This is a genomic window from Pseudoroseicyclus aestuarii, from assembly GCF_003217255.1.
In the GTDB taxonomy this organism is placed as follows: Bacteria; Pseudomonadota; Alphaproteobacteria; order Rhodobacterales; family Rhodobacteraceae; genus Pseudoroseicyclus; species Pseudoroseicyclus aestuarii.
In genome coordinates this window covers 1-52,892 of sequence record NZ_QJTE01000007.1, presented here as the reverse complement: position 1 = coordinate 52,892, position 52,892 = coordinate 1, and the positions used below count along the sequence as shown (strand labels likewise).

The 52,892-nt window shown below is 69.3% G+C and carries 58 protein-coding genes, 1 other RNA gene and 1 riboswitch (1 of these 60 running past the window's edge); of the genes, 33 read left to right on the top strand and 26 right to left on the bottom strand.

The window, feature by feature from the left end; all coding sequences use genetic code 11:
- The 6 genes from DFP88_RS14880 to DFP88_RS14855 all read left to right on the top strand — a co-directional run.
- Nucleotides 1-981 carry the 3' portion of a toxic anion resistance protein gene (locus tag DFP88_RS14880; protein ID WP_110815493.1) on the top strand. 222 nt of this gene lie to the left of the window's left edge, so 981 of the gene's 1,203 nt are visible here — the last part of the coding sequence; its start codon lies off the left edge, out of view; it ends in the stop codon at nucleotides 979-981.
- A complete protein-coding gene (locus DFP88_RS14875; RefSeq protein ID WP_245904836.1) occupies nucleotides 978-1,970 on the top strand; it encodes a DUF2927 domain-containing protein in 993 nt (330 codons plus the stop codon). Before DFP88_RS14880 ends, DFP88_RS14875 begins: the two co-directional genes overlap by 4 nt.
- 95 nt (nucleotides 1,971-2,065) lie before the next feature.
- Entirely contained in the window at nucleotides 2,066-3,193 is a 1,128-nt protein-coding gene (locus tag DFP88_RS14870) for an SPFH domain-containing protein (RefSeq protein ID WP_110815492.1), read from the top strand.
- A gap of 123 nt (nucleotides 3,194-3,316) precedes the next feature.
- Nucleotides 3,317-4,351, top strand: coding sequence for a TFIIB-type zinc ribbon-containing protein (locus DFP88_RS14865; RefSeq protein ID WP_245904841.1), 1,035 nt, complete (start codon nucleotides 3,317-3,319; stop codon nucleotides 4,349-4,351).
- 10 nt (nucleotides 4,352-4,361) lie between these two features.
- On the top strand, nucleotides 4,362-4,823 hold the full coding sequence (locus DFP88_RS14860; RefSeq protein ID WP_110815491.1) for a cupin domain-containing protein: 462 nt from the start codon (nucleotides 4,362-4,364) through the stop codon (nucleotides 4,821-4,823).
- Nucleotides 4,824-4,896: 73 nt separating this feature from the next.
- Nucleotides 4,897-5,820 (top strand): carbohydrate kinase family protein, encoded by a 924-nt coding sequence (locus DFP88_RS14855; protein WP_110815490.1) that lies wholly within the window; start codon nucleotides 4,897-4,899, stop codon nucleotides 5,818-5,820.
- A 16-nt stretch (nucleotides 5,821-5,836) separates the two neighbouring features.
- Here the strand turns inward: DFP88_RS14855 and DFP88_RS14850 are convergent, their stop codons facing one another.
- Both DFP88_RS14850 and DFP88_RS14845 read right to left on the bottom strand, forming a co-directional pair.
- Nucleotides 5,837-6,346 carry a MarR family winged helix-turn-helix transcriptional regulator gene (locus DFP88_RS14850; protein ID WP_110815489.1) on the bottom strand — a complete coding sequence of 170 codons (510 nt, stop codon included), beginning with the start codon at nucleotides 6,344-6,346 and terminating at the stop codon, nucleotides 5,837-5,839.
- 19 nt (nucleotides 6,347-6,365) lie between these two features.
- Complete coding sequence (locus DFP88_RS14845; protein ID WP_110815488.1) at nucleotides 6,366-6,791, bottom strand: organic hydroperoxide resistance protein; 426 nt, start codon at nucleotides 6,789-6,791, stop codon at nucleotides 6,366-6,368.
- A 111-nt stretch (nucleotides 6,792-6,902) separates the two neighbouring features.
- On the opposite strand from DFP88_RS14845, the gene dtd reads away from it, so the two are divergent.
- Nucleotides 6,903-7,346 (top strand): D-aminoacyl-tRNA deacylase, encoded by a 444-nt coding sequence (gene dtd, locus DFP88_RS14840; protein WP_110815487.1) that lies wholly within the window; start codon nucleotides 6,903-6,905, stop codon nucleotides 7,344-7,346.
- Between the two features lie 6 nt (nucleotides 7,347-7,352).
- Here dtd and DFP88_RS14835 read toward each other — a convergent pair whose 3' ends face one another.
- The 3 genes from DFP88_RS14835 to DFP88_RS14825 form a co-directional block, all read right to left on the bottom strand.
- Nucleotides 7,353-7,859, bottom strand: coding sequence for a CAP domain-containing protein (locus tag DFP88_RS14835; RefSeq protein WP_110815486.1), 507 nt, complete (start codon nucleotides 7,857-7,859; stop codon nucleotides 7,353-7,355).
- A gap of 265 nt (nucleotides 7,860-8,124) precedes the next feature.
- Nucleotides 8,125-8,829 (bottom strand): HAD family hydrolase, encoded by a 705-nt coding sequence (locus DFP88_RS14830; RefSeq protein ID WP_110815485.1) that lies wholly within the window; start codon nucleotides 8,827-8,829, stop codon nucleotides 8,125-8,127.
- Nucleotides 8,826-9,116 carry a DUF3572 domain-containing protein gene (locus tag DFP88_RS14825; RefSeq protein ID WP_110815484.1) on the bottom strand — a complete coding sequence of 97 codons (291 nt, stop codon included), beginning with the start codon at nucleotides 9,114-9,116 and terminating at the stop codon, nucleotides 8,826-8,828. The genes DFP88_RS14830 and DFP88_RS14825 overlap by 4 nt, the downstream gene beginning before the upstream one ends.
- Nucleotides 9,117-9,212: 96 nt before the next feature.
- Here DFP88_RS14825 and DFP88_RS14820 point away from each other — a divergent pair, with 96 nt between their 5' ends.
- Nucleotides 9,213-10,775, top strand: coding sequence for a diguanylate cyclase domain-containing protein (locus DFP88_RS14820; protein WP_110815483.1), 1,563 nt, complete (start codon nucleotides 9,213-9,215; stop codon nucleotides 10,773-10,775).
- Here DFP88_RS14820 and DFP88_RS14815 read toward each other — a convergent pair.
- The 6 genes from DFP88_RS14815 to DFP88_RS14790 form a co-directional block, all read right to left on the bottom strand.
- A complete protein-coding gene (locus tag DFP88_RS14815) occupies nucleotides 10,762-11,529 on the bottom strand; it encodes an enoyl-CoA hydratase-related protein (RefSeq protein WP_110815482.1) in 768 nt (255 codons plus the stop codon). The two genes, DFP88_RS14820 and DFP88_RS14815, sit on opposite strands and share 14 nt — an antisense overlap.
- 29 nt (nucleotides 11,530-11,558) lie before the next feature.
- The gene (locus DFP88_RS14810; RefSeq protein WP_110815481.1) at nucleotides 11,559-12,023 is read right to left on the bottom strand and encodes a cytochrome c-type biogenesis protein; all 465 of its coding nucleotides are present in this window, start codon (nucleotides 12,021-12,023) and stop codon (nucleotides 11,559-11,561) included.
- The gene (locus DFP88_RS14805; RefSeq protein ID WP_110815480.1) at nucleotides 12,020-13,987 is read right to left on the bottom strand and encodes a heme lyase CcmF/NrfE family subunit; all 1,968 of its coding nucleotides are present in this window, start codon (nucleotides 13,985-13,987) and stop codon (nucleotides 12,020-12,022) included. The genes DFP88_RS14810 and DFP88_RS14805 overlap by 4 nt, the downstream gene beginning before the upstream one ends.
- A gap of 60 nt (nucleotides 13,988-14,047) precedes the next feature.
- On the bottom strand, nucleotides 14,048-14,506 hold the full coding sequence (gene ccmE / locus DFP88_RS14800) for a cytochrome c maturation protein CcmE (RefSeq protein WP_110815546.1): 459 nt from the start codon (nucleotides 14,504-14,506) through the stop codon (nucleotides 14,048-14,050).
- A gap of 14 nt (nucleotides 14,507-14,520) precedes the next feature.
- Nucleotides 14,521-15,549 (bottom strand): N-acetyl-gamma-glutamyl-phosphate reductase, encoded by a 1,029-nt coding sequence (argC, locus tag DFP88_RS14795; protein WP_110815479.1) that lies wholly within the window; start codon nucleotides 15,547-15,549, stop codon nucleotides 14,521-14,523.
- A gap of 64 nt (nucleotides 15,550-15,613) precedes the next feature.
- On the bottom strand, nucleotides 15,614-16,426 hold the full coding sequence (locus tag DFP88_RS14790; RefSeq protein WP_110815478.1) for a glutamate racemase: 813 nt from the start codon (nucleotides 16,424-16,426) through the stop codon (nucleotides 15,614-15,616).
- 398 nt (nucleotides 16,427-16,824) lie between these two features.
- Between DFP88_RS14790 and DFP88_RS14785 the strand changes: the two genes are divergently transcribed.
- The 6 genes from DFP88_RS14785 to grxD all read left to right on the top strand — a co-directional run bounded on the left by DFP88_RS14785 (nucleotide 16,825) and on the right by grxD (nucleotide 21,825).
- Nucleotides 16,825-17,730 (top strand): LysR family transcriptional regulator, encoded by a 906-nt coding sequence (locus DFP88_RS14785; RefSeq protein WP_110815545.1) that lies wholly within the window; start codon nucleotides 16,825-16,827, stop codon nucleotides 17,728-17,730.
- Nucleotides 17,731-17,946: 216 nt separating this feature from the next.
- Nucleotides 17,947-18,486 (top strand): P-loop NTPase family protein, encoded by a 540-nt coding sequence (locus DFP88_RS14780; RefSeq protein ID WP_245904835.1) that lies wholly within the window; start codon nucleotides 17,947-17,949, stop codon nucleotides 18,484-18,486.
- A gap of 33 nt (nucleotides 18,487-18,519) precedes the next feature.
- Nucleotides 18,520-20,679, top strand: coding sequence for a phosphoribosylformylglycinamidine synthase subunit PurL (gene purL / locus DFP88_RS14775; RefSeq protein ID WP_110815477.1), 2,160 nt, complete (start codon nucleotides 18,520-18,522; stop codon nucleotides 20,677-20,679).
- Between the two features lie 151 nt (nucleotides 20,680-20,830).
- Complete coding sequence (locus DFP88_RS14770; protein ID WP_110815476.1) at nucleotides 20,831-21,073, top strand: BolA/IbaG family iron-sulfur metabolism protein; 243 nt, start codon at nucleotides 20,831-20,833, stop codon at nucleotides 21,071-21,073.
- The gene (locus tag DFP88_RS14765; RefSeq protein ID WP_110815475.1) at nucleotides 21,073-21,366 is read left to right on the top strand and encodes a hypothetical protein; all 294 of its coding nucleotides are present in this window, start codon (nucleotides 21,073-21,075) and stop codon (nucleotides 21,364-21,366) included. The genes DFP88_RS14770 and DFP88_RS14765 overlap by 1 nt, the downstream gene beginning before the upstream one ends.
- A 72-nt stretch (nucleotides 21,367-21,438) precedes the next feature.
- Nucleotides 21,439-21,825 carry a Grx4 family monothiol glutaredoxin gene (gene grxD, locus DFP88_RS14760; RefSeq protein WP_110815474.1) on the top strand — a complete coding sequence of 129 codons (387 nt, stop codon included), beginning with the start codon at nucleotides 21,439-21,441 and terminating at the stop codon, nucleotides 21,823-21,825.
- A 36-nt stretch (nucleotides 21,826-21,861) separates the two neighbouring features.
- Here grxD and DFP88_RS14755 read toward each other — a convergent pair whose 3' ends face one another.
- Genes DFP88_RS14755 through DFP88_RS14745 form a run of 3 tightly spaced genes read right to left on the bottom strand, consistent with a single transcriptional unit; the run spans nucleotide 21,862 to nucleotide 23,320 of the window.
- Nucleotides 21,862-22,203, bottom strand: coding sequence for an MliC family protein (locus DFP88_RS14755; protein WP_110815473.1), 342 nt, complete (start codon nucleotides 22,201-22,203; stop codon nucleotides 21,862-21,864).
- Complete coding sequence (locus DFP88_RS17505) at nucleotides 22,200-22,808, bottom strand: cell division protein ZapA (RefSeq protein ID WP_110815472.1); 609 nt, start codon at nucleotides 22,806-22,808, stop codon at nucleotides 22,200-22,202. The genes DFP88_RS14755 and DFP88_RS17505 overlap by 4 nt, the downstream gene beginning before the upstream one ends.
- Nucleotides 22,808-23,320, bottom strand: a complete 513-nt coding sequence (locus DFP88_RS14745) for a hypothetical protein (protein ID WP_146227521.1) — start codon at nucleotides 23,318-23,320, stop codon at nucleotides 22,808-22,810. Before DFP88_RS14745 ends, DFP88_RS17505 begins: the two co-directional genes overlap by 1 nt.
- A 333-nt stretch (nucleotides 23,321-23,653) precedes the next feature.
- Here DFP88_RS14745 and tkt point away from each other — a divergent pair, with 333 nt between their 5' ends.
- Nucleotides 23,654-25,669, top strand: a complete 2,016-nt coding sequence (tkt, locus tag DFP88_RS14740; protein WP_110815470.1) for a transketolase — start codon at nucleotides 23,654-23,656, stop codon at nucleotides 25,667-25,669.
- A gap of 69 nt (nucleotides 25,670-25,738) precedes the next feature.
- On the opposite strand, the gene DFP88_RS14735 is transcribed toward tkt, so the two are convergent.
- Nucleotides 25,739-26,128, bottom strand: a complete 390-nt coding sequence (locus tag DFP88_RS14735) for a DoxX family protein (RefSeq protein ID WP_110815469.1) — start codon at nucleotides 26,126-26,128, stop codon at nucleotides 25,739-25,741.
- Nucleotides 26,129-26,245: 117 nt separating this feature from the next.
- Here DFP88_RS14735 and DFP88_RS14730 point away from each other — a divergent pair, with 117 nt between their 5' ends.
- From DFP88_RS14730 to folD, 4 genes are all read left to right on the top strand, one after another.
- The gene (locus DFP88_RS14730) at nucleotides 26,246-26,515 is read left to right on the top strand and encodes a DksA/TraR family C4-type zinc finger protein (protein ID WP_110815468.1); all 270 of its coding nucleotides are present in this window, start codon (nucleotides 26,246-26,248) and stop codon (nucleotides 26,513-26,515) included.
- Nucleotides 26,516-26,616: 101 nt separating this feature from the next.
- Nucleotides 26,617-27,627: a type I glyceraldehyde-3-phosphate dehydrogenase gene (gene gap / locus DFP88_RS14725; RefSeq protein ID WP_110815467.1), complete on the top strand. Its 1,011-nt coding sequence runs from the start codon at nucleotides 26,617-26,619 to the stop codon at nucleotides 27,625-27,627.
- 205 nt (nucleotides 27,628-27,832) lie between these two features.
- A complete protein-coding gene (locus DFP88_RS17110) occupies nucleotides 27,833-27,991 on the top strand; it encodes a hypothetical protein (RefSeq protein WP_181418671.1) in 159 nt (52 codons plus the stop codon).
- 104 nt (nucleotides 27,992-28,095) lie between these two features.
- Nucleotides 28,096-28,178, top strand: a riboswitch (ZMP/ZTP riboswitch).
- Nucleotides 28,179-28,217: 39 nt separating this feature from the next.
- Nucleotides 28,218-29,135 (top strand): bifunctional methylenetetrahydrofolate dehydrogenase/methenyltetrahydrofolate cyclohydrolase FolD, encoded by a 918-nt coding sequence (gene folD, locus DFP88_RS14720; RefSeq protein WP_245904834.1) that lies wholly within the window; start codon nucleotides 28,218-28,220, stop codon nucleotides 29,133-29,135.
- Nucleotides 29,136-29,147: 12 nt separating this feature from the next.
- Here the strand turns inward: folD and coaD are convergent, their stop codons facing one another.
- The 3 genes from coaD to DFP88_RS14705 form a co-directional block, all read right to left on the bottom strand.
- On the bottom strand, nucleotides 29,148-29,642 hold the full coding sequence (gene coaD / locus DFP88_RS14715) for a pantetheine-phosphate adenylyltransferase (protein WP_110815466.1): 495 nt from the start codon (nucleotides 29,640-29,642) through the stop codon (nucleotides 29,148-29,150).
- Nucleotides 29,643-29,793: 151 nt separating this feature from the next.
- Nucleotides 29,794-30,363 carry a hypothetical protein gene (locus DFP88_RS14710; protein ID WP_110815465.1) on the bottom strand — a complete coding sequence of 190 codons (570 nt, stop codon included), beginning with the start codon at nucleotides 30,361-30,363 and terminating at the stop codon, nucleotides 29,794-29,796.
- A 305-nt stretch (nucleotides 30,364-30,668) separates the two neighbouring features.
- The gene (locus DFP88_RS14705) at nucleotides 30,669-31,163 is read right to left on the bottom strand and encodes an MmcB family DNA repair protein (RefSeq protein ID WP_110815464.1); all 495 of its coding nucleotides are present in this window, start codon (nucleotides 31,161-31,163) and stop codon (nucleotides 30,669-30,671) included.
- Between the two features lie 119 nt (nucleotides 31,164-31,282).
- Between DFP88_RS14705 and ssrS the strand changes: the two genes are divergently transcribed.
- A non-coding RNA gene (ssrS, locus tag DFP88_RS17560) (6S RNA) lies at nucleotides 31,283-31,436 on the top strand.
- Between the two features lie 16 nt (nucleotides 31,437-31,452).
- Here the strand turns inward: ssrS and DFP88_RS14700 are convergent.
- The 4 genes from DFP88_RS14700 to ribB all read right to left on the bottom strand — a co-directional run bounded on the left by DFP88_RS14700 (nucleotide 31,453) and on the right by ribB (nucleotide 34,199).
- Entirely contained in the window at nucleotides 31,453-32,019 is a 567-nt protein-coding gene (locus DFP88_RS14700; protein WP_245904833.1) for an HdeD family acid-resistance protein, read from the bottom strand.
- Between the two features lie 67 nt (nucleotides 32,020-32,086).
- A complete protein-coding gene (gene nusB / locus DFP88_RS14695; protein WP_110815463.1) occupies nucleotides 32,087-32,557 on the bottom strand; it encodes a transcription antitermination factor NusB in 471 nt (156 codons plus the stop codon).
- Nucleotides 32,554-33,069, bottom strand: coding sequence for a 6,7-dimethyl-8-ribityllumazine synthase (locus DFP88_RS14690; RefSeq protein ID WP_110815462.1), 516 nt, complete (start codon nucleotides 33,067-33,069; stop codon nucleotides 32,554-32,556). The genes nusB and DFP88_RS14690 overlap by 4 nt, the downstream gene beginning before the upstream one ends.
- Nucleotides 33,069-34,199, bottom strand: coding sequence for a 3,4-dihydroxy-2-butanone-4-phosphate synthase (ribB, locus tag DFP88_RS14685; RefSeq protein WP_110815461.1), 1,131 nt, complete (start codon nucleotides 34,197-34,199; stop codon nucleotides 33,069-33,071). Before ribB ends, DFP88_RS14690 begins: the two co-directional genes overlap by 1 nt.
- Nucleotides 34,200-34,375: 176 nt before the next feature.
- Between ribB and DFP88_RS14680 the strand changes: the two genes are divergently transcribed.
- Nucleotides 34,376-35,317: a DMT family transporter gene (locus tag DFP88_RS14680; RefSeq protein ID WP_110815460.1), complete on the top strand. Its 942-nt coding sequence runs from the start codon at nucleotides 34,376-34,378 to the stop codon at nucleotides 35,315-35,317.
- Here the strand turns inward: DFP88_RS14680 and DFP88_RS14675 are convergent.
- The gene (locus DFP88_RS14675) at nucleotides 35,238-35,915 is read right to left on the bottom strand and encodes a thiamine diphosphokinase (RefSeq protein ID WP_110815459.1); all 678 of its coding nucleotides are present in this window, start codon (nucleotides 35,913-35,915) and stop codon (nucleotides 35,238-35,240) included. The genes DFP88_RS14680 and DFP88_RS14675 overlap by 80 nt on opposite strands.
- 170 nt (nucleotides 35,916-36,085) lie before the next feature.
- Between DFP88_RS14675 and DFP88_RS14670 the strand changes: the two genes are divergently transcribed.
- The 3 genes from DFP88_RS14670 (at nucleotide 36,086) to DFP88_RS14660 (ending at nucleotide 40,776) form a co-directional block, all read left to right on the top strand.
- Nucleotides 36,086-38,104 carry a hypothetical protein gene (locus tag DFP88_RS14670; RefSeq protein WP_110815458.1) on the top strand — a complete coding sequence of 673 codons (2,019 nt, stop codon included), beginning with the start codon at nucleotides 36,086-36,088 and terminating at the stop codon, nucleotides 38,102-38,104.
- 66 nt (nucleotides 38,105-38,170) lie between these two features.
- Nucleotides 38,171-39,580 (top strand): protein adenylyltransferase SelO, encoded by a 1,410-nt coding sequence (locus tag DFP88_RS14665; RefSeq protein WP_110815457.1) that lies wholly within the window; start codon nucleotides 38,171-38,173, stop codon nucleotides 39,578-39,580.
- Nucleotides 39,581-39,678: 98 nt separating this feature from the next.
- A complete protein-coding gene (locus tag DFP88_RS14660; RefSeq protein WP_110815456.1) occupies nucleotides 39,679-40,776 on the top strand; it encodes a sensor histidine kinase in 1,098 nt (365 codons plus the stop codon).
- A 36-nt stretch (nucleotides 40,777-40,812) separates the two neighbouring features.
- Here DFP88_RS14660 and DFP88_RS14655 read toward each other — a convergent pair whose 3' ends face one another.
- A complete protein-coding gene (locus DFP88_RS14655; RefSeq protein WP_110815455.1) occupies nucleotides 40,813-41,364 on the bottom strand; it encodes a peptidylprolyl isomerase in 552 nt (183 codons plus the stop codon).
- On the bottom strand, nucleotides 41,357-41,863 hold the full coding sequence (locus DFP88_RS14650) for a peptidylprolyl isomerase (RefSeq protein WP_110815454.1): 507 nt from the start codon (nucleotides 41,861-41,863) through the stop codon (nucleotides 41,357-41,359). The genes DFP88_RS14655 and DFP88_RS14650 overlap by 8 nt, the downstream gene beginning before the upstream one ends.
- Before the next feature lie 169 nt (nucleotides 41,864-42,032).
- Here DFP88_RS14650 and DFP88_RS14645 point away from each other — a divergent pair, with 169 nt between their 5' ends.
- The 5 genes from DFP88_RS14645 to DFP88_RS14625 all read left to right on the top strand — a co-directional run bounded on the left by DFP88_RS14645 (nucleotide 42,033) and on the right by DFP88_RS14625 (nucleotide 46,229).
- A complete protein-coding gene (locus DFP88_RS14645) occupies nucleotides 42,033-43,229 on the top strand; it encodes a phosphoglycerate kinase (protein ID WP_110815453.1) in 1,197 nt (398 codons plus the stop codon).
- Entirely contained in the window at nucleotides 43,226-44,023 is a 798-nt protein-coding gene (locus DFP88_RS14640; protein ID WP_220032347.1) for an SDR family NAD(P)-dependent oxidoreductase, read from the top strand. Before DFP88_RS14645 ends, DFP88_RS14640 begins: the two co-directional genes overlap by 4 nt.
- Before the next feature lie 82 nt (nucleotides 44,024-44,105).
- Nucleotides 44,106-45,035: a class I fructose-bisphosphate aldolase gene (locus DFP88_RS14635; RefSeq protein ID WP_110815452.1), complete on the top strand. Its 930-nt coding sequence runs from the start codon at nucleotides 44,106-44,108 to the stop codon at nucleotides 45,033-45,035.
- Between the two features lie 73 nt (nucleotides 45,036-45,108).
- Nucleotides 45,109-45,816 (top strand): tellurite resistance TerB family protein, encoded by a 708-nt coding sequence (locus DFP88_RS14630; protein ID WP_110815451.1) that lies wholly within the window; start codon nucleotides 45,109-45,111, stop codon nucleotides 45,814-45,816.
- 113 nt (nucleotides 45,817-45,929) lie between these two features.
- Nucleotides 45,930-46,229: an FtsB family cell division protein gene (locus tag DFP88_RS14625; protein ID WP_110815450.1), complete on the top strand. Its 300-nt coding sequence runs from the start codon at nucleotides 45,930-45,932 to the stop codon at nucleotides 46,227-46,229.
- Nucleotides 46,230-46,291: 62 nt separating this feature from the next.
- Here the strand turns inward: DFP88_RS14625 and DFP88_RS14620 are convergent, their stop codons facing one another.
- A complete protein-coding gene (locus DFP88_RS14620; protein ID WP_110815449.1) occupies nucleotides 46,292-47,044 on the bottom strand; it encodes a hypothetical protein in 753 nt (250 codons plus the stop codon).
- Nucleotides 47,045-47,226: 182 nt separating this feature from the next.
- Here DFP88_RS14620 and pdhA point away from each other — a divergent pair, with 182 nt between their 5' ends.
- The 4 genes from pdhA to DFP88_RS14600 are packed head-to-tail and all read left to right on the top strand — an operon-like array spanning nucleotide 47,227 to nucleotide 51,338.
- Nucleotides 47,227-48,285 carry a pyruvate dehydrogenase (acetyl-transferring) E1 component subunit alpha gene (pdhA, locus tag DFP88_RS14615; protein ID WP_110815448.1) on the top strand — a complete coding sequence of 353 codons (1,059 nt, stop codon included), beginning with the start codon at nucleotides 47,227-47,229 and terminating at the stop codon, nucleotides 48,283-48,285.
- On the top strand, nucleotides 48,286-49,695 hold the full coding sequence (locus tag DFP88_RS14610) for a pyruvate dehydrogenase complex E1 component subunit beta (RefSeq protein WP_110815447.1): 1,410 nt from the start codon (nucleotides 48,286-48,288) through the stop codon (nucleotides 49,693-49,695).
- A gap of 9 nt (nucleotides 49,696-49,704) precedes the next feature.
- Nucleotides 49,705-49,956: a hypothetical protein gene (locus tag DFP88_RS14605; RefSeq protein WP_110815446.1), complete on the top strand. Its 252-nt coding sequence runs from the start codon at nucleotides 49,705-49,707 to the stop codon at nucleotides 49,954-49,956.
- Nucleotides 49,956-51,338: a pyruvate dehydrogenase complex dihydrolipoamide acetyltransferase gene (locus DFP88_RS14600; protein WP_110815445.1), complete on the top strand. Its 1,383-nt coding sequence runs from the start codon at nucleotides 49,956-49,958 to the stop codon at nucleotides 51,336-51,338. The genes DFP88_RS14605 and DFP88_RS14600 overlap by 1 nt, the downstream gene beginning before the upstream one ends.
- Nucleotides 51,339-52,892: the final 1,554 nt, after the last annotated feature.

Sequence of the window (52,892 nt, the reverse complement as noted above, 5' to 3'; positions counted from 1 at the left end):
GAGCTTCAGACGATCAGCCAAGCCATGCTCTCGGGTGTGCAGAACAAGGATGTCGGACCGGCGGGCAACTCGCTGCGCGACATCGTCGCCACGATCCGCGGCTTCGACGTCGGAGAGCTGGACCCGAACCGCAAGCGCAGCCTCTGGGACCGCCTCATGGGCCGGGCCAAGCCGCTGGCCAAGTTCCAGGAGAAATACCGCGGCGTGCAGCAGCAGATCGACCGGATCACCGACGACCTGCTGCGCCACGAGCATGCGCTGATGAAGGACATCGAAAGCCTCGATGTCCTCTATGACAAGACGCTCGCCTTCTACGACGAACTCGCGCTCTACATCGCCGCGGGCGAGGCCAAGCTGGCCGAGCTGGACGGGACCGTGATCCCCGCCAAGGCGGCGCAGGTCGAGGCCACGGCCGAAGAGGCCAAGGTCATGGCGGCGCAGGAGCTGCGCGACCTGCGCGCGGGCCGCGACGACCTTGAGCGGCGGGTGCACGACCTGAAGCTGACGCGGCAGGTGACGATGCAGTCCTTGCCCTCGATCCGGCTGGTGCAGGAGAACGACAAGAGCCTCGTGACCAAGATCAACTCCACCCTCGTGAACACCGTGCCGCTGTGGGAGACGCAGCTTGCGCAGGCGGTCACGATCCAGCGCAGCGCCGAGGCGGCGGGCGCCGTCAAGGACGCCGCCGATCTGACAAACGAGCTGCTGACCGCCAATGCCGAGAACCTGCGTCAGGCCAACCGCGAGGTGCGCACGCAGATGGAGCGCGGCGTCTTCGACATCGAGGCGGTGAAGGCGGCCAATGCCAACCTGATCGCCAGCATCGACGAAAGCCTCGCCATCGCGGACGAGGGCAAGAAGAAGCGCGCCGAGGCCGAGGCCGAACTGGCGCGCATGGAAGGCGACCTGCGCGGCGCCCTCGCCTCTGCCAGCGCGCGGGACGGAGCGGGCGGCGCCGCCTCGGCGTCCTCCCGGCGGTGAGGCACGCGCGGCGCCAGCGCGGCCCGCGCTTCGGCGCCGCGGCCCCCGCGCTGGGGCTGCTGGCGCTGCTTGCCGCCTGCCAGGAGGTGCCGCCCCCCGAGGCGCCGGTGCCCGAGCCGCGCACGTCGATGCAGCCCGTCGCGCGCCCCGACCGGCCCGCGCCGCCAGAGGTCCCGCCGCGCTCGGACCTCAGCCTCGCGCTGTCGGAGCGTTACGCCCGGATGCAAAGCCAGATGCTGGCCCGCGGCCAGCTGCGCGGCGACCGCGATCCCGCCGACGTACCCTTCACCGACCAGATGCTGGCGCGCGATTTCATCCGCATCGCGCTTTACGATGAATACACCGAAGCGGACGGCCGGCTAGAGCAGCGCTCGCAACTCAGCCGGCTGCGCCGGTGGGAGCAGCCGATCCGCATGGACGTCGTCTTCGGCGATACCGTGCCGCAGCGCCAGCGCGACCGCGACCAGAGCGCGATCACCACCTATGCCAGCCGCCTTGCCCGGCTGACCGGCCATCCCATCGCGCAGGTCCCCTCGGGCGGCAATTTCACCGTCATGGTGCTGAACGAGGACGATCGCGGTCCCGCCGCCGCGAAGCTGCGCGCGCTGGTGCCCGGCATCTCCGACAGTTCGGTCCGCGCCTTCCTGCAGCCGCCGCCCGATACGCTGTGCATGGTGATCGCCCTCGATCAGGGGGGCGGGCAGACCTACAGCCATGCCATCGCGCTGATCCGGGGCGAGCATCCCGACCTGCTGCGCCTTGCCTGCATCCATGAGGAGCTGGCGCAGGGCATGGGCCTCGTGAACGACAGCCCCCTCGCCCGCCCCTCGATTTTCAACGACAACGAGGAGTTCGGCCTGCTGACCCGGCACGACGAGCTTCTGCTGCAGATGCTCTACGACGACCGGCTGGCGCCCGGCATGTCGGCCGCCGAGGCCGCGCCCATCGCCCGCGAGATCGCGCGCGAGCTGATGGAGACCCCGGTCTAGGTGCCCGGCCCGGCGGGCGATTTCCCGCCGCGCCCTCTTGCCGCCGCCCGGCCCGCGTCCCTAGTTAGGAACAAGCGGCGCAAGGAGACCTCTGCATGGCCCTCTTCGATTTCCTCTCCGGGCAGTTCATCGACGTCATCGCCTGGACCGACGACAGTCGCGACACCATGGTCTGGCGGTTCGAGCGCTACGGACACGAGATCAAGTACGGCGCCAAGCTGACGGTGCGCGAGGGGCAGGCCGCCGTCTTCGTGCACGAGGGGCAGCTGGCCGATACCTTTCGCCCCGGTCTCTACGAGCTTGAGACCAACAACATGCCGGTGATGACCTCGCTGCAGCATTGGGACCACGGCTTCCGCTCGCCCTTCAAGTCCGAGATCTACTTCGTCAACACGACCCGCTTCACCGACCTCAAGTGGGGCACGAAGAACCCGATCATGTGCCGCGATCCGGAGTTCGGGCCCGTGCGCCTGCGCGCCTTCGGCAGCTACACCATGCGCATCGCCGATCCGGCGAAGTTCCTGCAGGAGATCACCGGCACCGACGGCGATTTTTCCACGCAGGAGATCTCGGTCCAGATCCGCAACGTCGTCGTGCAGGAGGTCAGCCGGGTGCTCGCCGCGAGCGGCATCCCGGTCCTCGACATGGCCGCCAATACCCGCGACCTAGGCAAGCTGGTAACCGAGGCGATCCGGCCTGTCATCGCGGACTACGGCCTCGAGATCCCGGAGTTCTACGTCGAGAACATCTCGCTCCCCGAGGCGGTGGAGAAGGCGCTCGACAAGCGGACCTCGATGGGGATCGTCGGCGATCTCAACAGCTTTTCGCAATACGCCGCCGCCGAGGCGATGGGCGAGGCGGCGCGCAATCCGAACGGCGGCATGGGCGCCGGGATCGGCATGGGCATGGGCTTCGGCATGGCCGGCGCCGCTGCGGGCCCCTGGGGCCCGCGCCCCGCGCAGGAGGCCCAGGCACCGCAGGCCGCCCCGCCGCCGCCTCCGCCGCCCGAGCATGTCTGGCACATCGCGGAGAACGGGCAGACGCGCGGCCCCTATTCCCGTGCCTCTCTGGGCCGGCAGGCCGCCGAGGGCAGCCTGACCCGCAGCACCCTTGTCTGGACCGCCGGGCAGGACGGCTGGATGCGCGCGGAAGAGGTGGCCGAGCTGGCGCAGCTTTTTACCGTGATGCCGCCGCCCCCGCCGCCGCCCGCCCCGGGCGCCTGATCCGGACGGCCCCGCGTGAGTGACATCCCGGATGTGCCGCGCCCCGACAGGGCGCGGCCAGAGACGCCCTCTGCCACCCCGGTCGAGGAACATCGCTTCCCCTGCCCGACCTGCGGCAGCGACATGCGCTATGCCCCCGGCACCGCCACGCTGCACTGCCCGCAATGCGGCCATGACGCGCCCATCGTCCCGGCGCCGCGCAGCGCGGCGACCGAGGAGCTGGACTTCGACAGCGCCCGGCGCGGGACGGTGCCCGAGGCCCATGCCGAGGTGACGCGCGTCACCCCCTGCCCCAGCTGCGGCGCACAGGTGGACTTTCCAGCGGGGGAACATGCCGCCCGCTGCCCCTATTGCGACACCGCCGTCGTCGCCGACACGGGGCTGTCGCGGCACATCAAGCCGCGCGGTGTGCTGCCCTTCGCCATCGACGAGGGCGCGGCCCGGCAGGCGATGCGCGACTGGCTGGGCAGCCTCTGGTTTGCGCCCAACGGGCTGCGCGACTATGCCCGCAAGGGGCGGCAGCTGAACGGGCTTTACGTGCCCTTCTGGACCTTCGATGCACAGACCCGCAGCGCCTATACCGGCGAGCGCGGCGACGATTACTACGTGACCCGCACGATCACCCGCGACGGCAAGCGGCAGACCGTGCAGGAACGCCGGACCCGCTGGCGCAACGTGCGCGGGCGGGTGCAGCGCTTCTTCGACGACGTGCTGATCCTCGCGACGCCATCGCTGCCGAAGGCGCATACCGACGCCCTCGCCCCCTGGGACCTGTCGGAGCTGGCCGCCTACCGCCCCGAATACCTTGCCGGTTTCATGGCCGAATCCTACCGGATCGAGCTGGAAGAGGGCTTTGCCGAGGCGCGCGCCGTGATGGACCGCACCATCGCCCAGGACGTGCGCCGTGACATCGGCGGCGATCACCAGCGCATCGCTTCGGTTCAGACGCAGGTCAGCGACGTGACCTTCAAGCACGTGCTGCTGCCGGTCTGGACCGCCGCCTACCGCTACAAGGGGCGCAGCTTCCAGTTCGTGGTCAATGCCCGCACCGGCAAGGTGCAGGGCGAACGGCCCTATTCGAAGTGGAAGATCGCCCTCGCCGTCATCGCCGCGCTGATCGTCGCAGGCATCGCGGCCCTCGTCTACGGCCAGACCTGAGGGGGCCCGCATGACCATCATCCGCAAGACCGAGGTGCCCGAGACCGAGGGCATCTCCGCCTACCCCGGCCCCTACACCCTTGGCCGCGGCAGGCAGTTCTACCGCGAGGTATCGGATGCCGGAGGCCTGACGCAGTTCGGCGCCATGGTCGAGCGGCTCGTCCCCGGTGGCCGCTCCTCCCAGACGCATTGGGAAAGCCACGAGGACGAGTTCCTCTACATGATCGAGGGCAGCCTGACGGTGATCGAGGGCGAGGAGGAAAGCCTCATCGGCCCGGGCGACTGCTGCGTGTGGAAAGCCGGGACACCTGTCGGACACGCGCTGCGCAACGACTCGGAGGCCGATTGCCTCTACCTGGTCGTCGGCAGCAGGAACCCTGAAAACACCACCACCTATCCCGGCATCGACCTCCTGCACCCGCCGCAGGGCTATACCCATGCCGACGGGACGCCCTGGACCCAAACGGACTGATCCGCCCGCCCTTGCGCTACGAGGCTGGCTGCGGGCATGACGGGATCACCACGAATCCGGGGAAGGAAACGCCATGATCCTGTGCTGCGGCGAGGCGCTGATCGACATGCTCCCGCGCGAGACCGCGGCGGGCGAGACGGCCTTCGCGCCCTATGCCGGCGGCGCGGTCTTCAACACCGCCATCGCGCTGGGGCGGCTGGGATCGCGGACGGGCTTCTTCTCGGGCCTCTCCTCTGACCTCTTCGGGGACATCCTGCGCGAGGCCCTGACGGCCAGCCAAGTCGATGCCGGCCCGGCCCATGTCTCTGACCGGCCGACCACGCTCGCCTTCGTCAAGCTGACCGACGGGCAGGCGCAGTACAGCTTCTACGACGAAAATACCGCCGGTCGCATGCTGACCGCCGCCGACCTGCCGCAGGACATGGCGGGCGTCGATGCGCTGTTCTTCGGCGGCATCAGCCTGATGGTGGAGCCCTGCGCCGCCGCCTACGAGGCGCTTGCCGCGCGCGAGGCGGCGCAGCGGGTTATCATGCTCGATCCCAACATCCGCCCCAGCTTCATCGCCGACCGCGCCGCCTATGGCGAGCGGCTGGACCGGATGATCGCCCGCGCCGATATCGTGAAGCTGTCGGACGAGGATCTGCACTGGATCCACGGGCCCGGCGATACCGACGCGCTGGCCGAGGCGCTGCTGACGCGCGGGCCTTCGGTGGTGCTGATCACCCGCGGCGGCGAGGGCGCGACGGGCTATACCGCCCGCGGCCGCGTCTCGGTCGCCTCGCACAGGGTCGAGGTCGCCGATACCGTCGGCGCCGGCGATACCTTCAACGCCGGTGTGCTGCACAGCCTGCAGGCGGAGGGTCTGCTGACCAAGGACGCGCTGGCGGGGCTGGATCCCGAGGCCCTGCGACCCGCGCTCGAGATGGGCAGCGCAGCGGCGGCGATCACCGTCTCGCGCGCGGGGGCGAACCCGCCCTGGGCCAGCGAACTGGCCTGAGGGCCGCCCTGCCGCTCTAGTCCGGGACCGCGGCCTGCGGCTTGCGGCGGGTCACGGCCTCTGGCTTGGCCGCCTCGTCGCGACGGTTGAGGGCGTCGATCAGCTCGTTCACGGCATGGCGCAGGTCGTGCAGCTGGTCTTCCTGCCAGTTGGTGCAGGCGCCGAACATGGTGGCCGGCACGGACTGGGCCCGCTCGCGAAGGGCGGCGCCCTCGTCGGTCAGCGAGACGTTGACCCGCCGCTCGTCGGCGTTGTCGCGTACCCGCCGGACAAGCCCCTGCGCCTCGAGCCGCTTGAGCATCGGGGTCAGGGTGCCGCTGTCGAGGTATAGCCGCTCCCCCAGCGCGCCGACCGAGCGGCAGCCGTCCTGCCAGAGGACAAGCATCACGAGGTACTGCGGATAGGTCAGGCCGAGGGGCGAGAGGATCGGACGATAGGCCCGGTTCACCAGGTTGGAGGCCGCATAGAGGGGGAAGCAGACCTGCCGCTCGAGATCCAGCGCATCCGTCCGCTCAGTACCCGTCATCTGCGACCTCCGAAAAAACTTACCTAGACGTCACTTTTAGTGAGACGTCAATATTACCACGCGTCGCGTTTGAATAGGGGCAGACCTCGTGCGCCTGCAAGACGATCCGTTCCGCGGTCTCCTGATCGACGCCCGCGATCTCGACCTCGAGCACGACGGACAGCTGGAATCCCCCGGAGTCGTTGGGTTTCATGCCCACTTCGGCCGTTACCACGATGTCGCGATCACCGACCTTGTCGTCGGTGTTGCGGGTGACGTGGATCACCGCGTTCTCGAAGCAGGCGGCATAGCCCGCGGCGAAAAGCTGCTCGGGGTTGGTCGCCCCACCCGCACCGCCCAGCGCCTTCGGCAGGGCAAGGTCGAGCTCGAGCAGGCCGTCGTCGGATTTGACGGAACCGGCGCGACCGCCGACCGCGGTGACGCGTGTGGAGTAAAGGTGGCTCATGGAGGTCTCTCCTGGGATATGATGTATGAAAATATATTGCGCGCAATATAAATCAACCGTGCAGGGCCGCCGCATCTGCCCTAGGCTGGCGAAAAGACAGGGAGGGGCGTCATGCGAGCCGTCATTCAGCGCGTCAGCGAGGCCAGCGTCAGCATACAGGGCGACTGCGTCGGCAGGATCGGGCCTGGGCTTCTGGTCCTGCTCTGCGCCATGCGCGGCGATACGGACGGCCTGCCGGCGCGCATGGCCGCCAAGATCGCGCGGATGCGCATCTTTCGCGACGAGGCGGGGCGGATGAACCGCTCGGTCCTCGACAGCGGCGGCGCGGTGCTGCTGGTCAGCCAGTTCACGCTGGCCGCCGATACGCGCACCGGCAACCGGCCCGGCTTTTCCGCCGCCGCCCCGCCCGAGGAGGGCGAGCGGCTTTACCGCGCGACCGCCGAGGCGCTCGAGGCGCAGGGCCTGACGGTCGCCACCGGCCGCTTCGGCGCCGACATGCAGGTCGCCTTGGTCAACGACGGGCCTGTGACGATCCCGCTGGACCTGTCGGAGTGATCACCCTCAGCAGCTTTGCGCCATCTCCAGCACCCAGAAGGGCCCCTGCGCGCCCTGCGCGATGCCGATGCCGAACTCGTCCGCGCGCTGCAGCCGCATGACCTGCCGGTGGCCGGGTGATCCGTCCCAGCCGGCGATGACCACCGAGGAATCGCGGTAGCCCCAGGCCAGGTTCTCGGCGCTGACACCGGCACAGTATCCCGCCCGCTCGATCCGCGCGCGGTGGTTGCCGCCGTCGCTGCCGCGATGCGCGAAGCTGCCGCTTTGCTGCATGTCGCAGGCATGGGCCTGCGCGGCGCGCGACAGGGTCTGGCTGTAGCGCACCGGCGGCAGCCCCTGCCCGGCGCGGTAGCGGTTGAGCTGCTCTGCCATGGCGTTGACCATCGTGCTGGCATCTTGCGGCAGGGCGCATTGCTGCGCCTGCGCCGCGCCCGGCGCGAAGCCGCCGCCGGTGGACAGCGTTGCCGCCAGTACGGCGGCACAGATCCGGGATGTGGTTCCGCGTCTCGACATGGGCTCGATCCTCGCTCCTGGCCACAGGCGCGTGCCCCGATGGGGGCGGCGCCGGATCAGGAGGGGATAGCCGGTGTTTCGGGACGACACCGGGCCGGCTTTGTGGCGCCAAGGCGACATTGGCGCCGCGCCGCGCACGAAATCGTGTACGCGGGCAAAGCGGCGCTCATGCCCCTGCGCAGGGGTCCGGACCTTGCAGATCTCGCTTGTGCCGCGGCGGCGGATCCCGTTGAAGGCGGGATCCACCGATCACGGTCGCGTCATGTCAGCTGAAGGGCGCGCCGTCCGAGAGCCAGTCCGGCAGCGCGGCGATATCGGGCAGGACGACATCCGCCGCGGGGGCCAGAACCGGGTGCCCGGCCGGCCCGCTCAGGACCGCGACGGCGCGCATGCCGCAGGCCCGCGCCGCCGCCATGTCGTGCAGCGAATCCCCGATCATCGCGCAGTCCTGCGGGCGCATGCCCACGGCCTCTGCAAAGGCCAGAAGCTGGCCAGCCGCGGGCTTGGCGCCATGGCCGCTGTCGGCCCCGGCGATGAAATCGAACAGATCGACCACGCCCGCCGCCCTCAGGTGCGCCCGCGCCGGCGCCTCGGCGTCGTTGGTGGCGACGCCCAGCGCGAGGCCACGCGCCCGCAGCGCCCCCAGCAGGGTGCGCAGCGGCGCCGCCTCGACCTGCGGCGCCTGGGCGGCGCGGTCGTTCATCCGCTGCACCAGCGCCTCCTGCCGCTCGCCCGGCAGCAAGGGCAGCATCCGCGCGGCCGCCTCCTCGGTGGTGCCGGCGACGACGATGCTGTCCTCGGCGAAATCCCCAGTCTCGAGGTCGTAGCCCAGCGCGCCCGCCAGCCCTTGCGCAAGGTCCGGATCGCCCCCGGCCTCGGCCTCGATCATGCGGCGGGTGAAGCCGCTCCAGGTGGCATGGAAATCGAAGAGCGTGCCGTCCTTGTCGAAGAGCAGGGCCCGGACCGTCATGTCCAATGCACCTGCTCGGCCCCCGGCAGGGCCGCGCGAGCCCGCATCGGCGCCTCGTAGGGAAGCGCCTCTGCGTCGCAGAAGGCGATGACCGAGGCATCGTCGAGCGTGATGAAATCGAGAACCGAGGCAAGGAAGGCCGGGTCCTGCGCCGCAGCACCCAGACCCGTCGCCATATCCTCGGCGCTGGCGCCGGTGGCGCCAAGGAAAACGGGCCAGAGATCCTCGTTGCCGGCAAGCCAGGCCAGGGCCCGGATCGCGGTGGTTTCGGCGGCCTCGGGCGACATCTCTTTCACCGCAGACTCCCTAAAGTTTTGTTAACCTCTTCGCCCCAGACTGCAGGTGGCGGCGGGCATGGGGTGCGCCGCTGCCAAGGGGGCATCATGTCCGGCCGCATCCTGATCGTCGACAGCAGCAGCGCCAGCCGGATCCTGTGCCGCACGGCCCTGCACGATGCAAGCTACGACTGTCACGGCTGCCACAGCCTCGGGGATGCCGAGGCCGCTGTCGAACGGTCCAGCTTCGACGTCCTGATCATGGAGATTCCCGTCGGCGATGCGCCGCTGCGCCAGGCGGTCGCCTTCTGCCGGCGCATCGCAGCGCGGCAGCAGACGCGCGATCTGCCGGTGCTGGTGATCGGCGGCGCCGAAAATCTCGCCCCCGGCGGACCGACCCGCGCCGCCCTGCTCGAGGCGGGCGCGGCAGAATTGATGACACGGCCTGTCGATCCGGCGCTGCTGCAGGCGCGGATCCGCGGGTTGATGCGGGCCCGCACCGTCTCGTCAGAGATGCGGATGGCCGAGGAGACGCGGGTCTCTCTCGGCTTTGCCGAAGGAGCCGCCGACCTCTCGGGGCCGGCGCGTACGATCCTTCTCAGCCGCGCGGCCGAGGGGGACCGGCGCGCGCTGGCCGCGACGCTGCCCGGCCGGGTGGAGTGTCACCCGCCCTTCGCCGATCTCGGCGCGGCGGGCGAGGTCGATCTCGTGGTCCTCGATGGCCGGCCCGAATCCGCCCATCCGGTCGAAGAGCTGTTCCGCGTCACCGTCGATCTGCGCAGCCGCCTCGAGACGCGCCATGCCCAGCAACTCGTCGTGGTGCCGCGGCGCGAGAGCTGGGCGGCGGCGATGCTGCTGGACCTGGGCGCCGACGATCACATCGACGAGGCCGCCGCCGGCCCCGAGATCGCCCTGCGCGCCCGCCGCCTGCTGACGCGGAAGGCCCGCGCCGACAGGCTGCGGCGGGGCATGATGGAGGGGCTGCAGGCCGCCGCGACCGATCCGCTGACGGGGCTGCACAACCGGCGCTACGCGCTGCCGCATCTCGACCGGCTGGCCCGTCACGCCCATGACGCCCGTCAGGAGCTTGCCGTGCTCGTGCTCGACATCGACCACTTCAAGCGGATCAACGACGCACGCGGCCATGCCGCCGGCGATGCCGTACTGGCCGGCCTGTCGCGCCGGCTGCGCGACGCCCTTCGGCCAGCGGATCTTCTGGCGCGCCTCGGCGGGGAGGAGTTCCTGATCGCCCTGCCCGCCACCGGCGAGGTCGCCGCAATGGAGATCGCCGAGAGGCTGCGCAGCCTGGTCGAGCAGGACCCCTTCCCGGTCGCGGGCGAGGATCACCACGACCCGGGCACAGCGGGCCCGGGGGACGCCGGCCAACCCGCCGCCGTCACCCTTTCGATCGGGGTCGCGCTGCAGCGCCCGACCTCTCCGGCGGCGACGGCCGATCGGCTGGTCGAGCGTGCGGATGCCGCGCTCTACGAGGCCAAGCGCCGGGGCCGCAATACCTGGTGCCTGTGGAAGGAAGCGGCGGCAGAAACCCCGGCGCCCGCCCCCACAGAATGCGACGGGCCCTCCCCGCCAGGCGCCCACCTACCCGACCGGAATGGCCCGCCCGCCCCAGAGGAGGCGCCCCTGTCCCCGCCGCCCGCTAGCGCCCGGTAAAGCGCGGCGCCCGCTTCTGCGCGAAGGCGGCGACCCCTTCCGCGAAATCGCTGGTGCGCCCGCAGGCGCCCTGAAGCCGCCCTTCTAGCGCGAGCTGGGCGGCGAAGTCGCCCTGCGCCCCGCTGCGCATCGCCTCACGGGTCGCGCGGTAGGCCTGGCTCGGCCCCTGCGCCAGATGCGCGGCCCGGCTGCGCCAGCGGTCCTCGAAGCCCTCCTCAGGCACAGCCTCGTAGATCATGCCCCAGCCCGCGGCCTGCGCCGCCGGGATCGGATCGGCAAAGAGCGCGGCGCCTATGGCTCGCGCCAGCCCGACCTGCCGCGGCAGCAGCCATGTGGCGCCCGCGTCGGGGATCAGGCCGATCCGGGTGAAGGCAAAGGTGAAAACGGCAGCCTCTGCGGCGATCACCACATCGGCGGCCAGCGCCAGGCTCGCCCCCGCCCCGGCAGCATGGCCGTTGACGGCGGCGATCACCGGGACGGGGCAGTCCTGCAGGGCCTGCAGCATCGGCAGGTATTCTTCCTGCAGCACCCGCTCCAGATCGCCGCCCTCCGGCGCCTCGGTCAGGTCCTGCCCGGAGCAGAAGGCCCGCCCCTCGCCCGTCAGCACGAGGACGCGCGCGTCCTGTAGCGCACCGGCGGCATGGGCGATCTCGGCGCGCATGCGACGGTTCATCGCGTTCATCACCTCGGGCCGCGCCAGCGTCAGCACGGCGAGGCCCTCCTGCTGCTGCAGCCTGATCGTGTGATAGTCCATGCCTGTCCCTCCGCCCTCGCGCGGAAAGACTAGTCCGGGGCGCGATCCTCGCCCAGCAGCTTTTCCAGCTGCGCCCGCTCCTCGGGGGTCAGCCCCGCGGGCGCCGGGGCAGCGGAGCGGCGGCGCACGACGACCACAGCCAGCCCCGCCCCCGCGATGAAAAGCGCCAGCGGCGCCAGCCACAGCACGAGGTTCGCGCCAGAGGCCGCGGGCCGCAGCAGCACGTATTCGCCGTAGCGCGCGACGAGGGCATCGACGACCTGCGCGTCGCTGTCGCCCGCCACCAGCCGCTCGCGCACCATCAGGCGCAGGTCGCGGGCCAGCGCAGCATTGCTGTCGTCGATGTTCTCGTTGCGGCAGACCGGGCAGCGCAGCTGCGTGCTGATCGCGCGGGCCCGCGCCTCGAGCGCCGGATCCTCCAGCACTTCGCCCGGTTGCACGGCCCAGGCCGGCAGCGCCAGCACCAGCCAGAGCAGCAGGGCGAGGCGCCTCATTCCGCGGCCACGGGGCTGGGCTGCCGCGGCGCCTTCTTCGCCGCCGCACCCACGCGCATCCGCCGGTCGCCGAGCGAGAGCAGACCGCCCAGCGCCATCAGGATCGCGCCGCCCCAGATCCAGAAGGCCAGCGGCTTGATATGGCTGCGCACGGCCCAGCCGCCGCCGTCCTGCGCGTCGCCCACCACGAGGTAGAGGTCGCGGAACAATCCGCTCTGGATGCCGGCCTCGGTCGTGGGCATCCCGGCGACGGGATAGACGCGCTTCTCGGGGTGCAGCACCGCGACCTCGCGCCCCTCGCGGGTGACGCGCATGGTGGCCATGGTGGTCACGTAGTTCGCGCCCCGCCCCTCGCGCACCTCATCGAGTGTGACGGTATAGCCGCCGATGGGCCAGCTCTCGCCGATGCGGGCGACGCGGATATCCTCCTCCTGCCAGGCCAGCAGCCCGGCGATGCCGATGATCGTGACGCCGAGGCCGGCATGGCCCACGGCCTTCCCCCAGTCGGCGCCGGGCAGGCGGAACAGGCGCCGCCAGCCGCCCGCCCCCGTCCGCGCCCAGAGATCGAGCGCCGCGCCAGCGATCAGCCAACTGCCGAGGGCGAGGCCCAGCGGCCCCAGTGCGCTGCGCCCGGTCTGCAGCGCGAAGGCCAGCAGCATCACCGCCACGGCAAGGATCAGCCCGGGGGCGCAGGCGCGCAGGGCGCGGCCCATGCGCCCCCGCTTCCAGGCCAGCATCCCGCAGGGCGGCAGGATCAGCGCCAGCGCCACGAAGAAGGGCGTGAAGGCGGCATTGAAGAAGGGCGCCCCGACCGAGAGCACGCGGTCCAGCGCGATATCGGCAAAGAGCGGCCAGAGCGTGCCGATGAAGACCACCAGCGCGGCGGTCACCAGCAGCACGTTGTTCGCCACCAGCCCCGATTCCCGGCTGACGAGGGAGAAGACGCCCTTCGCCTCCATCCGCCCCGCCCGCGCGGCATAGAGCCACAGCGCCCCGCCGATGAAGATGGCGAGGATCGCGAGGATGAAGACACCCCGCGCCGGGTCGGTGGCGAAGGCATGGACCGATGTGATGACGCCCGAGCGGACGAGGAAGGTGCCCAGAAGCGAGAAGCCGAAGCCGAGGATCGCCAGAAGGACGGTCCAGCTTTTCAGCGCCTCGCGCTTTTCGGTGACGATGGCGGAATGCAGCAGCGCCGTGGCGATCAGCCATGGCATGAAGCTGGCGTTCTCGACCGGGTCCCAGAACCAGAAGCCGCCCCAGCCCAGCTCGTAATAGGCCCACCAGCTGCCCAGCGCGATGCCGACGGTCAGAAAGACCCAGGCCGCCAGAGTCCAGGGCCGCACCCAGCGCGCCCAGGCGGCATCCACCCGCCCCTCGATCAGTGCCGCGACCGCGAAGGAGAAGCTGGTCGAGAGGCCGACATAGCCGAGGTAGAGGAAGGGCGGATGAAAGGCGAGGCCGGGGTCCTGCAGCAGCGGGTTCAGATCCTGCCCGTCGAAGGGCGCGACGAGCATCCGCGTGAAGGGGTTCGAGGTCAGCAGGATGAAGGCGAAGAAGGCGACGCCGATCAGCCCCTGCACCGCCAGCACCCGCGCCCTGAGCGCGGCGGGCAGCGCCGTGCCGAACCAGGCCACGCAGGCGCCGAAGAGCGCGAGGATCAGCAGCCAGAGTAGCATGGAGCCTTCGTGGTTCCCCCAGACGCCGCTGATCTTGTAAAGCAGCGGCTTGGCGGAGTGGGAGTTCTCGACCACCAGCCGGACCGAGAAGTCCGAGGTGACGAAGGCCCAGGTCAGCGCCACGAAGGAGAAGCCGACCAGCAGGAACTGCGTCGAGGCGGCGGGTTCGGCCAGCGCCATCCAGCCGCGCCAGCCCTTATGCGCCCCGACAAGGGGGACGAGGCTTTGCACCACCGCCACGGCGAAGCCCAGGATCAGCGCGAAATGGCCCAGTTCGATCAGCATGGATCCCGCTTACCCCATCGGTTTGTCCGGGCCAATGCGGCGGCGTTGCACGGACGCGTGTCACTCCTTCGCAGCGCCGCCGTCGCGGGCCGGATCGTAGCCCTGCGCCTTGAGGCTCTCGGTGACCTCCTTGGGCATGTAGCTTTCGTCGTGCTTGGCGAGGATCTGCTGCGCCTCGAAGTGGCCGTCCTGCCAGCGGCCCAGCCCGACCATGCCCTGCCCCTCGGCGAAGAGGTCGGGCAGGATGCCGGTATAGCTGACCTCGACGCTGGCGCCGTAATCGGTGACGGAGAAGGTCACCGTCTCGCCGGCGCCGCGGATCAGGCTGCCGTCCTCGACCATGCCGCCGATGCGGAACAACTCCGTCGGGGCGGGCGGATCGGCGACGACCTCGCTCGGGGCGCGGTAGTAGTTGATGCCGTCGCGCATCGCATAGCCGATCATCCCCGTCGCCAGCACGAGCGCCGCCGCAGCCAGCGCAATCACCTGGATCCGCCGCTGCTTCTTCAGCCCGCGCATGCCGGCGCGGGCCGTCACGGGAACACCGGCGCCAGCATGAGCCCCTCGGTCTCGGGCAGGCCGAGCATGAGGTTCGCGTTCTGCACCGCCTGCCCCGAGCTGCCCTTGCACAGGTTGTCGAGGGTCGAGACGACCATCGCCCGGCCGGGGATGCGGTCGCCCGCGACGCCGATGTGGCAGAAGTTGCTGCTCTGCACATGCGCCGTCGAGGGCACGGTGCCGAAGGGCAGAACGATCACGAAGGGCTCGTCCGCATAACGCGATTCCAGAGCGGCATGAATGGCTTGCGCCTCGCCCTTCACGTAACAGGAGGCGAGGATGCCGCGGTTGATCGGCACCAGATGCGGGGTAAAGCTGATGCGCACCTCGCGGCCCGCGATCTCGCTGAACTCCTGGTCGAACTCGCCCAGGTGGCGGTGCGTGCCGCCAAGGCCGTAGGCCGCGACATCCTCGCTCCGCTCGCCGAAGAGCATGTTTTCCTTCAGCGACCGGCCCGCGCCGGAAACGCCGCACTTGAGATCGACGATGATGTCGTCGAGGTCGATCAGCGCGGCTTCGATCAGCGGGCGCAGCGCGAATTGCACCGTGGCGGCATTGCAGCCCGTCCCGGCGACAAGGCGCGCGCCGGCGATGGCCTCGCGGTAGAACTCGGTCAGGCCGTAGACGGCGGTGCCCTGCAGGTCGGTCGCGCCATGCGGCTTGCCGTACCACTTTTCGTAGGCCGCCGGATCGCGCAGCCGGAAATCGGCGGAAAGGTCGACGACCTTCAGCCCATCGGGCAGCGTCTTGATGACGGCCTGGCTGGTGGCATGGGGCAGCGCGCAGAACACCAGGTCGATGCCTGCGAAATCGACCTCATCGATGGTGCAGAGCTTTGGCAGGTCGAGGTGGCGCAGATGGGGATAGACCTCGGCCATGGCCATGCCGGCCTTGCGTTCGCCCGTCAGGGCGGCGACGCGCAGCGAGGGATGGGTGGCGATCAGCCGGACGAGTTCGGCCCCGGTATAGCCCGAGGCGCCGAGGATGGCGACGGAATGGGTCATGGCATCTCCTGCCGCGAAGGATAGGGGGATGGCGCGCGCGGCGCCAGTGCGGGACGGCCGCCGATCAAGCGGCGGTGAAGTCGATCCGTCGTCGCAAGAAGCGCGTCGCGTGATCCGAGACCGCGCGCGGATTGCCGGTGGTCAGGAACAGGTTTTCCGTCCCCGTCCCCACCATGTCCGGGTGCCGGTCAAGGTAGAAGGCAAGGCTCTCGGCCACGAGGTTCGGCTGGCTGAAGACGGTGACGTCAGGCCCCAGCGCATCGGCGAAGACCTCTTCCATCAGCGGGTAATGGGTGCAGCCCAGCACCGCGGCATCGGGGCGCGGCATCTTGCGCTTCAAGGCCTCGACGTGGGACCGGACCAGTGCCTCGGCGAGGATCATGTCGCCTTCCTCGATGGCATCGACGACACCGCCGCAGGCCTGCGCCTCGACATCGACGCCGACGGCGCGGAAGGCCAGCTCGCGCTGGAAGGCGCGGGAGGACACGGTGGCGGGCGTGGCGAATAGCGCGACATGCTTCACCGCGACCTCGCGCGGCGGGGAATTGTCGCCCCACTGCCGCTCGGTCAGCGCCTCGATCAGCGGCACGAAAACGCCGAGCACGCGCTTGCCGGGCGGGATCCATCCCTCCTGCATCCGGCGCAGCGCGGCGGCGCTGGCGGTATTGCAGGCGAGGATCACCAGATCGCAGCCCGCATCGAAAAGGCGCTGCACGCCGCTCGTCGTCAGATCGTAGATATCCTGCGGGTCGCGCACACCGTAGGGCGCATTGGCGCTGTCGCCGAGGTAGACCAAGGGCAGCTCGGGCAACCGCCGCGAGACCGCGCCCAGAACGGTCAGCCCGCCGAGTCCGCTATCGAAAATTCCGACCGCCATCTGCCGCCCCTGCCCTTGCCTGCGTCCCTGTAGCGTGCCTTGACCTCGAAGCCGAGCTGGCTTCAGGGCACCGGGTTCGGCGACAACTCATAGGTCGCTTTGCGCAGGAGGTCCATGAGAGGCTTCGCACCGCGGCGAGGCTGGCGCGGTGATGCAGGCTTGCGACAATTCCGCGCTGCCGGCGCGCTTGGTGACCGCCGGTTACGCAAAATTGACGCATTCGCCGCCAAGACTGGTGCAGGATCGCCGCACCGGCCACCGCGCGGGATGCCGCCGCCCGCCGGCGGCGCACCGCGCCGTTGTCTTCGCGGGGGAAGATGCCATTTGCCTATGGCGGGACGGTCCGATACCGCCCCGGCCACATTGCCCGCCGCCCGGAAGAGGGAACGCCGACCATGATGGACTGGGACAAGCTGCGCATCTTTCACGCCGTTGCCGATGCCGGCAGCCTGACCCATGCCGGCGACGTCCTGCACCTGTCGCAATCGGCGGTCAGCCGGCAGATCCGCGCGCTCGAAGAGCAGCTGAACACCACGCTGTTCCACCGTCATGCCCGCGGGCTGATCCTGACCGAGCAGGGCGAGCTGCTGTTCGACGCCACCCGGTCGATGAACAAGCGGCTGGAGGCCGCCGCCGCCCGCATCCGCGATACCGAGGAAGAGGTCTTCGGAGAGCTGAAGATCACCACGCCGATCGGCTTCGGCACGCTCTGGCTGGCCCCGCGGCTGCCCAAGCTCTACGAGAAGTACCCCGACCTGAAGATCGACCTGATCCTCGAGGAAAAGGTGCTGGACCTGCCGATGCGCGAGGCCGATGTCGCGATCCGCATGAAGGAGCCGAGCCAGGCCGACCTCGTGCGCAAGCGGCTGATGAACGTGCGGATGCGCCTTTACGCGACGGCCGATTACCTGAAACAGGCCGGCCCGCTCGACCGGGTCGAGGATTTCGCCACGCATCGCCTGATCTGCCAGAGCCCGTCCTCCGCGCAGGTCACCGCCGGCGCGATGATGGTGCAGCAGCTGATGTCGCACGACATTCCGTCGATGCTGACGGTGAACAACTACTTCGGAGTGCTGCAGGCGGTGCTCAACAACCTCGGCGTCGGGGTGCTGCCGCATTACCTGACCGAGCATTTCCCCGACCTCGTGCGCGTGCTGCCCGAGACGGAATCGAACGAGGTTCCGGTCTTCCTCGCCTATCCCGAGGAGTTGCGGCAGTCGAAGCGCGTCGCCGCCTTCCGCGATTTCGTGCAGGAAGAGGTCTCGGAGCACCGCCGCCGCATCCGCGAATCCGCCCCGGCCTGAGGCGATCCGGCCACAGCCGGAAACTCATGCAGGCACTGCATGGCAGACATGCGCCGACCGGGGCGATCGCCGCTTGATCGTCCTCAATGTGCCTACTACTTCAACAGCATGCAGCGATGAATGCCTCAGGGCGCATCACTTCATACCTCCCTGTTGGACTTGCCGGGCTTTCGGGCCCGGCTTTTTTTTTGCCTGCTGTGCAAAACTGGGGGGACCATGACCATCCAGCGCATCATGATCGTCGGCCAGCCCGGCGCCGGAAAATCCACCCTCGCCCGCGCCCTCGGGGCGCGCACGGGCCTGCCGGTGATCCATATCGACAAGATCCATTACCGCCCCGGCTGGATCGAGAGGCCGCGCCCGGAAAAGACCCTGCTCTGCCAGGAGGTCGAGGCGCAGGAGCGCTGGATCTTCGAAGGCGGACACAGCGCGACATGGCCCAACCGCCTTTCGCGGGCGCAGATGCTGATCTGGGTCGACCTGCCCGTCGGCCTGCGCCTTTGGCGGGTTCTCAAACGGCGCGCCGAATATGCGCGCTCCACCCGCCCGGACCTGCCGGAGAACTGCCCCGAGCGGCTGGACCCGGCCTTCCTGCGCTGGATCTGGGACACCCGCGCCACGCACCGGGCCAAGATGCAGGCACTCTTTGACGAGGCCGAGGGCAAGCCGCGCCACCGCCTGCGCAGCCAGGCGCAGATCGACGCCTTCCTCGCGCAACCGCCCGAGGCGCTTCCCCTCGGGGCGCGCTTGTCCTAACAGGGCGCAACTTCGCAGCCAGGGGGTCTGGGCATGAACGAGCCGGCCATTACCGAGGATCTCATCGCCGCGCACGGGATGAAACCGGACGAATACCAGCGCCTGCTGGAGGTGATCGGCCGCGAGCCCACATTCACCGAGCTTGGCATCTTCTCGGCCATGTGGAACGAGCACTGCTCCTACAAGTCCTCGAAGAAGTGGCTGCGCACCCTGCCCACCAAGGGCCCGCAGGTGATCTGCGGCCCCGGAGAGAACGCGGGCGTCGTCGATATCGGCGAGGGGCTGGCCGTGGTCTTCAAGATGGAGAGCCACAACCACCCCTCCTACATCGAGCCCTATCAGGGCGCTGGCACCGGCATGGGCGGCATCCTGCGCGATGTCTTCACCATGGGGGCGCGGCCCGTCGCGGCGATGAACGCGCTCTCATTCGGGCGGCCCGAACATCCGCGTACCCGCAGCCTCGTGCATGGCGTGGTCGCCGGGATCGGCGGCTACGGCAATGCCTTCGGCGTGCCGACCGTGGGCGGAGAGGTCCGCTTCGACGCGGCCTATGACGGCAACTGCCTGGTCAACGCCTTTGCCGCCGGGATCGCGCGGGCCGATGCCATCTTCTACTCCGCCGCGAGCGGAGTCGGCATGCCGGTGGTCTACCTCGGCGCCAAGACCGGGCGCGACGGCGTCGGCGGCGCCACCATGGCCAGCGCCGAATTCGACGACAGCATCGAGGACAAGCGCCCGACCGTGCAGGTCGGCGATCCCTTCACCGAGAAATGCCTGATGGAGGCCTGCCTCGAGCTGATGGCCTCGGGCGCCGTGATCTCGATCCAGGACATGGGCGCCGCGGGCCTCACCTGCTCGGCCGTCGAGATGGGCGACAAGGGCGATCTCGGCATCAAGCTGGAGCTCGACCGCGTGCCGGTGCGCGAAGAGAACATGACCGCCTACGAGATGATGCTCTCCGAAAGCCAGGAGCGCATGCTCATGGTGCTGCGCCCCGAGAAGGAGACCGAGGCCCGCGCGATCTTCCACAAGTGGGACCTCGACTTCGCCATCGTCGGCGAGACCATCCCCGAGGACCGCTTTCTCGTCACGCTGAACGGCGAGGTGAAGGCCGATCTGCCGCTCAAGGCGCTCTCCGGCACCGCGCCGGAATACGACCGCCCCTGGGTCCCGACGCCGCCGCCCGCGCCGCTGGGCGACCTGCCCGAGATCGACCCGATGGACGGGCTGCGCGCCCTCCTTTCCAGCCCGAACCACGCCCAGAAGTCCTGGGTCTGGGAGCAATACGATCACATGGTCATGGGCGATACCGCCCGCGTCCCCGGCCGCGGTGCAGGCGTGATCCGCGTGCATGACACGACCCGCGGCCTTGCCTTCACCTCGGACGTCACGCCGCGCTACGTCGTGGCCGATCCCGTGCAGGGCGGCCGCCAGGCCGTGGCAGAGGCCTATCGCAACCTCGTCGCCACCGGCGCGCGCCCGCTCGCGACCACCGACAACATGAACTTCGGCAACCCCGAAAAGCCCGAGATCATGGGCCAGTTCGTCGGCGCGATACAGGGCATCGGCGAGGCCTGCATCGCCCTCGACATGCCGATCGTCTCGGGCAACGTCAGCCTCTACAACGAAACCGACGGTCGCGGCATCCTGCCGACCCCCACCATCGGCGCCGTCGGGCTGATCGCGGATCTGGACGACATGATCGCCGGCCCCGCCAGTGACGGCGACCTGCTGCTGCTGCTGGGCGGCACCGGCACGCATCTCGGCCGCTCGGCCCTGCTGGCCGAGGCCCTTGGCCGGGCAGAGGGCGCGCCGCCCCCCGTCGATCTGGCGGCGGAGCGGGCGCATGGCGATTTCGTCCTCGCGCAGAAGGGCCATATCCGCGCCTGCACCGATATCTCGGACGGCGGCCTCGCCCTCGCCGCCTTCGAGCTGGCCGAGGCCGCGGGCTTCGGGGCCACCCTCGCGCCCGAAGGCATCGCCGCCCTCTTCGGCGAGGATCAGGCCCGCTACCTGATCGCCGCGGCCCCCGAGGCCGCCCGCGCCCTCCTGCGCGCCGCCGAGGCCGAGGGGCTGGAGATGGACGAGGTCGGAAGCATCGGCGGCAAGAGTTTCTCCATGGGCGCAGCCAGCGCGCCGATGGAGGATCTCACCACCCTCTGGCGCGGCACCTTCCCCGCCCTCTTCGACTGACTCCCTCTTCTCTTTGCAAATATCCTGGGGGGTGAGGCCCGCCAGGGCCGAGGGGGGGGGCAGCGCCCCCCTCCCTCCGCGCGAGGCCGGCGCGCCCTTGCGGCGCCCCATGCCGGCGCCTACATTCTCCCCTCAAGGAGAAGGGGCCACCATGCCGATGACCGCGCGCGAGATCGAGGATCTCATCAAGGACAGCTTCCCGGAAGCGAAGGTCACCATCACCGACCTCGCCGGCGACGGCAATCACTGGTCGGCCGAGGTGATCGACGAGAGCTTCCGCGGCCAGAACCGCGTGCAGCAGCAGCGCGCCGTCTATGCCGCCCTCAAGGGCAAGATGGACGGCCCCTCCGGCGATCTGCACGCGCTGGCGCTAACCACCAAGGCGCCGGACTGATGGGCCTGCGGACCATCGCGATCCTCGGCGCCGCCTTCGGTTTCGGGGCCGCGCTGGTCGCAAGGACCCAGCCCCGGCGGCACCGCCCGCTCAGCCAGTACCAGCCGGAGGGGCACCGCGACGACTTCGACGCCGACATGCGGCTGGACCGGGGCGACAGCGCCGGAGCGCGGCGCGAAGTGCGCTGGAGCACGATCAAGCCCGGCCTCGGCACCGAGGCTCTGGACCTCGAGGCGATGGCGCGCGTGAACCGCCGCAATGCCCGGCTGCACCAGCTTAACGAGCGCTGGTAGACCAGCCGCCCCCACATGACCCGCCGCCATGGCGCCCCGCAGCGGCGCCCGCGACACCGCAAGGAGAACCACATGACCGAGACCGCTACCCCCGGCACCGATGCGCAACAGACCATCGCCGATCTAGTCGCCGGCAACGACGTCGTCCTCTTCATGAAGGGCACCGGCACGATGCCGCAATGCGGCTTTTCCAGCCGCGTCGCCGGCGTGCTGAACTTCATGGAAGTGACCTTCAAGGACGTGAACGTCCTCGCCGACGAGGGCATCCGCCAGGGCATCAAGGATTATTCCGACTGGCCGACGATCCCGCAGCTTTACGTGAAGGGAGAGTTTGTGGGCGGCTGCGACATCGTCACCGAGATGACCCTCTCGGGCGAGCTCGACCAGCTCTTCGATGCCAAGGGCATCGGCTACGACAAGGAGGCCGCGGGCAAGATCCGCGAGGCCAACCAGCAGTAAGGCCTCTGGCGCGGCGGCCTTAGTCGCCGCGCCGCCTCACTCTTCGATGCAGGTCTCGTAGACCGGGCGCGGCCCGCCCTCGCCCAGCCATGACAGGCTGGCCTCGTCGCCCTTCGTCCACCACTGGTAGGCCGGGCCGCCAGATCCCGCCTCGTACCTGACGCCGGAGGCCGCCCGCCCCTGCTCCAGCAGGACAAGTTTCCCCTCGACCAGCAGCGCGACTCTCTGCGGGTCGCTGTCGTTGATGTAGATAGCCTCCACCTCGGCGCGGCCGTCGCAGAGGTAGCGGGTGCGCAGGACGCTTTCCTGCGCCTGAACCGGCAGACCAATCAGGCACGCCGCGAGGCAGGCGCCGAGGCGCCCTGCCGGTCGCCTCACTCCGCGCCCTGCGCGCGCTCGGCCAGCGCCTCGGCTTCCAGCACCAGCGCCTGCAGATGCTCCAGCGCGGCCTCGGGGATCGCCACCGCATCGTCGGGCAGCCCGATCTCGTTCGCCCGGCTCTCCAACTCGGCGCGGGCGCGGCGGGCCTCGCCCTCGGCTGCCTCGAGCCGGGCGGCGCTATCGGCGAGGGCCGCCTCCACCTGCGTCGCGGCCTCGGCCTGCGCGGCCTCGATCCGGGCCTCGGCCTCCTGCCGCGCCTGCTCGACCGCGTCGTAGGCGGCGCGCTCGGCCTGCTGCACGGCCTGCTGGGCCGCGGCCTCTGCCGCGTCGATCTGCGCCTGCGCCTGGCCCAGCCCGGCCTCGGCGGCCTGCGCCCGCTGCTCGGCCTCCTTTAGGCGGTCATCCGTGCCGGCCATGCGATCGGCCAGCATCAGCCCGGTCATCAGCAGCATCTTGCTTTCGGGCATCCGGCCGACATGCGCGCTCAGCGCGCTCGCTTCCTGATCCAGAACCTGGGCCGCGGCCTGCAGGAAAGGCTCCTCGCCCTCCTGGCAGGCGACCTCGAAGCTGCGCCCACCGATGGTGATCTCGACCTGCGGCATCACTGGCCCTCCTGTTGGTCCGCGCCCGCGATCAGCGGCTCGAGCTGCGCGAGAACGGCGTCGAGTTCGACCTGCGTCGCGGCAGCGCTGCTGCGCAGCCCGTCGAGTTCGGCCTGAAGGGCGCGGTTGATCAGCTCTGGGTCCGAAACCTCGTCCGCCAGCGCAAGGCGCATCCGCTCCGCCAGCTCGCGCAGCTCGGCGTTGGAGCGGCGCAGCCCCTGCAGCTGCGCGTCGAGATCGGCGATCCGCTCCTGCTGCGCCGCATGCCGGGCCTCGGCTTCGGCCACGCGGCCCTCCTGTCCTTCCGACAGCGCCCGCAGCTCCTCGCCCAGCCGCTGGCTGACCTGACGCTCCTGCTCGAGCTCCAGGCGCAGGTTCGCGGCCTCGGCCTCGGCGGCCTCGCGGGCGGCGCTGGAGGCGCCATCCTGCTGCGCGCCCCGCGTCTCCAGCGCGGCGCCGATCCGCCCCAGGGCGGCCGCCATCCGGTCCTGAACTTCCTTGATATCGCTCATTCGTATCCGATCGCCCGGCCCTGCGGCGCCGCTCGGGCGCTGTCGGGTCCTGTTGCCTCTCCCGATTGCACGCGCCCTGCCGGCGCGTCCGAATCGTGCTTTTTCATGGCCAGACTATGCCGCGCGGGCGAAGGGGGCAAACCGCCAGCCGCCTGCCGGATCAAGCGGGTGCGCCGCACTCTTCACCCCCTGCTCGAAGCCCCGAAAGCCGCCGCGAGGGGCGGCAAACAGCCGCCAAAGCCCCTCTTTCGCGGCGATGGCGCGCTTGATCTCGGCCCCGTGCCTGCTAAGACCCGGCACCAAGCCCTTATCACTCAACAAGGACCGCCTCCCGTGAACATCGAAGATCTGCGCAAGGCGCACCCCGAGCACTGGATGAAGGCGGCGGCTCTCCGGTCCCTCGCCCTCGACGCCGTGGCCGCCGCGAAATCCGGGCACACCGGCATGCCGCTCGGCATGGCCGATGTCGCGACCGTTCTGTACGACAAGCACATGCGGTTCGACCCCGCGAACCCCGAGTGGCCCGACCGCGACCGCTTCATCCTCTCGACCGGCCATGGCTCCATGCTGCTCTACGGCCTGCTGTACCTGACCGGGTACAAGGAGATGACGCTCGAGGAGATCAAGAACTTCCGCCAGTGGGACAGCCGCACCGCCGGCCACCCCGAGACCGGCCATACCGAGGCGGTCGAGACGACGACCGGCCCGCTGGGCCAGGGTCTCGCGAACTCGGTCGGCTTCGCCATCGCCGAAGAGATGCTGCGCGCCCGCTTCGGCAGCAAGGTCGTGAACCACCACACCTACGTCATCGCCGGTGACGGCTGCCTGATGGAGGGCATCAGCCACGAGGCGATCGCCCTCGCCGGCAAGCAGAAGCTGGGCCACCTTGTCGTCTTCTTCGACAACAACGGCATTACCATCGACGGCAAGGTCTCGCTTTCGGACATCACCTACCAGACCGCCCGCTTCGAGGCCTCCGGCTGGCACGTGCAGGAAATCGACGGCCACGACCCCGAGGCCATCGACGCCGCGATCACCGCCGCCAAGGCCGATCCGCGCCCCTCGATGATCAACACGCGCACCCACATCGCGCTCGGCACCGCCGTGCAGGATACCGCCAAGGGTCACGGTGTCGTCAGCGACCCCGAGGTCATCGCCGCGACCAAGAAGGCCTACGGCTGGACCGCCCCCGCCTTCGAGATCCCCAAGGACATCAAGGCGCAGTGGGAAGCCATGGGCAGCCGCGGCGCCCAGCAGCGTGCCGAGTGGCAAGACCAGCTCGACGCCCTGTCGGACCGCAAGAAGGCCGAGTTCGAGCGCGTGATGAAGGGCGAGGCGCCCAAGCAGCTTGCCTCCAAGCTCCGTGCCTTCAAGAAGCAGGCCGCCGAAGAGGGCAAGAGCGTCGCGACGCGCAAATCCTCGGAGATGGTGCTCGACGTCATCAACCGCGTGATGCCCGAAACCGCGGGCGGCAGCGCCGACCTGACCGGCTCGAACAACACCAAGGCCGGTGACATCGAGGTTTTCGACCCCGAGAACCGCAAGGGCCGCTACATCTACTACGGCATCCGCGAGCATGGCATGGCCGCGGCGATGAACGGCATGGAGCTGCATGGCGGCGTGCGCCCCTACGGCGGCACCTTCATGTGCTTCACCGATTACGCCCGTCCGGCGATGCGTCTGTCGGCGCTGATGAACGCTCCGGTCGTCTACGTGATGACCCACGACTCCATCGGTCTGGGCGAAGACGGCCCGACCCACCAGCCGGTGGAGCATCTGGCCATGCTGCGCGCGACGCCGAACACCGCGGTGTTCCGCCCCGCCGACACGGTCGAGACCGCCGAGGCCTGGGAACTGGCGCTGACGCACGAGAGCCGGCCCTCGGTCCTCGCGCTGAGCCGGCAGAACCTTGCCCCCGTGCGCACCGAGCACAAGAGCAAGAACCTGACCGCCCAGGGCGCCTATGTCCTGCGCGAGGCCAAGGAAAAGCGGCGCGCGATCCTCATGGCCTCCGGCTCCGAGGTCGAGATCGCGGTGAAGGCCGCCGAGATGCTCGAGGCCGAGGGCATCGGCACCCGCGTCGTCTCCGTCCCCTGCATGGAGCTCTTCTACGAGCAGGACGAGAGCTACCGCCGCCGGGTCCTGCCCGCCGGGCCGGTCCGCGTCGCGATCGAGGCCGGCGTGCGCCAGCCTTGGGATCGCCTGCTTCTGGGCGAGCGCGGCCGCGAGGCGAAATCCGCCTTCGTCGGCATGGACGGCTTCGGCGCCTCCGCGCCCGCCGAGGTGCTTTACGAGAAGTTCGGCATCACCGCCGAGGCGACCGTCGAGAAGGTCAAGGCGATGCTCTGAGGCCCGCCTCATACCGCCGAGACAGGAAGGGGGACGCGCCAGCCGCGTCCCCCTTTTTCGTGTGCGCCCTCAGCCCCGCCGGCCCAGTCGCCATGGCCCCGCCCCGGCCACGGCGAGCGCGCAGCAGCCGCCCGCGATGGCCCAGTTCTTGACGAAGATCGTCATCTGCCAGGGATCCTCGGGTTTGAAGTGGAACCAGCTGGTGAAAGCGCAGTAGACCGCGAGGCTCAGCGCCAGCGGGCGCATCCGCCAGCCCAGCACCAGCGCCACGCCCGCCGCCGCGTCATAGGCCAGCGCCGGCCAGACCAGCGCCTGCGGCAAGCCGCGCTCGGCCAGCAGCGCCATGGCATCGCCCGGCGAGAGCGCCTTTTGCGCCGCCCCGCCCAGCATCAGCGCCGCCAGCGCCAGTCGTGCCAGAAGCAGCAACGCCGCATCTCCGCGCCCGCCGATATCCTGCATCCTTGCCCCCCCTTGGTTCTGACGCCAAGAAGCCTGCCTGCGCCCGCTGCCCCCCGCAAGCGTTGCACAAACCGCAGGACGACATAGATGAACGGGTCCAGTGCAGGAGGATCCAGCATGGCCGGTGGATGGTCGCGCGATGGCGCGGTAGGCGAACAGATCGAAGCCTCGATCAGCGACGAGCTTAAGCGGATGCAGGCGCGCCGCGCCCCCGTGGGCGAAAGCGCGACGCATTGCGCCGAATGCGACGAGCCGATCCCCGAGCGGCGGCGGCAGGCGATCCCGGGCGTGAAGCTGTGCGTCGAGTGTCAGTCCGGGCGCGACAGCCGGCCGCAGGACCGGGGCGGCTTCAACCGCCGCGGCTCGAAAGACAGCCAGCTCAAGTGATGCCGCGCGCGCCGCGGAGCCACGGCGGCGGCGGTTGACCTTTGCCCGGAAATCCGCCTTCTGTGCGCCAAACCCAAGCCTCAATCCCGGAGGGAACGATCATGGCAGTCAAGGTTGCAATCAATGGCTTCGGCCGTATCGGTCGGAACGTGCTGCGCAGCATCATCGAATCCGGCCGCACCGATATCGAGGTCGTCGCGATCAACGACCTCGGCCCGGTCGAGACCAACGCCCACCTCATCCGCTTCGACAGCGTGCACGGCCGCTTCCCCGGCGAGGTGACGACGACCGAGGACACCATCGACGTCGGCCGCGGCCCGATGCGCGTCTCCGCCATGCGCGATCCCGCCGAGCTGCCCTGGTCGGACGTCGATATCGTGATGGAATGCACCGGCATCTTCACCACGCCCGAGAAGGCCGGCCTGCACCTGAAGAACGGCGCCAAGCGTGTGCTGGTCTCGGCCCCGCTCAAGAACCCGACGCAGGGCGAGAAGACCATCGTCTTTGGCGTGAACGAGGATACGCTGACCGCCGCCGACCTGATCGTCTCGAACGCGTCCTGCACCACCAACTGCCTCGCGCCCGTCGCGAAGGTGCTGCACGACGCCGTCGGCATCACCAAGGGCTTCATGACCACGGTGCACAGCTACACCGGCGACCAGCCGACGCTGGACACCCTGCATTCGGACCTCTACCGCGCCCGCGCCGCGGCGCTGTCGATGATCCCGACCTCCACCGGCGCCGCCAAGGCCGTCGGCCTCGTGCTGCCTGAACTGAACGGCAAGCTCGACGGTGTGTCGATCCGCGTGCCCACGCCGAACGTCTCGGTCATCGACCTGACCTTCGAAGCCTCGCGCGACACCACGGTCGAAGAGATCAACAACGCCATTAAGGCCGCCGCCGAGGGCCCGATGAAGGGCGTTCTGGCCTTTACCGAGCAGCCGCTGGTCAGCAGCGACTTCAACCACGATCCCCACAGCTCGACCTTCGCGCTGGACGGCACCAAGGTGCTCGAGGGGAACATGGTCCGCGTGATGTCCTGGTACGACAACGAGTGGGGCTTCTCGAACCGGATGGTCGATACCGCCGTCGCCATGGGCAAGCTGATCTGATCCGCCGCGCCCCGCGCGGGGCGCGATCGTGATCTGCCTTACCAAGGGGCACGCCGCATCGCGGCGTGCCCCTTTTCCTTGCTGAACCTGCTCGTTCGCATTGCGCGCAGGACATGGCGGACCCGCGAAACGGGAAATTGTGCTGCGGCGCAGCATGGCCATATTGGAAGGCGTGGAGGCACGAACCAAGGCCAAGGAGATCAAGATGACCTACCTGACGACCATCCGCGCCGCCGTTTCCCGCCGCGCCGCGTATAACCGCACCCGCCGCGAGCTGCGCGCCATGCCGCGCCAGACCGCTTGGGACCTGGGGCTGATGCCCGAGGATGCCAACCGCATCGCCCGCAGCGCCGTCTACGGCTGACGCGGGCCCCCAACAGGTGCCGTAACGATTGCAGGCCGCCCCGCGGGGCGGCTTTTGCCTGTCCTCCCGGCACAGTTGACGCAGGCCGTCCCAGACCGTAATCGCTGCCCATGCGCGACTGGCGATCACAAGGTGGGCCACCACCGGGAAGCGCATGCGAAACGAGCCGCGCGCCTGGGCCCCCGGGAAAGACCCCGGGATCATCCACGATGACCGAGGCCCCGCCATGTCCATGACCCAAGCTACTCCCGCCACCGGCACCCTGGCCCGCCCGATCGACGGCCGCGCCCGGTCCGAGGCCTGGTCACAGCGCATCATGGAGGCCCTCCCCGCCTTCGAGGCGCAGAGTGGGCGTTGCCCCGGCCTTGCCGCCGTGCTGGTCGGCGACGATCCGGCGAGCGAGGTCTACGTCGGCGCCAAGCTGCGGATGACCGAGAAGATGGGCCTGCACAGCCTGCGCCACGTCCTGCCGCAGGACGCCACGCAGGAGGGGCTTATGGCGCTGATCGCGGATCTGAACGCCGATCCCACGATCGACGGCATCCTGCTGCAACTGCCGCTGCCGGCGCATCTGGATGCCGGGCCGGTGCTGCGGGCCATCGATCCGGCCAAGGACGTCGACGGTCTGCACCCGCTGAACGCCGGCCTTCTGGCCGCCGGAGAGCCGGCGCTGATCTCCTGCACGCCGCTCGGCTGCCTGATGCTGCTCAAGGACACTCTGGGCGATCTTTCCGGGCGCGATGCGATCATGATCGGCACCTCGGTCATGGTGGGCAAGCCGATGGTCCAGCTTCTGCTGGCCGAAGGCGCGACCGTCACCGCCGCGCACAAGTTCACTCGGGATCTGCCGGAAAAGGTCCGCGCCGCCGAGATCGTGATCGTCGCCACCGGGCGCGCCGGCCTCGTGCGCGGGGACTGGCTGCGCCCCGGTGCCACGGTGATCGACATCGGCATGACCCGCACGCAGGTGGAGGGCAAGACGCGCCTTCTGGGCGATGTCGCCTACGACGAGGCGGTGGAGGTCGCGGGCGCGATCACCCCCGTCCCCGGCGGCGTCGGGCCGATGACGATCATGGCGCTGATGCACAACACCGTGCTGGCCGCCTACCGGCGCGAGGGGATGACTCCGCCCGCGATGGGCTGACCCCCGCGCCGCCTAGCCGTCGCAGCGCGCGCGCAGCGCGGTGTTGACGGCCGGGGGCACGAACTTGGTCACATCGCCGCCCAGCCGCGCGATCTCCTTGACCAGCCGCGAGGCGATGGCCTGATGCCGCGCCTCGGCCATCAGGAAGACCGTCTCGATGCTGGAATCGAGCGCACGGTTCATGCCGACCATCTGGAATTCGTATTCGAAGTCGGCGACCGCGCGCAGGCCGCGGATGATGATCTGCGCACCCACGTCGCGGGCGCAGTCGATCAGCAGGTTCTCGAAGGGGTGGACGACGATCTCGCAGCCCTTCGCGGCGCCGATAGGGCCGGCCTCGGCCTGCACCATGGCGACCCGCTCGGCCAGCGTGAACATCGGGCCCTTGCCCTCGTTGATCGCCACACCGATCACCAGCCGGTCGACCATGGTGCAGGCGCGGGCGATGATGTCGGTATGCCCCAGCGTGACGGGGTCGAATGTGCCGGGGTACAGGCCGGTGCGCATGGGACGCCTCGTTCACGGTTTCGCGCGCAGGCAACCCCAAGCGGCGCCGGGATGCAAGGCGTAAGCCCCGCGGAACGGCAAGCGGGCGGCCCCTGAAGAAGGCCGCCCGGCGCTGGTGCGCCTGCCGCCGCGCAGGGCGGCGGGGCTGGCGTCAGGCCGCGCGCTTGCGCCGGCGCAGGCCCGCGACGCCCAGACCGCCGAGCGCGGCGGCCAGAAGGCCGATGCCCGCCGGCAGCGGCACCGGCGCAGGCGTGCCGCCACCGTAGAGCGTGATATGGCTGATGCCCGTGGCATTGCCGCTGTTGCTGTTGCTGAAGGGGCTGGAATAGGTCCCCGAGAGGGTGCCATCGGCCAGCTCGTAGGCGACGAAGTCGTTCGGCGAGATCGGCTTGCCGTTGCCGCCCTTCAGCACCAGCACGAGGGTCTCGTAGGTGTCGTAGAGCGACGACATGATCGAGAAGCTGCCGCTCGTGACGGAGCCCGAGACGCTCAGGCCCGAGCCCTCGTCCATGCCGCCGAATTCGGCCTTGGCAATCTGGCTGTAGCTGTCGACGCCGAAGAAGCCGTCCAGCAGGTCGGCCTTGTCGTTGTTCTCGGAGCCCACCATGCACCCCTCGTTCGGGGAGACGGCGCCGCTATAGGCGCAGGTGGCGGCGCTGGCGGTGCTGGCGAAGGCCCCGATGGTCAGGGCGGCGGCCAGGAAAACGGCTGGCTTGGTCATATGATACTCTCCCATTCTGCCGCGAGACGCGGCAGGACAAACTCGTTACGCCGCCTGTCGCGGCCCTGTCGTGGACCGCGGGACCCATGGGTTCCGTCACCCGGCGCGTCTTGTTGGTGATGAGGATTTGTTAGACAGCGCGTGCCCTAGCGGCAAGCAACGCCTTCATTTCGCCTCAATTTTGCTACCCTACGGAAAGTCGTATTTTCAATCCGACAATCCTGACGGGAAACGGCGACCGATCCTGTCCGTGAAGGGGCCAACGGCCGGCCCGAGGGACTGCCTCTGATTCGCCGCGCGCCGCCTCAGCGCAGTGCCAGGCCCGGATCCCGGGCGGCCTGCTGGCGCTGCGCGGCATGGCGGGCGAAGCGCAGGGTCATCGCCTTGCGCCGTGCCGCGGCCAGCTTCGTCTCGGGGCCGAGCGCCACGATCTCGGCGTCGAAGTCATCGGCCAGGATCAGCCCCGTCCCCTCGGGCAGGAGATCGGTCGGGAAATCGGCGTCCACAGCCCAGAAGAACCTGTCGCACCACTCAAGGTAGCCCTGCCACTTGCGGTCCGAGGTGAAGTCGGCGCGGCTCGACTTGCATTCGATCACCCAGATCTCGCCCTTCGGCCCCAGCGCCATGACGTCGACGCGCAGCCCCGGCGCGGGCACCAACTCCTCGACCGTCACGAAGTCGAGCGAGAGGAGGTGCCGGCAGACCCCGCGGGCAAGGCGCTGGCCGGGACGCGGCAGGGCGCTCTGCGCCTCCAGGCGGGGCGGCGCCGCTTCGTCCCAATCCGCTGCATCTCCGGTCATGGCCGAAAGATGAACATTAGGGGAACAGGCGTCAAGCCCGCCTCACGTGGCGTCGCCGCCCTGCCCCGGTGCCGCGAACCCTTGCGCAGAGGGCCGCCGCACCCTACCTCGGTCGGTGGCGGGTTCTGCGCTTCGCGTGTCACGGGTCAATTCCAGTGGCCTTAAGCAACTCCGAGGGAGCTGGCTCTGTCCGGGCCCTGGTCCGGTTATCTGGCGCCCACCTGTATATACAGGTCCTCGGGAATGGTACCCTACGGTCGCCGTGGTTCCCGCCACATGGCTCTTGCGGTCAGGTCTTCGCCACGGCGATGAAGGCCGCGCCGCTGGAGATCAGGTTGATCCCGAAGAGCAGCCCCAGCGTGTAGAGCGCGCTGTCCGGCAGCCCCAGCAGCACCATGGCGCCGATTACCAGCGCGCAGAGGCCCGAGAAGATCAGCCAGGGCCAGGAGCGCCCCGGCCGGTGGCGCAGGCCCATCACGAGCTCAAGCGCCCCCTGCAGCAGGATCAGCGCGCCCATCAGCAGGGTCAGCGCCAGAAGCCCGGCCAGCGGGAAGAAGGCGAGGTAGACGCCCGCGACGACCTGCAGGATCGCCGAGACGCCCGCCCAGAGCGCCGAGGACCAGTCCCGCGCCTGGAAGGCGGTCCAGAGCGTCATCGCCCCGGCCACCAGCAGGAACCAGCCAATCATCGCCTTGATCGCGATGGTCGCGACGAGCGGGAAGAGAATCGCGAGGAACCCGAGCGAGAGGAGGACGACCCCCAGAAGCGTCAGACGCCCCTCGCGGTCGCGCATCCGCTCGAGGACCGCGTCCTCGTCGCCCTGCTCTGCGCCGTCTTCGGACCAGCGGTCCCGCATCTCTCGTCTCCGTCCTGTTCTCGGGCGAACCTAGCCACAGCCACCTCGCGGCGCCAAGGGGGCACCCTCAGAAGGCTTCGGGCCGTGCCTCGCGCGCCATGTGGTCGAGAACCGCGTTCACGAAGCGCGGCTCCTTTCCGTCAGGGAAGAAGGCCTTGGCCACATCGACGAACTCCGTGATCACCACCCGCGGCGGCGTCTCCCCGGTGACGAACTCGGCCCCGGCGGCGCGGAACAGCGCGCGCAGGGTCGGGTCGATCCGGGCGATCGGCCATTTCGCCACCAGCGCGCGGTGGGTCATCTGGTCGATCCGGGCCTGGTTGTTCAGCGCCTCGCGCGTCAGGGCGCGGAAGGTGTCGACGTCGCCCTCTTCCCATTCGAAGCCCTCGTCGTCGGTCGCGCCGAAGCGATGCGTCTCGAACTCGAGGATGACGGCATCGACGCTTTGCGAGGCAGCTTCCATCTGGAACAGGGCCTGCACGGCATAGAGCCGCGCGGCCGAACGCATCCGGCGTTTCTGGTTGCCCGACGGGGTCATGCGCCGTCTCCGCCAAGGCGGCCTGCGGTGAAGCCGAGGCCCTTCTCAGTCTTGCCCCAACGGCGCGCCGTGGCGATCAGGTGCAGGGCCGCTGCGGCAGCGCCGGCGCCCTTGTCCTGATCCTTGGCCCGCACCTCGGCCTGCTCGTAGGTATCGACGGTCAGAATGCCGTTGCCGATCGCCAGCCCCTGCAGCGTCAGCACCGAGAGCGCGCGGGCGCTTTCGCCGGCGACGATCTCGAAGTGGTAGGTCTCGCCCCGGATCACGCAGCCCAGCGCGACGTATCCGTCGAATTCGCCCAGGCGCGCGGCCGTGGCGATGGCGCCCGGCAGCTCCAGCGCGCCGGGCAACTCCGCGGTCTCGTGGGTGCCGCCCGCGGCCTCGATCTCGGCGCGGGCGCCGGCCAGCAGCGCCTCCGCGATGTCCTTGTAATAGGGCGAGACGGCGATCAGCAGGTGCGGCGGCTTGTCGAAGCTGGGGCGCTCGAGCGCGTGAAGGGTCTGTCCGGCCATCAGGCCTCCGTGTCGATGCGGCGGGTGCCGGTGATCTCGAGGCCATAGGCCTCGAGCCCGACGACGCGCGGTTGCGGCGAATTGGTCAGAAGCTCGATCCGGGTCAGACCGAGCGAGGAGAGGATCTGCGCGCCAAGGCCGTAGTGCCGCAGCGTCTGCGGCGAGGCCTCTTCGCCCAGGTCGAGGCGCATGTGCAGGTCGCGCAGCAGCACGACGACGCCGCGCCCCTCTTCGGCGATCCGCTCCATCGCGGCGCCGAACTCGCCCGCGCGGTCCGCGCCGCAGACGCCCGCGACATCGCGCAGCGGATCGAGCGCATGCATCCGCACCAGCACCGGCGCCTCGCCGCCCAGATCGCCCTTGGACATGACGATATGCTCGGCGCCCTGCGTCTCGTCGGCATAGACGCGCAGCGTCCAGGCGCCGCCATGCACGCTCTGCACCTCGCGCGTTTCGCGTTCGCGCACGAGGTTGTCGTGGCGGCGGCGGTAGGCGATCAGGTCGCTGATCGTGCCGACCTTCAGCCCGTGATGCTGCGCCATGGCGATGAGCTCGGGCATCCGCGCCATCGAGCCGTCCTCGTTCATGATCTCGCAGATCACGCCCGAGGGGTTGAGACCGGCGAGACGCGAGATGTCGGTCGCCGCCTCGGTATGGCCGGCGCGGACCAGCACGCCGCCCTCGCGCGCGCGCAGCGGGAAGACATGGCCGGGCGTCGCGATATCGGCAGAGGTCGCGGCCCCGTCGATCGCCACGGCGACGGTGCGGGCGCGGTCATGCGCCGAGATGCCGGTCGAGACGCCCTCGCGCGCCTCGATCGAGATGGTGAAGTTCGTCTCGTGCCGGCTGGAGTTATGCGAGGCCATGAGCGGCAGGCCCAGCTTGTCGACCCGGTCGGCAGTCAGCGTCAGGCAGATCAGCCCGCGCCCGTGGCGCGCCATGAAGTTGATCGCCTCGGGCGTGGCCATCTGCGCCGGGATCACCAGATCGCCCTCGTTCTCGCGGTCCTCGTGGTCCACCAGAACGAACATGCGGCCGTTGCGAGCGTCCTCGATGATCTCCTCGATCGGGCTGATCGCATCGGCCCAGTCGCGGAGGTCCGAGCCTTCGGTATCGGAAGAAAGGGTCACGGGTGGCTCCTTGCGGCGCGGAGGGTCGGATCGGGCGGGCTGGACATGGCCGGGGCCATGCGGTTCTCTTCGGGGGGCAGATAGCCAGTCGGGCCCCGGAAGCAAAGGGGGTGCGGGCCATGCGCCGCGGCGTTTCGACCCGGCCTCGCCCTCACCGCCCGCGCCCAGGAGAGCCGATGCCACGCCCGACCGCCACGCCAGCCCCGACAGACCGCATCATCCTCGGCATCGCGCTCGTTGTCGCCTTCTGCATCCTGATCCCGATCGGCGACGGCCTGGCCAAGCTTCTGGGGGCCAGCCTGCCGCTGGTGGTGCTGCTGCTCGCGCGCTTTGCCGTGCAGGCGCTGCTATTGCTGCCGCTGGCGCTGCGGCGGGGCGGCATCCGCCCGCCGCCGGGCCTTGGCTGGATCACCCTGTGCCGCGCGCTGCTGCACCTCGCCGGCATGGCGCTGATGTTCATCGCCCTGCGCTACCTGCCGCTGGCCGATGCGGTGGCGATCAGCTTCGTCCTGCCCTTCCTCGTGCTGCTGCTGGGCTGGCTGCTGCTGGGCGAGGAGGTCGGGCCGCACCGGCTTGTCGCCTGCATCCTCGGCTTCGTCGGCGTGATGATGGTGATCCGCCCGAACTTCGCCCAGGTCGGGGCGCCGGCGCTGCTGCCGCTGGGGGTGGCGGGAGTCTTCGCCGCCTACATGCTGCTGACCCGCCGCATGGGCCAGGCGATGGACCCCATCGCGCTGCAGGCGCTGAACGGCATTCAGGTCACGCTGCTGCTGATCCCGGTGCTCCTGCTGCTGCGGCCCGAGATGCCGCAGGTTCCGGCCGTGGACTGGGCGCTGCTGGTCTTCATGGGGGCGAATGGCGCGCTGGCGCATCTGGCGATGACCTGGGCGCTGCGGCTGGCGCCGACCGCCACCCTCGCGCCGATGCAGTACCTCGAGATTCCCTTCGGCACGGCGGTCGGCTGGCTGATGTTCCGCGACCTGCCCGACGGGCTGGCGCTGGCCGGCATCTGCATCACCGTGCTCGCCGGCCTCTGGATCATTGCGCGCGAGCGGGCCATCGCGGCGCGGCAGCAAGAGCCGGCAGAACCCGCTCCAGCAGCGACTCCGGCAGCATGACCAGCATCGAGGGGCCAGTGGGTGCCAGCCGCACCGGCCCCGTGACGGCGTTGGAGGTGCCGACCTGCCCGTCGGGCGCGAAGGTCAGCCCCGCTGTCGGCCAGCGCAGGCCGCTGCTCTCGCACCCAACTGGCGCCAGCGGGTAAAGCGACAGCGGCGTACCCTCGGGCAGGTCCAGCGCGATCTGCGGCGGGCAGAGGAAGACGAGGCTCTCGGCCCCCAGCAGCAGGCAGGCCCGATGCGCATGGCGCGCCAGCACCGTCAGCGCCGCAAGCTCGTGGTCGAGCCGTCCGCCAAGGAACCCCAGCCCCAGGACGAGCGGCGCCGCCACACTGCGCAGCGCCTTGTCGAAATCGGTCGTCTCCTGCTCGGGGATGTGATGCAGCAGCCCCTCGAAGGCCGCGCGCTCCGCCGCGCCGAGGCTGTCCATGTCGCCGATCACGGCGAGCGGGCGCAGGTCCGCCTGCCGCAGCGGCGCCGCGCCGCCATCGGCCGCCGCCAGCGCGGGGGCCAGCCGCAAAGACCGGTGTAGCGCAGCCGGGTCCACCGGACCGCCGCCGACGAGCGTTACATATTTAGACGTTTGCACAATGGCCATGTGGCGTCCCGATCATGTATCATCAATTATCTAATGACATCTTCCCGCCGCAGAATGACCGTCGGACAGTCCCCTCGGGGAACGTCTTTACCGTTCATCACCCGGCTGACAGGGCATAGGGACCGAGAGGGAGGGGCTTGTAAATGGTAGCGGGTAGCAAGATTCTGACGGTGTCCTACGGGACCTTTTCTTGCACGCTCGAGGGGTTTGACGATTCGTTCGAGACGATGAAGGCGATCGCGGAGTATCTGCGCGACCTCGCCGCCGACGACCGGTACTTCGGCGCGGAACCGCCGACACCGGACGCCGAGATGCTGGCCCGTATCGCGGAGCGCGAGGTTGGCCGCCGGGTCGAGGCGCATGCCTCGGGCGGCGGCGTATCGCTGCGCGCCGGGCCGCGCGACGGCCAGGACGCGACCTCCAGCGGGCCGGGTGATGCACCCGGCGACGGCGCGCGCGCCGAAACGCGCGCCCCCGGCAACGCCCCTCTCATGCCGCCGGCGCCGCGCGTGCCGCAGGAGGCCGCGAGCCGGACCTCCGCGCTCTCGGCGCAGGGGCCGATGCCGCAGGTGCGCGAAGCCGGGCCCCGGCGCCTAGAGACGGCCCGCCCCGCGGCGCCCGCCAGCATCGCCGCCAAGCTTCAGCGCATCCGCGCGGTGGTCGGCCGCCAGGCCGCCCATCCGCAGGACAGCGGCCTCGCGGATTACGACGGAGAAGAGACGGAAGCCGATCTTCTCTCCGCCCCTCCCCCCGCGTCTCCGGCGCCTTCGATCGAAGACGCAGCGGAACCTACGGCGGCGAGGGATGAGGTGCCCGAAGAGCCCGCGACCCCGGGCGTGACCATCTACGCCCCCGAGCCCGCCCGCGCGGCGACCCGTGATAGCCGCATCGTCCGCATGAGCCGCGCGGAATTCGAGCGAGCCCTGTCCGAAGGCCGCGAGCGCGGCGCGCAGGACGATCCCGCGCCGAGCGCACTGCCGGATGATGACGAGGAAGACCGCGTTGACAACCATGACGCGAGTGATATTTTCAGAACGACAAAGGAGGAGGAATCCTCTATCCTGACGGCAGAGGAGGAGGCCGCGCTCCGGCTCGAGCTCGAGCAGCTCGAAAACCCGCGCGGACCCCATGAAGAGGCTCGTTCCACGAGGTCCGATCCGGCGCAGCGCCGGAGCGATAAGGCCGGGTCCGCCGGGACCCAGGGTGGCGATGACGCTGCCGGGGCCGAGACGCGGACCGACGTCGAGCGGCCCCTTCAGCAAGGAGACGCGGCTGAGATGGCACAGGACAAACAGGGCGAAGAGACGGATCGCGCGCCCGGTCGCCTGCAGCGGCATACGCTGAACACGGACGAGGATTCCGTCTCGCGGTTGATGTCCGACGCAGAGGCGCATTTCAAGGACGTAGGCTCGAGCCGGCGCCGTCAGTCCATTACCCAGCTCAGGGCCGCCCTCGCCGCGACCGAGGCGGCGCATCGCATGGGTGAGCCGCGGCATGCCGCGGGGGGCAGCGACGACAGCGCCTTCCGCGACGACCTGAACGAGGCCGTCTCCTCTCGCCGCGGGGTAGAGCAGGACGAGGACGAGCCGGCGCAGGGCCGGTCGCAGCGACGCCCGCTCCGCTCCGCGCCGCTGCGGCTTGTCGCCTCCCAGCGCATCGACAGGACCGCGGGCCAAGGCGATGCGACCCGGGACGCAGAGCCCCCGGCCCGCCCCCGCCGCATCAGCCTTGCCCCCGCGCGCCCGAAGGACACGGAGGCCGCTGGCACCCCGGAGCCGGTGGATGCCCCGCGCGGCGAGGCCGAAGACACCGCAGCGGACGCCAAAGTTCGCCAGCCCGAGCAGCGGCAGCAGCCGACGCCGCGCGGGCCCGCCCAGGCCAGGGCCGGCGGATCCGAAGGGGCAAGCACCGAGTTTGCCGCCTTTGCAAAGCGCATGGGCGCCTCGGAACTGCCAGAGCTTCTGGAAGCGGCGGCAGCCTATACGCATTTCGTGCGCGGCATGGAGGATTTCTCTCGCATGCAGCTGATGGAACTCGTGGCCACGGCCCATGACGGCGAGATCAGCCGCGAGGACGGGCTGCGCAGCTTTGGCCGGCTGCTGCGGCACGGCACGCTGACCAAGGTGCGCGGCGGCCGCTTCACCGTCATCCGGGGCACGCGCTTCAACCCGGCGCGGCGGGCAAGCTGACAGGCCCCGGCGCCCTGCTGGGGACCGGGGCTGGCGCTTTGGCGCCAGCTGCCTAGATACCCCCGCATGACCCTGCACATCCCCTTCGACAACAGCTACGCTCGCCTGCCGGCGCGGCTGTTCACGCATCTCGATCCGACGCCGGTCGCCGCGCCCGCCGTGATCGCCGTGAACGACGCGCTCGCGCGGCTGCTGACACTCGATCCCGTAGCGCTGCGGGGGGCCGAGGGGGCCGCCGTCCTCGCCGGCAACCGGGTGCCCGAGGGCGCCCAGCCGCTCGCCCAGCTTTACGCCGGGCACCAGTTCGGCAATTGGAACCCGCAGCTTGGCGACGGGCGCGCGATCCTGCTGGGCGAGGTCATCGGCACCGACGGCATCCGCCGCGACATCCAGCTCAAGGGCGCCGGCCCGACGCCCTACAGCCGCATGGGCGACGGCCGCGCCTGGCTGGGGCCGGTGCTGCGCGAATACCTGATGAGCGAGGCGATGCATGCCCTTGGCGTGCCGACGACGCGCGCCCTGGCCGCGACGCTCACCGGCGAGAGCGTCATGCGCGAGACCGCCCTGCCCGGCGCCGTGCTGACCCGCGTCGCGCAAAGCCACATCCGCGTCGGCACCTTCCAGGTTCTGATGGCGCGGGACGACGTCGAGGGGCTGCGCGCGCTCGAGGCGCATGCCCGCGCCCGCCACTACCCAGGCACCGAGGGGCCCGAGGGACTTCTGGAGGGGGTGACCGCGCGCCAGGCCGAGCTGGTCGCGCAGTGGATGAGCCTTGGCTTCATCCACGGCGTGATGAACACCGACAATTGCCAGATCGCCGGCGAGACCATCGACTACGGCCCCTGCGCCTTCATGGACAGCTACCACCCGGCGCGGGTCTTCAGCTCCATCGACGCGGGCGGGCGCTATGCCTACGGCAACCAGCCGCAGATCGCGCTCTGGAACCTCGCGCAGCTGGCCACCGCGCTTCTGCCGCTGGAGGCCGACCAGGACCAAGCGGCTGAGCGCTACACCGAGGTGATCAACCGCTTCGCGCCGATCTTCCAGGCCGCCTGGCTGCGGCGCTTCGGCGCCAAGCTGGGCCTGGCGGAGCCGCAGGAGGACGACCGCGCGCTCATCGAGGCGCTCTTGACGATGATGGCGCAGCAGGAGGCGGATTTCACCGGCACCTTCCGCGCCCTCGCCGAGGGACGCGACCCGGCGCTGGGTCCCGATTTCGCCGGCTGGCAGGCGCGCTGGCAGGCGCGGCACCCCGACGAGGGGCTGATGCGGGCGAGCAATCCGGCCATCGTCCCCCGGCTGCACCGGATCGAGGCCGCGATCGAAGCCGCGCGCGGGGGCGATCTTGCCCCCTTCCACGCCCTGCTCGCGGCGGCGACCGACCCCTATGCCCCGGCGGGCTCCGGCGAGCGTGCCGCGCTCGCCGCGCCGCCCAGCGCGGCAGAGTTGGTGGACAGAACCTTCTGCGGCACCTAGAAGTCAGACGCCCGGTCGGCGCTCGCCGCGGACCAAGTCGCGAAGGGCGGCGCGGCAGGAACGGCAGACGGGGGCTCGGCCCGGTCAGGAAGGCAGACGTGGACGACGAAGCTCAGCAGATCACCGGCAGCGCGCAGGATGGCAATCAGCGCGCCGAGGCGATCCGGTCCCTCGGCCTGCTCGACGACGAGGATTCCGCCGATTTCGACGAACTGGCCGCCTATGCCGCCGAGGCCTGCGAGGCGCCCATCGGGCTGGTGACGCTGGTCGGCCATGACCGGCAATGGGCCAAGGGCGCCTTCGGCACCGAACAGCGCCTCTTCGGCATGGACGAATCCATCTGCTCGCATGGCCTCTCGGGCGAGGATTTCCTCGAGGTCGAGGATTGCGCGAGTGATCCGCGCACCGCGACCAACCCGCTGGTGATCTCCGCGCCGGGCGTGCGCTACTACGGCGGCGCCATCATCAAGCTGAACGGCACCCTGCCGGTCGGCGCGCTTTGCGTGCTGGATCACCGGCCCCGGCGGCTGGATGCGGACAAGAAGCGCCTGCTGACGGTGCTGGCGCGGCAGCTCTCGCGCCGGATGGAGTTGCGCCGCGCGATCCAGACGCAGGAGATCCTCGCGCGGGAGGTCGACCACCGGGTGAAGAACTCGCTGCAGATGGTCACCTCGCTGGTGCGCATCCAGCGCGCCCAGGCCCAGAGCGAGGAAACGCGCGCCGCGCTGGCCGAGACCGGGACGCGGCTGGCGGCGATCTCGGCCGTCCACGCGGAGCTGCACAAGGCGTCGGCCCATAGCGACGTCGCGCTCGACATCTTCCTGCCCGACATCGGCGCGAGCCTTGGCCGCACCCTGCCGGACGGCGTCGATCTCACGACCGAGATCTGCGCGATCACGGTGCCCAGCCAGATCGCCGCCTCTATCGCTCTGGTGCTGAACGAGGCGGTGGCCAATGCCGCCAAGCATGCCTTCGCCGAAGGCGCGCCCGGCTCGATCCGGGTCAAGCTGACGCAGGAGCAGAACAGCGGCGTGCTGGTGATCGCCGACGATGGGCGCGGGCTCGAGTATGACGACGCCGGCCAGGGCCTGGGCGAGCAGATCATCGACGCCTCGGCCAATCGCATCGGCGGCACGGTCGAGCGGGATGCCGAGGACGGCTTCACCCTGACGCTGCGGTTTCCGCTGCAGGGATAGGGCGCGCCGGGCAGGCTTGCCGCCCGGCGCATCGGATCACTCGGTGACGGTGACCTCGGTCATCACGTCGGGATCGGCGGTGACGGCGCCGTTCGGCCCCTCGCCGCGCTTGATCTGGTCGACGACCTCCATGCCGGAGGTCACCTCGCCCACCACCGTGTACTGGCCGTTCAGGAACTCTCCCGGCGCGAACATGATGAAGAACTGGCTGTTGGCGCTGTCGGGGTTCTGGCTGCGCGCCATGCCGACGGTCCCGCGCTCGAACGGCTGGTCCGAGAATTCGGCCGGGATGTCGTCCATGTCCGAGCCGCCCATGCCGGCCATCGACATGTCGGTCCCCTCGCGCCCGTATTGCACGTCGCCGGTCTGCGCCATGAAGCCGTCGATCACCCGGTGGAAGACGACGCCGTCGTAGGCGCCCTCCTCGGCCAGCGCGGTGATCTGCGCGACATGGGCGGGGGCAAGATCCTCGGCCAGCTCGATGTGGATCGTGCCGTTGGCCTGGCCCGAGACCTCGATATCGAGGCCGGTGGCCAGCGCCGGCAGCGGGGCGGCGGCCAGCGCCGCGGTCAGGGCAAGCTTACGCATCGGCGGCCACCTTCACGCTGATCATCCGGTCGGGGTTCGCCGGCGGCTCGCCCTTGGCGATCTTGTCGACGTGGTCCATCCCCTCGATCACCCGGCCATAGACGGTGTACTGCCCGTTCAGGAAGTGATTGTCGGAAAAGTTGATGAAGAACTGGCTGTTGGCGCTGTTCGGGTTCTGGCTGCGGGCGGCGCCCAGCGTGCCGCGGTCATGCGGCAGCTTCGAGAACTCGGCCGGCAGGTCGGGCTTGTCAGAGCCGCCGGTGCCGGCGCGGCCGGGATTGTAGTCCTTCTCCATGTTGGCGTGCTGCACGTCGCCGGTCTGCGCCATGAAGCCGTCGATCACGCGGTGGAAGGCCACGTTGTCGTAGGCGCCGGCGCGGGCCAGCTCCTTCATACGCTCGGCGTGCTTGGGCGCCACGTCGGGCAGAAGCTCGATGGTGACGGGGCCATCCTTCAGTTCGATGATGATCGTGTTTTCGGGATCCTTGATCTCGGCCACCTTGCTCTCCTGTGTTCTGGTTCGACCCGGAACCTAATTGCGCGAAGGCCCGATGCCAACGCGGCAGCAGCGCCGTCGGCGGGATGCTGCGGCCTATGGGTGGCGCCCTTTCCCTTGACGCCCTGCGCGTCCAAGCTATCGAAAGGGGAGCAGACAAAGGAGGCCTGGCATGGGCTGGACGAAACTTCTCGACCGCGACCTTTCCGGCAAACGGGTGCTGACCCGCGTCGACCTGAACGTTCCCGTCGAGGACGGGCGCGTCACCGACGCCACGCGGATCGAGCGGATCGCCGCCACGGTCCAGGCGATCACCGATGCCGGGGGCAAGGCCATCCTGCTGGCGCACTTCGGCCGGCCCAAGGGCCAGCGGGTCGAGGCGATGTCGCTGCGGCAGGTCGTCCCGGCGCTGCAGGAGGTGCTTGGCCAGAGCGTCGCCTTCGCCCCCGACTGCATCGGCCCCGAGGCCGAGGCCGCCGTCGCGGCGATGAAGGACGGCGAGGTGCTGCTGCTCGAGAACACCCGCTTCCACCCCGGCGAGGAGAAGAACGACCCCGAGCTTGCCGCCGAGATGGCGAAGCTGGGCGACGTCTATTGCAACGACGCCTTTTCGGCGGCGCACCGCGCCCATGCCTCGACCGAGGGGCTGGCGCGGCTGCTGCCCTCCTGCGCCGGCCTTCTGATGGCCGAAGAGCTCGAGGCACTGGAAAAGGCGCTCGGCAACCCGGAGCGGCCGACGGTCGCGATCGTCGGCGGCGCCAAGGTCTCGACCAAGCTGGACCTGCTGTCGAACCTGATCGAGAAGGTCGATACGCTGGTGATCGGCGGCGGCATGGCGAATACCTTCCTCGCCGCCGCGGGCTTCGATGTCGGCAAGTCGCTGTGTGAGCATGACCTGCTGGATACGGCGCGAGAGATCGCCGCCAAGGCAGCAAAGGGCGGCTGCACCATCCTGCTGCCCCGCGACGTCGTCGTCGCGCGCGAGTTCAAGGCCCATGCCGAGACGGAGACCGTCACCGCCGAGGCCTGCCCGGCGGATGCGATGATCCTCGACGCCGGCCCCGATTCCGTCGCCCATGTCGAGATGGCGCTGGAGGGGGCGAAGACGCTGGTCTGGAACGGCCCGCTCGGCGCCTTCGAGATCCCGCCCTTCGACACCGCCACCAATGCAGCCGCCCTGCGCGCGGCCGAGCTGACGCGGGAGGGCAAGTTGATTTCCGTCGCCGGCGGCGGCGATACCGTCGCGGCGCTGAACACCTCGGGCGCGGCGAAGGACTTCACCTACGTCTCGACCGCCGGCGGCGCCTTCCTCGAATGGATGGAGGGCAAGACCCTGCCGGGCGTCAAGGCGCTGGAGGAGGCGGCATGAGCGGGGCCGAGATGCAGTCGCAGGACGCCCCCGCTCCCTCGCGCGGCTGGACGCTGATCACCGGCGCCTCTTCGGGTCTGGGCGTCGAGTTCGCGCGGATCGCTGCGCGCGGGGGTCACAAGCTGATCCTGACCGCCCGCTCCACCGACAAGCTGGAGCGTCTGGCCGCCGAGCTGGGCGCGCGGGTCGATGTGGTCGTGCTGACCGCCGACCTGTCGCAGCCGGGCGCCGCCGCCGACCTCTGGCGCCGCGCCTCCGAGGGGCGCGAGATCGACATCCTCGTGAACAACGCCGGCTTCGCCGTGGCCGACGACTTCGGCGCGCAGCCGCAGGACGAGACCGGGTCGCTGAACGTGAACGTCGTAGCGCTGACCGAGCTGGCGCAATGCGCCGTCGCGGCGATGCGTCCGCGCGGCTCGGGGCGCATCCTGAACGTCGCCTCGGTCGCGGGCTACCTGCCGGTGCCCGGCATGGCCGTCTATGCCGCGACCAAGGCATATGTACTGTCGCTCTCCGAGGCGCTGTCGAGCGAGCTCAAGGATACCGGCGTCACCGTCACCGTGCTCTCGCCGGGGACCACCGACACCGGGTTCTTCGACCGCGCGGGCATGACCCGCTCTCCGGGCAGCCGGGCGGCGCCGGGGCCGGTGGCGCAGGACGGCTGGGACGCGCTCGTCACAGGGCGCGACAGCGTGGTCTCGGGGCTGGGCAACAAGCTGGGGGCCTTCCTCGCCCGGCTGATGCCGCGCGGGCTGGCGGCCTCGGTCGCGAAGCGCGCGATGAAACAGCGCTGAGGGCTGGTGGCGTTAACAGGATTGCCCCGGCGCGGGGCGGCTTCTACCCTTGCGCCGATCCCACACCGCCGAAGGCAAACCGATGAAGATGACCGATACCGTCCGCGCCATTCTCGCCAATTACGACGGCGAAACGCCGGGCGTTAAGGCGGGCCTTGCCCGCATCCTGATGCAGGGGCGCCTCGGCGGGACCGGCAAGGTGGTGATCCTGCCGGTCGATCAGGGCTTCGAGCATGGGCCGGCGCGCAGCTTCGGCGCGAACCCCGCCGCCTACGACCCGCAATATCACTACCAGCTGGCCATCGACGCCGAGATGTCGGCCTATGCCGCGCCCCTTGGCATGCTCGAGGCCGGGGCCGATGCCTTTGCCGGGCAGATCCCGACGATCCTCAAGGTCAACAGCGCCAATTCGCTGATGCCGCCCGAGGCGCCGAAGACGCAAGCGATCACCGCCAGTGTCGACGACGCGCTGCGGCTGGGCTGCTCGGCCATCGGCTTCACCATCTATCCGGGCAGCTCCGCCTCGCTGGAGATGTTCTCCGACATCGCCGAGATGCGGCGCGAGGCGGCGGCCAAGGGTCTGGCGAGCGTGATCTGGTCCTATCCGCGCGGCGAGGCGCTGGATAAGGACGGCGAGACGGCGATCGACGTGACCGCCTATGCCGCGCAGATCGCCGCGCTGCTGGGCGCCCATATCGTCAAGATCAAGCTCTCGACCGATGTGCTCAGCCAGCCCGAGGCGAAGAAAGTCTACGAGGCCGAGAAGATCGACATCTCGACCCAGGCGGCGCGGGTCGCCCATTGCATGCAGGCGGCCTTCGGCGGGCGGCGCATCGTCGTCTTCTCGGGCGGGGCCTCGAAGGGTGCCGATGCCGTCTACGACGACGCCCGCGCGATCCGCGACGGCGGCGGCAATGGCTCGATCATCGGGCGCAACAGCTTCCAGCGCCCGCGGACCGAGGCGCTGGATCTGCTGCGCAAGATCCAGGACATCTATCTCGGGCAAGCGTGATTTCGCCAGCCGCCGGGCGCCGGGAACGCCAGCGCCCGGGGCGGGTTGTCCTCTGAATCAAAGAGGACCGATCATGAGCCTGAAGCGAATCCTGGGAACCATCCTCGTCAGCCGCATGGCGGGCCGCGGCATGCGGCGCGGCGGCATGGGGTCGTCCTCCATGCTGGGCGGGCTGGGCTACCGGCGTGGCGGCATGGGCGGCAAGGCCGGCCTCGCCGCTCTGGGCTACATGGCCTACAAGGCCTACCGCGACCACCAAAGCCGGGCGCCAGCTTCCGGCAGCAGCGGCACCCGAACGGCCGGGGCGGCGGGCAGCACCTCGGGCCTCGGCGGCCTGTCGTCGATGCTGCACGACCTGGCCGACCGCCTTGGCGGCGCCGATCAGCCCGCGCCGCAGGACGACCTGCGCGAGGACGAGCGCCTGGCCGAGGCTGTCAGCGACGAGACGGCCCTTCTGCTGATCCGCGCGATGATCACCGCCGCCTATTCCGACGGCGCGCTGTCGCAGGACGAGCGCGCCCGCATCATGGGCCAGATCGACGAGGCCGGCGGCACCGCCGAGGATCGCGCCGTGATGGAGCGCGAGATCGCAAATCCTCAACCGCTCGAGACGCTGCTGGCGCAGGTGAGCGACTCGCAGACGGCAGAGGAGTTCTACCTGGCTTCCTGCGCTGCCGTCGATGGCACCACGCCGGCGAACCACGCCTATCTCTCCGATCTGAAAGCGCGGCTGAAGCTCTCGGCCGAGCAGGCAGAGGCAGCCGAGGAAATGACGGCCTGAGCGTGCCGCACTTTATCAATGACGCGGTGTAACATCAGGGATTCACACCGCGTCTTTGCTGTGGCATTGTCCCGCAAGCCGCCCGTCACGAGGTGGCACTCCGAGGCACGCGCATGATCCGACGCAATAGACCGGCCCTTGGGCCCCTGCTGTTCCTGCTGGGCATGATCCTGCTGGGGCTCTATTTCACCTTTGCCGCCGTGCAGGGGGATTACGGCGTGTTCCGCCGCGCAGAGGTCGATGCCGAGGCGCGTCAGCTGCGCCGGGAGCTGGCCGAATTGAACGCCGAGCTGGCGCGGATGGAGAACCTGACGCGGCGCCTGTCGGACGATTACCTCGACCTCGATCTTCTGGACGAGCGCGCGCGCGAGGTGCTGGGCATGATCCGCGCCGACGAGGTCATCATCCGCTGAAGCCGGGCACGGGGGCTCTGCCCCCGAACCCCCGGGATATTTTCAAAGAGAAGAAGGGGCCGTCAGGCCCAAGTGCCCTCGAAGAGCGGCTCGATCGGGTGGCGGGTCTTGGCCATCTTCATCTTGCGGGTGCTGTCGGCATGCTCGTAATTGGCGGCTTCCGTCTCGAGCGAGAGGCCATAGGCCTTCAGCGGATCGCTGCGGGCGCCGACGAGCAGGAACTCCGCCCCCTCGTGATCCAGCAGCTTTAGGTCCTCGGTATCGAAGCGGCGGCCCCGGAACGCCTCTTGCAGGCGTTTGGGGTAATCGGCCTCCTCGTCCGCGGGAAGCCCAGCGCCTTTTGGGCTGGCCTTCTCGGGGTTCTTGATCGAGAGGGCATAGGCGGCCTCGGGCGCGATCTTCAGCGCCTTTTGCACCGGGCCCGGCTCCTCTGGCATCTCGAGGGCATGGACGAGGTGCAGCTGGCCCTCCTTGAGGATGACGGCATAGCGCCCCTCGCCGGCGGGGCGGGCGGCGGGCTGCTCCCGCGTGCCGCGGGTCTTGGTCTCGTAGGTGGTCTCGCGCAGGCCGGCCTCGATCTCGCTGGCGGACTTGGCGACGGTCTCGACGAAGCCCCAGTCGCGGCCGTCGCCGGAGAGGTCGGGCAGTGTCTTGCGCCCCAGCATCATCAGCCGGACCTTGCCGCCGCCCCGGGGGCGCAGCACAAAGCCGGCGTGTTGCACGTCGCCCAGGCCTGAGGGATCGTCGTCCTCGACCCGCGGCCGGTAGAAGAAGAAGATGTCGCCGCGTTCCAGAACCTCGAGATCATCCGCCATGTCCGGCCTCCTGCACTGGGGTTTGGCCGGTCAACCCCTGCCCCGCCTGCCTGTTCCTGCAGCGCGGCGAGGCTCTGACGCGACGCGCATGGCGGCTATCCGCAAAACCGGCTGTAACCCCGCCGCGGCTTGCGCTAAGAGATGGTTCGAAGCTGAACCATCCCGTTTCTGGAGGCCCCCGCATGGCGACCCGCAAGACGGCAGCATCCGCGAAGGCGAGCGAGACGACGGAGGCCGGGGATCCGGCGCGCCCGGCGAACGTCTCGGCCGACGAGCTGCTCGGCTACTACCGCAAGATGCTGCTGATCCGCCGCTTCGAAGAGAAGGCGGGCCAACTTTACGGCATGGGCCTGATCGGCGGCTTCTGCCACCTCTACATCGGCCAGGAGGCCGTGGTGACCGGCATGGAAGCCGCCGCCAAGGATGGCGACAAGCGCATCACCACCTACCGCGACCACGGCCACATGCTGGCCTGCGGCATGGACGCCAAGGGCGTCATGGCCGAGCTGACGGGACGCGAGGGCGGCTTTTCCAAGGGGAAGGGCGGCTCGATGCACATGTTCAGCAAGGAAAAGCACTTCTACGGCGGACACGGCATCGTCGGCGCCAACGTGCCGCTGGGCGCGGGCCTGGCCTTTTCCGACAAGTACAAGGGCAACGACAACGTCACCTTCTGCTACTTCGGCGACGGCGCGGCGAACCAGGGCCAGGTCTACGAGACCTACAACATGGCCGAGCTGTGGAGCCTGCCGATCATCTTCGTGATCGAGAACAACCAGTACGCCATGGGCACCTCGGTCGCCCGCTCGACCAAGTCCGCGAGCCTCTGGCAGCGCGGCGCCGCCTACGGCATCGAGGGCGAGGAAGTCGACGGCATGGACGTGCTGGCCGTCAAGGAAGCCGCGACCAAGGCGGTCGAGCATGTGCGTGCCGGCAACGGCCCCTACATCCTCGAGGTGAAGACCTACCGCTACCGCGGCCACTCCATGTCGGACCCGGCCAAGTACCGGACCCGCGAGGAGGTGCAGGAGATGCGCGAGAAGCGCGATCCGATCGAGCGGGTGCGGCAGATCCTGCTGACCGGCGAGCATGCCTCCGAAGACGACCTCAAGGCCGTCGACAAGGAGATCAAGGATATCGTCAACGAGGCCGCCGAGTTCTCGAAGGACAGCCCCGAGCCGGATACCGCCGAGCTCTGGACCGATATCTATTCCGAGGAAGCCCCGCAGGAGACCGCGTAAATGGCGACCGAGATTCTGATGCCCGCCCTCTCTCCGACCATGGAAGAGGGCACCCTGGCCAAATGGCTGAAGAAAGAGGGCGATACCGTCGCCTCCGGTGACATCATCGCCGAGATCGAGACCGACAAGGCGACGATGGAGTTCGAGGCCGTGGACGAGGGCGTCCTTGGCAAGATCCTCGTGGCCGAGGGCACCGAGGGCGTGAAGGTGAACCAGCCCATCGCCGTCATGCTGGACGAGGGCGAAGACGCCTCTGCCGCCGACGAGATCGGCCAGGCCGAGGCGCCCAAGGCCGAGGCCCCTGCCCCCAAGGACAAGGAGCAAAGCTCCGAGGATCAGAAATCCTCGGGCCTGTCGCACCCGACCCCGGCGCAGCCCAAGGCCCCCGGCAACGCCATCCGCGAGCCCGACTGGCCCGAGGGCACGGAGGTGAAATCCACCACCGTGCGCGAGGCGCTGCGCGACGCCATGGCCGAGGAGATGCGCCGCGACGACACGGTCTTCGTCATGGGCGAGGAGGTCGCCGAATATCAGGGCGCCTACAAGATCACCCAAGGCCTGCTGGACGAGTTCGGCGACCGCCGCGTGATCGACACGCCGATCACCGAGCATGGCTTCGCCGGTCTCGGCGTCGGTGCCGCCTTTGGCGGGCTGCGCCCGATTGTCGAGTTCATGACCTGGAACTTCGGCATGCAGGCGATCGACCAGATCGTGAACTCTGCCGCCAAGACGCTGTACATGTCGGGCGGCCAGATGGGCGCGCCGATGGTCTTCCGCGGGCCGAACGGTGCCGCCGCCCGCGTCGCCGCCCAGCACAGCCAGGACTACGCCGCCTGGTACATGCAGGTGCCCGGCCTCAAGGTGGTCATGCCCTACTCGGCCTCCGACGCGAAGGGCCTGCTGAAGACCGCGATCCGCGACGCCAACCCGGTGATCTTCCTCGAGAACGAGATCCTCTATGGCCGCTCCTTCGACGTGCCGGTCGACGAGGATTTCACCATCCCCTTCGGCAAGGCCAAGATCGAGCGCGCGGGCTCCGACGTGACCATCGTCAGCTTCGGCATCGGCATGACCTATGCCCTCGAAGCGGCCGAGAAGCTGGCCCAGGACGGGATCGAGGCGGAGGTCATCAACCTGCGCACGATCCGGCCCATGGACACCGATGCCATCATCGAGAGCGTCAAGAAGACCAACCGCTGCGTGACGGTCGAAGAAGGCTGGCCGCAGGGCAGCGTCGGCGGCTACATCAGCCAGGTGCTGATGCAGGAGGCCTTCGATTACCTCGATGCGCCGGTCATCACCTGCACCGGCAAGGACGTTCCGATGCCCTATGCCGCGAACCTCGAAAAGCTGGCGCTCGTCACCTCGGACGAGGTGGTCGAGGCGGTCCGCAAAGTCACCTACCGCTGAGGGGCGAAGATGGACGTGATCTCGGCCCAGGCGCAGGGTGAGCATTACCTGCTGGTCGTCCAGACCGGCGAGGGGCGGAGCGGCGTGAGCGTCGCCCGCTCCGAGGTGGACCAGCATCTGGCCGAGGCCACGACCGAGGCGATGCCCCTGCCCGAGTTCCTGTCGAGCGATCCCGCCTTCCAAGGCGCGCTCGACAGCCTGTTCAGCGGCGGCGCCAGCCGCCCCGATCAATTCACGACGCTCAAGCGGGAGGCCCTCTGATGCCGACGCAAATCCTGATGCCCGCCCTCTCGCCGACCATGGAGGAGGGCACGCTGGCGAAATGGCTGGTCAAGGAAGGGGACACCGTCTCTTCCGGCGACCTGCTGGCCGAGATCGAGACCGACAAGGCGACGATGGAGTTCGAGGCCGTGGACGAGGGCGTGATCGGCAAGATCCTCGTCCCCGAGGGCACCGAGGGCGTGAAGGTCAATGACCCCATCGCCGTCCTCCTCGAAGAAGGCGAGAGCGCCGATGACATCGGCGCGGCCGAGAGCAAGGCGCCCGAAGGCGATGCCTCTTCCCACACCGAGCCGGCCGATGCGCCCGAGGACCTGAAGGCTGCCGAGGGCTATGGTCGCGACGGCGGTGACGCGCAGGAGGAAAAGCCCAAGGACGACGGCGCTTCGGGCGCGGAGTCCGCGCCGCGCACCGAGGATGGCGAGCGCATCTTCGCCTCGCCCCTCGCCCGGCGCATCGCCAAGGACAAGGGCCTCGATCTGTCGCAGGTCAAGGGTTCCGGCCCGCGCGGGCGCATCGTGAAGGCCGATGTCGAGGGCGCCGAGCCCGGCAAGGCCGAGGCGCCGAAAGCGGCCCAGGCGCCGAAAGCCGCCGCGCAGGACAAGCCTGCGGAGAAGGCCCCTGCGCCCGCCGGCGCCTCTGCCGATGCGGTCATGAAGATGTACGAGGACCGCGAGACCGAGGAGGTCAAGCTGGATGGCATGCGGCGCACCATCGCCGCCCGCCTGACCGAGGCCAAGCAGACGGTGCCGCATTTCTACCTGCGCCGCGACATCAAGCTCGACGCGCTGATGAAATTCCGTGCCCAGCTGAACAAGCAGCTGGAAAGCCGTGGCACCAAGCTGTCGGTGAACGACTTCATCATCAAGGCCTGCGCCCTGGCGCTGCAGCAGGTGCCGGACGCCAATGCCGTCTGGGCCGGCGACCGCATCCTGAAGATCAAGCCCTCGGACGTGGCCGTCGCCGTGGCCATCGAGGGCGGGCTCTTCACGCCCGTGCTGCGCGACGCGGACAGCCGCTCGCTGTCCTCGCTCTCGTCGCAGATGAAGGACCTGGCCAAGCGCGCCCGCGACAAGAAGCTCGCCCCGCATGAATACCAGGGCGGCAGCTTCGCGATCTCGAACCTGGGGATGTTCGGCATCGACAACTTCGACGCCGTCATCAACCCGCCGCATGGCGCCATCCTCGCCGTCGGCGCGGGCGTCAAGAAGCCGGTGGTGGACGAGGACGGTGCGGTCGGCGTCGCCACGGTGATGAGCGTGACGCTGAGCGTCGATCACCGGGTCATCGACGGCGCCCTCGGCGCGCAGCTTCTGGCGGCGATCGTCGAGAACCTCGAGAACCCGATGGTCATGCTGGCCTGAGGCGCAGGCCAAGCGAACGACGACAAGGGGCGGCTCTCAGGGGCCGCCCTTTTTATATCCGGAGGGATGCATTGCAGAGCCGCGCCGCCCCGGCCCCTCGAAGGTCAGAGAACCGCAGCGGACGCCGCACATCCGGCTGGACCGATCAGCGTCCTTGGAATCTTCATTGGGTGAGATGGTGGGTGATGACGGGCTCGAACCGCCGACATCTTCGGTGTAAACAAAGCCAGTGCTGCCCAACCCATTGGTATACAGTCAATTAGACGCTTCGTAGGGCGAATATGTTCTCGGTCTGTCTCGGGAACATTAGTTCAGCCAGGTTCAATGAACTGTCATGCACTTCGCAAATAGGTGATGGTCCTGCTTCGAGGACAGCTGACCAGCACAACGACCACCAGGCGCTTCATTGGAACCATTGTGTATAGTGACAAACTGGCGAGTGGAGACTTGATCTGGGTCTCGAAGGCACCTGCAAGATCTGCTTCGCGATGGGCATCCGAAGAAGATCGGCAACGGCCACACCATCTATGTGCTGATGATGAACGACGCGAACGCCCTTGGCTGAAGGCCGATGCGAAGAATTAAGATTCTACCAGACCTCGGCTATCCGCAAAGTCCTTCGCACTCTGCTCAGGGAGCTTCCACAGGACGGCTCGCTCTGAGTATGGCCGCGAGCTAGAAGAAGACACAATGGAAGCCAGTGCCTCAATACCAAATAAGGTGGCGCTTGAGACACGCGTTGTAGACCCTAAGTCGGCGGCCGGCGCTGCATGTGACGACGCGCCTCGCTTTGAGAGGCTGAAGTGCCTTACTGGCAGGTCAAGTGACGGCAACGACGTCTACCTGCGGACCGTCGCGTCGCAACCCTCTGTTAACCAGCCTTGCCTTAACGAAAAGTGGCACGGCAGCTGATGGAGTTGATATGAGCTTTCGAAGCGTCAGGTGGGAAGCAGGCGTTCAGAGGATCGTGGAGGCAGACCACCAAAGATTTGGTAGTGTATACGTCGAAGTGCGCATCGAGGCCGATGGAAGTGTCAGCGTACCAAGGGCACTCACAGTCTATTCCGATGACCTTGGCAATAGACTTAAGGAGCCGGAGACGAACATTCTCTCATAGGAGCTGTCCGATCACGCTCGTGGAGCTGTGGACTTTGAAACGCGCGCTCTGGTCTCCGAAATTTCCTTCCAGCCGAGCTCCTTTGCGAAGAGAGCCTGTAGTTCCTCCCGAGTCACGGTGGGCCGCGCCACGGCCGCAATAGCTGTTAAGCCGCCCTCATCCGTTTCACTGCCGGCTACAGAAGTTCCCTTGCCGGTGAGGCCGCGTAGGATGGTCTGCTGGAGCCCTATTTTCATCATTTAGCTTCTACCCGACCGCAAATTCCCTAAACGACAATGACCTGCTCCCCTGAAAAGTCCGCGGTTTGAAGTTAGCCTGTTCTCCAGACGAGGAGACAGACGATGGCCTGCTGCCGGTTTCGTGGACGCCGAGATAAGGTGTTTAACGGAACTGGAGATTTGGAATGCAGAGAAGGAAATTCAGCCGCGAGTTCAAGC

Bases quoted from the DNA above. Each gene is read 5' to 3' on its own strand.
- DFP88_RS14870 (WP_110815492.1), top strand. From the start codon at position 2,066: ATGGCCCTCTTCGATTTCCTCTCCGGGCAGTTCATCGACGTCATCGCC.
- DFP88_RS14865 (WP_245904841.1), top strand. From the start codon at position 3,317: ATGCGCTATGCCCCCGGCACCGCCACGCTGCACTGCCCGCAATGCGGC.
- DFP88_RS14860 (WP_110815491.1), top strand. From the start codon at position 4,362: ATGACCATCATCCGCAAGACCGAGGTGCCCGAGACCGAGGGCATCTCC.
- DFP88_RS14855 (WP_110815490.1), top strand. From the start codon at position 4,897: ATGATCCTGTGCTGCGGCGAGGCGCTGATCGACATGCTCCCGCGCGAG.
- DFP88_RS14850 (WP_110815489.1), bottom strand. From the start codon at position 6,346: ATGACGGGTACTGAGCGGACGGATGCGCTGGATCTCGAGCGGCAGGTC.
- DFP88_RS14845 (WP_110815488.1), bottom strand. From the start codon at position 6,791: ATGAGCCACCTTTACTCCACACGCGTCACCGCGGTCGGCGGTCGCGCC.
- dtd (WP_110815487.1), top strand. From the start codon at position 6,903: ATGCGAGCCGTCATTCAGCGCGTCAGCGAGGCCAGCGTCAGCATACAG.
- DFP88_RS14835 (WP_110815486.1), bottom strand. From the start codon at position 7,859: ATGTCGAGACGCGGAACCACATCCCGGATCTGTGCCGCCGTACTGGCG.
- DFP88_RS14830 (WP_110815485.1), bottom strand. From the start codon at position 8,829: ATGACGGTCCGGGCCCTGCTCTTCGACAAGGACGGCACGCTCTTCGAT.
- DFP88_RS14825 (WP_110815484.1), bottom strand. From the start codon at position 9,116: ATGTCGCCCGAGGCCGCCGAAACCACCGCGATCCGGGCCCTGGCCTGG.
- DFP88_RS14820 (WP_110815483.1), top strand. From the start codon at position 9,213: ATGTCCGGCCGCATCCTGATCGTCGACAGCAGCAGCGCCAGCCGGATC.
- DFP88_RS14815 (WP_110815482.1), bottom strand. From the start codon at position 11,529: ATGGACTATCACACGATCAGGCTGCAGCAGCAGGAGGGCCTCGCCGTG.
- DFP88_RS14810 (WP_110815481.1), bottom strand. From the start codon at position 12,023: ATGAGGCGCCTCGCCCTGCTGCTCTGGCTGGTGCTGGCGCTGCCGGCC.
- DFP88_RS14805 (WP_110815480.1), bottom strand. From the start codon at position 13,987: ATGCTGATCGAACTGGGCCATTTCGCGCTGATCCTGGGCTTCGCCGTG.
- ccmE (WP_110815546.1), bottom strand. From the start codon at position 14,506: ATGCGCGGGCTGAAGAAGCAGCGGCGGATCCAGGTGATTGCGCTGGCT.
- argC (WP_110815479.1), bottom strand. From the start codon at position 15,549: ATGACCCATTCCGTCGCCATCCTCGGCGCCTCGGGCTATACCGGGGCC.
- DFP88_RS14790 (WP_110815478.1), bottom strand. From the start codon at position 16,426: ATGGCGGTCGGAATTTTCGATAGCGGACTCGGCGGGCTGACCGTTCTG.
- DFP88_RS14785 (WP_110815545.1), top strand. From the start codon at position 16,825: ATGGACTGGGACAAGCTGCGCATCTTTCACGCCGTTGCCGATGCCGGC.
- DFP88_RS14780 (WP_245904835.1), top strand. From the start codon at position 17,947: ATGACCATCCAGCGCATCATGATCGTCGGCCAGCCCGGCGCCGGAAAA.
- purL (WP_110815477.1), top strand. From the start codon at position 18,520: ATGAACGAGCCGGCCATTACCGAGGATCTCATCGCCGCGCACGGGATG.
- DFP88_RS14770 (WP_110815476.1), top strand. From the start codon at position 20,831: ATGCCGATGACCGCGCGCGAGATCGAGGATCTCATCAAGGACAGCTTC.
- DFP88_RS14765 (WP_110815475.1), top strand. From the start codon at position 21,073: ATGGGCCTGCGGACCATCGCGATCCTCGGCGCCGCCTTCGGTTTCGGG.
- grxD (WP_110815474.1), top strand. From the start codon at position 21,439: ATGACCGAGACCGCTACCCCCGGCACCGATGCGCAACAGACCATCGCC.
- DFP88_RS17505 (WP_110815472.1), bottom strand. From the start codon at position 22,808: ATGCCGCAGGTCGAGATCACCATCGGTGGGCGCAGCTTCGAGGTCGCC.
- DFP88_RS14745 (WP_146227521.1), bottom strand. From the start codon at position 23,320: ATGAGCGATATCAAGGAAGTTCAGGACCGGATGGCGGCCGCCCTGGGG.
- DFP88_RS14735 (WP_110815469.1), bottom strand. From the start codon at position 26,128: ATGCAGGATATCGGCGGGCGCGGAGATGCGGCGTTGCTGCTTCTGGCA.
- DFP88_RS14730 (WP_110815468.1), top strand. From the start codon at position 26,246: ATGGCCGGTGGATGGTCGCGCGATGGCGCGGTAGGCGAACAGATCGAA.
- gap (WP_110815467.1), top strand. From the start codon at position 26,617: ATGGCAGTCAAGGTTGCAATCAATGGCTTCGGCCGTATCGGTCGGAAC.
- DFP88_RS17110 (WP_181418671.1), top strand. From the start codon at position 27,833: ATGACCTACCTGACGACCATCCGCGCCGCCGTTTCCCGCCGCGCCGCG.
- folD (WP_245904834.1), top strand. From the start codon at position 28,218: ATGTCCATGACCCAAGCTACTCCCGCCACCGGCACCCTGGCCCGCCCG.
- coaD (WP_110815466.1), bottom strand. From the start codon at position 29,642: ATGCGCACCGGCCTGTACCCCGGCACATTCGACCCCGTCACGCTGGGG.
- DFP88_RS14710 (WP_110815465.1), bottom strand. From the start codon at position 30,363: ATGACCAAGCCAGCCGTTTTCCTGGCCGCCGCCCTGACCATCGGGGCC.
- DFP88_RS14705 (WP_110815464.1), bottom strand. From the start codon at position 31,163: ATGACCGGAGATGCAGCGGATTGGGACGAAGCGGCGCCGCCCCGCCTG.
- DFP88_RS14700 (WP_245904833.1), bottom strand. From the start codon at position 32,019: ATGCGGGACCGCTGGTCCGAAGACGGCGCAGAGCAGGGCGACGAGGAC.
- nusB (WP_110815463.1), bottom strand. From the start codon at position 32,557: ATGACCCCGTCGGGCAACCAGAAACGCCGGATGCGTTCGGCCGCGCGG.
- DFP88_RS14690 (WP_110815462.1), bottom strand. From the start codon at position 33,069: ATGGCCGGACAGACCCTTCACGCGCTCGAGCGCCCCAGCTTCGACAAG.
- DFP88_RS14680 (WP_110815460.1), top strand. From the start codon at position 34,376: ATGCCACGCCCGACCGCCACGCCAGCCCCGACAGACCGCATCATCCTC.
- DFP88_RS14675 (WP_110815459.1), bottom strand. From the start codon at position 35,915: ATGGCCATTGTGCAAACGTCTAAATATGTAACGCTCGTCGGCGGCGGT.
- DFP88_RS14665 (WP_110815457.1), top strand. From the start codon at position 38,171: ATGACCCTGCACATCCCCTTCGACAACAGCTACGCTCGCCTGCCGGCG.
- DFP88_RS14655 (WP_110815455.1), bottom strand. From the start codon at position 41,364: ATGCGTAAGCTTGCCCTGACCGCGGCGCTGGCCGCCGCCCCGCTGCCG.
- DFP88_RS14645 (WP_110815453.1), top strand. From the start codon at position 42,033: ATGGGCTGGACGAAACTTCTCGACCGCGACCTTTCCGGCAAACGGGTG.
- DFP88_RS14640 (WP_220032347.1), top strand. From the start codon at position 43,226: ATGAGCGGGGCCGAGATGCAGTCGCAGGACGCCCCCGCTCCCTCGCGC.
- DFP88_RS14635 (WP_110815452.1), top strand. From the start codon at position 44,106: ATGAAGATGACCGATACCGTCCGCGCCATTCTCGCCAATTACGACGGC.
- DFP88_RS14630 (WP_110815451.1), top strand. From the start codon at position 45,109: ATGAGCCTGAAGCGAATCCTGGGAACCATCCTCGTCAGCCGCATGGCG.
- DFP88_RS14625 (WP_110815450.1), top strand. From the start codon at position 45,930: ATGATCCGACGCAATAGACCGGCCCTTGGGCCCCTGCTGTTCCTGCTG.
- DFP88_RS14620 (WP_110815449.1), bottom strand. From the start codon at position 47,044: ATGGCGGATGATCTCGAGGTTCTGGAACGCGGCGACATCTTCTTCTTC.
- pdhA (WP_110815448.1), top strand. From the start codon at position 47,227: ATGGCGACCCGCAAGACGGCAGCATCCGCGAAGGCGAGCGAGACGACG.
- DFP88_RS14610 (WP_110815447.1), top strand. From the start codon at position 48,286: ATGGCGACCGAGATTCTGATGCCCGCCCTCTCTCCGACCATGGAAGAG.
- DFP88_RS14605 (WP_110815446.1), top strand. From the start codon at position 49,705: ATGGACGTGATCTCGGCCCAGGCGCAGGGTGAGCATTACCTGCTGGTC.
- DFP88_RS14600 (WP_110815445.1), top strand. From the start codon at position 49,956: ATGCCGACGCAAATCCTGATGCCCGCCCTCTCGCCGACCATGGAGGAG.